The organism is Pectobacterium carotovorum, from assembly GCF_033898505.1.
Lineage (GTDB): Bacteria > Pseudomonadota > Gammaproteobacteria > Enterobacterales > Enterobacteriaceae > Pectobacterium > Pectobacterium carotovorum_J.
Window position 1 is genome coordinate 230221 of the sequence record NZ_JAXAFK010000002.1, and the last position, 57671, is coordinate 287891.

54 protein-coding genes and 1 other RNA gene (2 of these 55 only partly in view) are annotated in these 57671 nt (G+C 52.5%); 30 read left to right on the forward strand and 25 right to left on the reverse strand.

What is annotated here, in order from left to right; all coding sequences use genetic code 11:
- Positions 1-166, reverse strand: the start of a protein-coding gene (locus R9X49_RS13025; protein ID WP_319848810.1) for an ABC transporter substrate-binding protein. Its footprint begins 1448 nt before the window's first position; only the first 166 of its 1614 coding nucleotides appear in the window; the start codon lies at positions 164-166; the stop codon falls past the left edge of the window.
- Positions 167-422: 256 nt separating this feature from the next.
- On the opposite strand from R9X49_RS13025, the gene R9X49_RS13030 reads away from it, so the two are divergent.
- The 3 genes from R9X49_RS13030 (at position 423) to R9X49_RS13040 (ending at position 3672) form a co-directional block, all read left to right on the forward strand.
- Positions 423-2150, forward strand: coding sequence for a thiamine pyrophosphate-dependent enzyme (locus R9X49_RS13030; RefSeq protein WP_319848812.1), 1728 nt, complete (start codon positions 423-425; stop codon positions 2148-2150).
- Between the two features lie 9 nt (positions 2151-2159).
- Positions 2160-2624 carry an MEKHLA domain-containing protein gene (locus tag R9X49_RS13035; protein WP_319848813.1) on the forward strand — a complete coding sequence of 155 codons (465 nt, stop codon included), beginning with the start codon at positions 2160-2162 and terminating at the stop codon, positions 2622-2624.
- A 433-nt stretch (positions 2625-3057) separates the two neighbouring features.
- A complete protein-coding gene (locus R9X49_RS13040) occupies positions 3058-3672 on the forward strand; it encodes a YagU family protein (RefSeq protein WP_319848814.1) in 615 nt (204 codons plus the stop codon).
- A 233-nt stretch (positions 3673-3905) separates the two neighbouring features.
- Here the strand turns inward: R9X49_RS13040 and R9X49_RS13045 are convergent, their stop codons facing one another.
- The 3 genes from R9X49_RS13045 to R9X49_RS13055 form a co-directional block, all read right to left on the reverse strand.
- Positions 3906-4253 (reverse strand): hypothetical protein, encoded by a 348-nt coding sequence (locus tag R9X49_RS13045; RefSeq protein ID WP_319848815.1) that lies wholly within the window; start codon positions 4251-4253, stop codon positions 3906-3908.
- 81 nt (positions 4254-4334) lie between these two features.
- On the reverse strand, positions 4335-4796 hold the full coding sequence (locus tag R9X49_RS13050) for a DUF4265 domain-containing protein (protein WP_319848816.1): 462 nt from the start codon (positions 4794-4796) through the stop codon (positions 4335-4337).
- A gap of 117 nt (positions 4797-4913) precedes the next feature.
- Positions 4914-5300, reverse strand: a complete 387-nt coding sequence (locus R9X49_RS13055) for an Imm10 family immunity protein (protein ID WP_319848817.1) — start codon at positions 5298-5300, stop codon at positions 4914-4916.
- 72 nt (positions 5301-5372) lie between these two features.
- Between R9X49_RS13055 and R9X49_RS13060 the strand changes: the two genes are divergently transcribed.
- Genes R9X49_RS13060 through R9X49_RS13075 form a run of 4 tightly spaced genes read left to right on the forward strand, consistent with a single transcriptional unit; the run spans position 5373 to position 7335 of the window.
- Entirely contained in the window at positions 5373-5525 is a 153-nt protein-coding gene (locus R9X49_RS13060) for a hypothetical protein (RefSeq protein ID WP_319848819.1), read from the forward strand.
- A 27-nt stretch (positions 5526-5552) separates the two neighbouring features.
- On the forward strand, positions 5553-6218 hold the full coding sequence (locus R9X49_RS13065) for a hypothetical protein (RefSeq protein WP_319848820.1): 666 nt from the start codon (positions 5553-5555) through the stop codon (positions 6216-6218).
- A 49-nt stretch (positions 6219-6267) separates the two neighbouring features.
- Positions 6268-6864: a hypothetical protein gene (locus R9X49_RS13070; RefSeq protein WP_319848821.1), complete on the forward strand. Its 597-nt coding sequence runs from the start codon at positions 6268-6270 to the stop codon at positions 6862-6864.
- A gap of 42 nt (positions 6865-6906) precedes the next feature.
- Positions 6907-7335, forward strand: coding sequence for an SMI1/KNR4 family protein (locus R9X49_RS13075; RefSeq protein WP_319848822.1), 429 nt, complete (start codon positions 6907-6909; stop codon positions 7333-7335).
- A gap of 115 nt (positions 7336-7450) precedes the next feature.
- Here R9X49_RS13075 and R9X49_RS13080 read toward each other — a convergent pair whose 3' ends face one another.
- From R9X49_RS13080 to R9X49_RS13100, 5 genes are all read right to left on the reverse strand, one after another.
- Entirely contained in the window at positions 7451-7765 is a 315-nt protein-coding gene (locus R9X49_RS13080; protein WP_319848823.1) for a hypothetical protein, read from the reverse strand.
- A gap of 89 nt (positions 7766-7854) precedes the next feature.
- Positions 7855-8256 (reverse strand): hypothetical protein, encoded by a 402-nt coding sequence (locus R9X49_RS13085; protein ID WP_319848824.1) that lies wholly within the window; start codon positions 8254-8256, stop codon positions 7855-7857.
- 223 nt (positions 8257-8479) lie between these two features.
- Positions 8480-8917, reverse strand: coding sequence for an SMI1/KNR4 family protein (locus R9X49_RS13090; RefSeq protein WP_319848825.1), 438 nt, complete (start codon positions 8915-8917; stop codon positions 8480-8482).
- Between the two features lie 317 nt (positions 8918-9234).
- Positions 9235-9621 (reverse strand): DUF2750 domain-containing protein, encoded by a 387-nt coding sequence (locus tag R9X49_RS13095; RefSeq protein WP_319848826.1) that lies wholly within the window; start codon positions 9619-9621, stop codon positions 9235-9237.
- A 16-nt stretch (positions 9622-9637) separates the two neighbouring features.
- Entirely contained in the window at positions 9638-10153 is a 516-nt protein-coding gene (locus tag R9X49_RS13100; protein ID WP_319848827.1) for a hypothetical protein, read from the reverse strand.
- A 582-nt stretch (positions 10154-10735) separates the two neighbouring features.
- Here R9X49_RS13100 and R9X49_RS13105 point away from each other — a divergent pair.
- Positions 10736-11242 carry a TIGR00645 family protein gene (locus tag R9X49_RS13105; protein ID WP_319848828.1) on the forward strand — a complete coding sequence of 169 codons (507 nt, stop codon included), beginning with the start codon at positions 10736-10738 and terminating at the stop codon, positions 11240-11242.
- A gap of 94 nt (positions 11243-11336) precedes the next feature.
- Positions 11337-12374 (forward strand): NADP-dependent oxidoreductase, encoded by a 1038-nt coding sequence (locus R9X49_RS13110; RefSeq protein ID WP_319848829.1) that lies wholly within the window; start codon positions 11337-11339, stop codon positions 12372-12374.
- Between the two features lie 50 nt (positions 12375-12424).
- Here the strand turns inward: R9X49_RS13110 and R9X49_RS13115 are convergent, their stop codons facing one another.
- The 9 genes from R9X49_RS13115 to R9X49_RS13155 all read right to left on the reverse strand — a co-directional run bounded on the left by R9X49_RS13115 (position 12425) and on the right by R9X49_RS13155 (position 19612).
- Positions 12425-12727, reverse strand: a complete 303-nt coding sequence (locus R9X49_RS13115) for a DUF2645 family protein (RefSeq protein ID WP_319848830.1) — start codon at positions 12725-12727, stop codon at positions 12425-12427.
- 43 nt (positions 12728-12770) lie between these two features.
- On the reverse strand, positions 12771-13202 hold the full coding sequence (locus R9X49_RS13120; protein ID WP_319848831.1) for a hypothetical protein: 432 nt from the start codon (positions 13200-13202) through the stop codon (positions 12771-12773).
- 60 nt (positions 13203-13262) lie between these two features.
- Positions 13263-13565 carry a DUF2645 family protein gene (locus tag R9X49_RS13125; protein ID WP_319848832.1) on the reverse strand — a complete coding sequence of 101 codons (303 nt, stop codon included), beginning with the start codon at positions 13563-13565 and terminating at the stop codon, positions 13263-13265.
- Positions 13566-13593: 28 nt separating this feature from the next.
- Positions 13594-14340 (reverse strand): hypothetical protein, encoded by a 747-nt coding sequence (locus R9X49_RS13130; protein WP_319848833.1) that lies wholly within the window; start codon positions 14338-14340, stop codon positions 13594-13596.
- Between the two features lie 6 nt (positions 14341-14346).
- Entirely contained in the window at positions 14347-14826 is a 480-nt protein-coding gene (locus R9X49_RS13135; protein WP_039510171.1) for an Hcp family type VI secretion system effector, read from the reverse strand.
- A gap of 334 nt (positions 14827-15160) precedes the next feature.
- Positions 15161-16372: an FAD-dependent 2-octaprenylphenol hydroxylase gene (ubiI, locus tag R9X49_RS13140; protein WP_319848834.1), complete on the reverse strand. Its 1212-nt coding sequence runs from the start codon at positions 16370-16372 to the stop codon at positions 15161-15163.
- A 28-nt stretch (positions 16373-16400) separates the two neighbouring features.
- On the reverse strand, positions 16401-17579 hold the full coding sequence (gene ubiH, locus R9X49_RS13145) for a 2-octaprenyl-6-methoxyphenyl hydroxylase (RefSeq protein ID WP_319848835.1): 1179 nt from the start codon (positions 17577-17579) through the stop codon (positions 16401-16403).
- A 45-nt stretch (positions 17580-17624) separates the two neighbouring features.
- A complete protein-coding gene (gene pepP / locus R9X49_RS13150) occupies positions 17625-18950 on the reverse strand; it encodes a Xaa-Pro aminopeptidase (protein ID WP_319848837.1) in 1326 nt (441 codons plus the stop codon).
- A 74-nt stretch (positions 18951-19024) separates the two neighbouring features.
- Complete coding sequence (locus R9X49_RS13155) at positions 19025-19612, reverse strand: YecA family protein (protein ID WP_319848838.1); 588 nt, start codon at positions 19610-19612, stop codon at positions 19025-19027.
- Between the two features lie 192 nt (positions 19613-19804).
- Here R9X49_RS13155 and zapA point away from each other — a divergent pair, with 192 nt between their 5' ends.
- The 3 genes from zapA to R9X49_RS13170 all read left to right on the forward strand — a co-directional run bounded on the left by zapA (position 19805) and on the right by R9X49_RS13170 (position 21073).
- Positions 19805-20134, forward strand: a complete 330-nt coding sequence (gene zapA, locus R9X49_RS13160) for a cell division protein ZapA (protein WP_012773157.1) — start codon at positions 19805-19807, stop codon at positions 20132-20134.
- Positions 20135-20208: 74 nt separating this feature from the next.
- Positions 20209-20392: non-coding RNA, 6S RNA (gene ssrS / locus R9X49_RS13165), on the forward strand.
- Between the two features lie 39 nt (positions 20393-20431).
- On the forward strand, positions 20432-21073 hold the full coding sequence (locus R9X49_RS13170) for a 5-formyltetrahydrofolate cyclo-ligase (RefSeq protein ID WP_319848839.1): 642 nt from the start codon (positions 20432-20434) through the stop codon (positions 21071-21073).
- Here R9X49_RS13170 and nadR read toward each other — a convergent pair.
- From nadR to serB, 3 genes are all read right to left on the reverse strand, one after another.
- Complete coding sequence (nadR, locus tag R9X49_RS13175; RefSeq protein ID WP_319848840.1) at positions 21070-22323, reverse strand: multifunctional transcriptional regulator/nicotinamide-nucleotide adenylyltransferase/ribosylnicotinamide kinase NadR; 1254 nt, start codon at positions 22321-22323, stop codon at positions 21070-21072. The genes R9X49_RS13170 and nadR overlap by 4 nt on opposite strands.
- A gap of 129 nt (positions 22324-22452) precedes the next feature.
- A complete protein-coding gene (radA, locus tag R9X49_RS13180; RefSeq protein ID WP_319848841.1) occupies positions 22453-23835 on the reverse strand; it encodes a DNA repair protein RadA in 1383 nt (460 codons plus the stop codon).
- A 17-nt stretch (positions 23836-23852) separates the two neighbouring features.
- Positions 23853-24830, reverse strand: coding sequence for a phosphoserine phosphatase (serB, locus tag R9X49_RS13185; protein WP_319848842.1), 978 nt, complete (start codon positions 24828-24830; stop codon positions 23853-23855).
- Positions 24831-24986: 156 nt separating this feature from the next.
- On the opposite strand from serB, the gene R9X49_RS13190 reads away from it, so the two are divergent.
- A complete protein-coding gene (locus R9X49_RS13190; protein ID WP_319848843.1) occupies positions 24987-25682 on the forward strand; it encodes a YtjB family periplasmic protein in 696 nt (231 codons plus the stop codon).
- 45 nt (positions 25683-25727) lie between these two features.
- Here R9X49_RS13190 and R9X49_RS13195 read toward each other — a convergent pair whose 3' ends face one another.
- Positions 25728-26648, reverse strand: a complete 921-nt coding sequence (locus R9X49_RS13195; RefSeq protein WP_319848844.1) for a hypothetical protein — start codon at positions 26646-26648, stop codon at positions 25728-25730.
- Between the two features lie 293 nt (positions 26649-26941).
- Between R9X49_RS13195 and prfC the strand changes: the two genes are divergently transcribed.
- The 7 genes from prfC to R9X49_RS13230 all read left to right on the forward strand — a co-directional run bounded on the left by prfC (position 26942) and on the right by R9X49_RS13230 (position 33858).
- The gene (gene prfC / locus R9X49_RS13200; RefSeq protein WP_205544441.1) at positions 26942-28531 is read left to right on the forward strand and encodes a peptide chain release factor 3; all 1590 of its coding nucleotides are present in this window, start codon (positions 26942-26944) and stop codon (positions 28529-28531) included.
- Between the two features lie 549 nt (positions 28532-29080).
- Positions 29081-29689, forward strand: coding sequence for a molecular chaperone OsmY (osmY, locus tag R9X49_RS13205; protein WP_319848845.1), 609 nt, complete (start codon positions 29081-29083; stop codon positions 29687-29689).
- A gap of 148 nt (positions 29690-29837) precedes the next feature.
- A complete protein-coding gene (locus R9X49_RS13210) occupies positions 29838-29999 on the forward strand; it encodes a DUF1328 domain-containing protein (RefSeq protein ID WP_012773166.1) in 162 nt (53 codons plus the stop codon).
- A 313-nt stretch (positions 30000-30312) separates the two neighbouring features.
- Positions 30313-30501, forward strand: coding sequence for a CsbD family protein (locus R9X49_RS13215; protein WP_010284712.1), 189 nt, complete (start codon positions 30313-30315; stop codon positions 30499-30501).
- A 114-nt stretch (positions 30502-30615) separates the two neighbouring features.
- A complete protein-coding gene (locus tag R9X49_RS13220) occupies positions 30616-31413 on the forward strand; it encodes a TatD family hydrolase (RefSeq protein WP_319848846.1) in 798 nt (265 codons plus the stop codon).
- A gap of 302 nt (positions 31414-31715) precedes the next feature.
- Complete coding sequence (locus tag R9X49_RS13225) at positions 31716-32993, forward strand: NupC/NupG family nucleoside CNT transporter (RefSeq protein ID WP_319848847.1); 1278 nt, start codon at positions 31716-31718, stop codon at positions 32991-32993.
- Positions 32994-33141: 148 nt separating this feature from the next.
- Entirely contained in the window at positions 33142-33858 is a 717-nt protein-coding gene (locus tag R9X49_RS13230; protein ID WP_319848848.1) for a 4'-phosphopantetheinyl transferase family protein, read from the forward strand.
- A 49-nt stretch (positions 33859-33907) separates the two neighbouring features.
- Here the strand turns inward: R9X49_RS13230 and R9X49_RS13235 are convergent, their stop codons facing one another.
- Both R9X49_RS13235 and R9X49_RS13240 read right to left on the reverse strand, forming a co-directional pair.
- Positions 33908-35878, reverse strand: a complete 1971-nt coding sequence (locus tag R9X49_RS13235; protein WP_319848849.1) for a TonB-dependent receptor domain-containing protein — start codon at positions 35876-35878, stop codon at positions 33908-33910.
- Between the two features lie 91 nt (positions 35879-35969).
- Complete coding sequence (locus tag R9X49_RS13240; RefSeq protein WP_319848850.1) at positions 35970-37232, reverse strand: MFS transporter; 1263 nt, start codon at positions 37230-37232, stop codon at positions 35970-35972.
- Between the two features lie 331 nt (positions 37233-37563).
- On the opposite strand from R9X49_RS13240, the gene R9X49_RS13245 reads away from it, so the two are divergent.
- Genes R9X49_RS13245 through R9X49_RS13275 form a run of 7 tightly spaced genes read left to right on the forward strand, consistent with a single transcriptional unit; the run spans position 37564 to position 53702 of the window.
- Entirely contained in the window at positions 37564-38760 is a 1197-nt protein-coding gene (locus R9X49_RS13245; RefSeq protein ID WP_319848852.1) for an isochorismate synthase MenF, read from the forward strand.
- Positions 38757-40385: a (2,3-dihydroxybenzoyl)adenylate synthase gene (locus tag R9X49_RS13250; RefSeq protein WP_319848853.1), complete on the forward strand. Its 1629-nt coding sequence runs from the start codon at positions 38757-38759 to the stop codon at positions 40383-40385. The genes R9X49_RS13245 and R9X49_RS13250 overlap by 4 nt, the downstream gene beginning before the upstream one ends.
- A gap of 26 nt (positions 40386-40411) precedes the next feature.
- Positions 40412-41287, forward strand: a complete 876-nt coding sequence (locus tag R9X49_RS13255) for an isochorismatase (RefSeq protein WP_319848854.1) — start codon at positions 40412-40414, stop codon at positions 41285-41287.
- Positions 41284-44427, forward strand: a complete 3144-nt coding sequence (locus R9X49_RS13260) for an amino acid adenylation domain-containing protein (RefSeq protein ID WP_319848855.1) — start codon at positions 41284-41286, stop codon at positions 44425-44427. Before R9X49_RS13255 ends, R9X49_RS13260 begins: the two co-directional genes overlap by 4 nt.
- A gap of 5 nt (positions 44428-44432) precedes the next feature.
- Positions 44433-45203 carry a 2,3-dihydro-2,3-dihydroxybenzoate dehydrogenase gene (gene dhbA, locus R9X49_RS13265; RefSeq protein ID WP_319848856.1) on the forward strand — a complete coding sequence of 257 codons (771 nt, stop codon included), beginning with the start codon at positions 44433-44435 and terminating at the stop codon, positions 45201-45203.
- A 22-nt stretch (positions 45204-45225) separates the two neighbouring features.
- On the forward strand, positions 45226-51591 hold the full coding sequence (locus R9X49_RS13270) for a non-ribosomal peptide synthetase (protein WP_319848857.1): 6366 nt from the start codon (positions 45226-45228) through the stop codon (positions 51589-51591).
- Positions 51588-53702, forward strand: coding sequence for an amino acid adenylation domain-containing protein (locus R9X49_RS13275; protein ID WP_319848858.1), 2115 nt, complete (start codon positions 51588-51590; stop codon positions 53700-53702). The genes R9X49_RS13270 and R9X49_RS13275 overlap by 4 nt, the downstream gene beginning before the upstream one ends.
- Before the next feature lie 413 nt (positions 53703-54115).
- On the opposite strand, the gene R9X49_RS13280 is transcribed toward R9X49_RS13275, so the two are convergent.
- Positions 54116-56197 (reverse strand): DUF4034 domain-containing protein, encoded by a 2082-nt coding sequence (locus tag R9X49_RS13280; protein ID WP_319848859.1) that lies wholly within the window; start codon positions 56195-56197, stop codon positions 54116-54118.
- Positions 56198-56642: 445 nt separating this feature from the next.
- Here R9X49_RS13280 and R9X49_RS13285 point away from each other — a divergent pair, with 445 nt between their 5' ends.
- From R9X49_RS13285 to phnP, 3 genes are all read left to right on the forward strand, one after another.
- On the forward strand, positions 56643-56765 hold the full coding sequence (locus R9X49_RS13285) for a hypothetical protein (RefSeq protein ID WP_319848860.1): 123 nt from the start codon (positions 56643-56645) through the stop codon (positions 56763-56765).
- A 2-nt stretch (positions 56766-56767) separates the two neighbouring features.
- A complete protein-coding gene (phnN, locus tag R9X49_RS13290; RefSeq protein ID WP_319848861.1) occupies positions 56768-57337 on the forward strand; it encodes a ribose 1,5-bisphosphokinase in 570 nt (189 codons plus the stop codon).
- A 71-nt stretch (positions 57338-57408) separates the two neighbouring features.
- Positions 57409-57671, forward strand: the start of a protein-coding gene (gene phnP / locus R9X49_RS13295; RefSeq protein ID WP_413775892.1) for a phosphonate metabolism protein PhnP. The gene runs 490 nt beyond the window's last position; the window shows 263 of its 753 coding nt (coding positions 1-263); its start codon is at positions 57409-57411; its stop codon lies beyond the right edge, outside the window.

Here is a 57671-nt window from a genome sequence, read left to right on the forward strand (position 1 = left end):
TGTGCGGGTCGATAATCGGCGTATCGCTGCCCAGCCCGACATTCAGGACACCGCCAGACACCGGTTTTTCACCGTTTTGTGCAGCATAAGCACCGGGATTGAGTGCGAAAAGTAACGAGAGTAACCCTGCGGCGAGAGTCGTAACTTGCGGATGATTTTTTTCCATTCCCTGTGTCCTTTACGAATGACATGAGGCCATACACGGCGGTCTTTTCGCTACTCTAGAGGGCGGTCTTATGCATGTAAAAGAATAAAAATGGATTTTCAATTCCATAAAAATATATATGCGGGAGAGGGCAGCCACGGCTCAGTTGTCTCAGCAACCTTATGATTCAGGCGGATTTTTATTCGCTCGCGATGTATTCCTGATGTCGCGCCAACTACGCTTATGTCATGTCCTACGACTCCATATGGAGGGTGGCATGGAAACTCCAGAATTTAATGACGTTAAATCAAATGGATATTCGCGCTTGTTTGATTTTCTCTCCGAGGCTGGCGTGACGCTCTACACGGGCGTAACAGGCGGCGGAGTGATTCATTTTGTGAAAAACATTCAGCCGGTTGAATGGTCGGCTCAGGCTAAAGCGGGATTTTTAACACTGTGTGAGTACAGCGCGGGCTTTGTTCCGCTGGGTTATTATCTCGCTAGTGGAAAGCATGCGGCGGCAGTAGCGACCACGGGAGCTGCAACGAAGCTGTTAGGGTGTGGCCTTAGTGACGCCAAGCTGCATGATATTCCGGCTGTTTATCTGGTCGCACTATCGGGGAAGCATACGGAAGGACTCTTACCGTTGCAGGATACGTGGGAACACGGTAGCAACATGGTACAGCAGTTGCGGGCTGAGCTCCCGGACTCGGTTTTTGTTCTCGATAATCCACTGACGCTGAATGAACAATTGAAGTTGGCAAGGGCGCAGTTGGGAAACGCGAAGCCAGTGGTACTGGTGTTGGTGCACCATGCGCTTGTGGAGGCCAACAGCGAGAATCCTCTTGCTCCAGCGTCACTTTCAGTCTCTGCCTGTGACGATCTCGGCGGCTTTGTCGATCGATTCCGTCAGGCGGTTAGGGGAAAGCGCTTGGTAGTGCTGGTCGGGGAGGAGATGGCGCGCTATCCCAACGCGCGTGCGTTGACGACCCAGCTCGCTGTGCAACTGCATGCCGCAACGGTGTGGACGATCAATGGCGCGAACGCCGTCAGCCGAGATAATCCATATGGTTACGGCTATATCGGCTTTGGTGGAAACGACTGTTCAACGGCGCTTTATGCATCGCTGAATGACGATGATGTTCTGCTGGTTCTTGGGGCGAGCCCTGATGAATATTCGGTAAATTTACAGCCTTTTACTGCCGGCGAAACGTTCTACCTAAGCAATATTACGCAGGCTTACGGCCAGATTGAAGGCGGCTTTCAGCACCGGGCTTCGGGACGCTATCACCCTATCCATGGGGCGCTCGATCAATTACTGCTCAGGATGATTGACGCTGCGCAAGCGTGTCCGTTTGCTAACACAGTGGCCGAAACCGCGCCGCGTAATTTGAATGATCAGACTTTCTCTTCCCCGCGCCAGGGCTATGTGAACATGGCGACGCTATATCAGCGTCTGGATAGCTGGTGGCCTGCGGATTCAATAGGGTTTGACGATGTGTGTCTTGCGTATAAAGATCGTCAGTACGTGACGCAGCGTCCTCATCCCCACATTCGTTTTTACTCGTTATATCGTGGTTCGGCGATGGGCGGCGCATTTGGCGCTGCTATTGGCGCAAAACTGGCTCGCCCCGAACACACCGTTTTTTTATTTACCGGTGATGGCTGTTTTCGCCTGTTTTCTGGGGCGCTGGGAGAAGTGCGGGAACTGGGTATTGTCATTTTCTTGCTAAACAATACGAGCCTGGCCATTGTGGCGCAGGGGTTGCCTAAAATCCTGCCTGAGGTCGCGCCAGAGTATTATCATGCTGGTGTGCGTTCTCTCGATTATTGTGCGATCGCTAAGGCCTGTGGCTGGGATGCAAAGTGGCTGCAACCCGACCTTGCTAATTTAGATGATATTCTGATTAGAGCTGGCGAGATTGGGCGTCCTTCTCTACTGATTGAAGTACCGGTTGATGCGCATCAACGGTTGGGGAGTAATCCACGTCTACGGAATCTTTAAGGAGGGGTTATGTCACTTACGCTGCTTGAGAAGATTGACTCGTGTTATCTGGCCTTGAACGGTGCTTTATTGCCTTCTCCTGCTGGTTTGGTCGACCGTTATCGATGGCTACATGAACAGGCGCCGTATAGCGTGTTGGCGCAAGGAACAGGGGACGATCCTCACTTTATTTATGCCAATCGCTTTGCGCTCGACTGCTTCGGGTATAGCAAAGCAGAGATGCTGGCACTACCTTCTCGGCTGAGCGCTGAGGCCTCTTTGCAGCCAGCGCGGCAGCAGTTTCTTGAGAGCGTGTCTCAGCGGGGGATTGCCTATGGCTACACGGGAATCCGGGTCAGGGAAAACGGGCAGACGTTTCCGATTTATGGTGGTGTGGTCTGGCAGTTACGCCATCAGGATGGTGCATCATGGGGAATGGCGGCGCTATTCTGGCGTGAGGAACATCAGCGCCCGGATTGGTTCAGACCTGAATAAGAAATCAGCGTGGATGAGGCCTCATTCCGTCGAACGGTAGCAATTGAATATCATTTTTCGCTGACATGAGTGAAAATCCCGATCGGATTTATGTGTGATGCAGTGTGAAAGAATTCGTTATTAAACTGTTATGCTTTCACAAAAAAATAACCAGGCTATTTCTTATTGATAATATTATTGGTGAATTATTATTCGCTTGTCTCGTGAGGAATATAAATTTCGGATACGTTAGAGAATCTGGTTTTCAATTATTGAATAAAAGTTTCACAAAAAAACAACGCATGATTTCTTATTTTCATTTTTATAAAAATTAAAACCGCGTTCCTAATAACAAAATAACCTAGAGAGATTATCCGATAGACCAATTAACATCTTTATAAGTGCGTAATACCTATGTAAGAATATAACCTTTAATGGTTAGATTGGTAAAAAAATGAACTTTTTTGAACAAACATCTCCATCTCGGAGACGCTATGGATTAGCTGCTTTTATTGGTTTGATTGCAGGTATTGTTTCATCTTTTGTTAAGTGGGGCGCGGAAAATCCGCTTCCTCCACGTAGCCCTACTGATATGTTTACCGGTGCTTGCGCCCCTGAATCACTGATTAGAGCTGCCGAGCAAATTGATTGCTCTCGTAATTTTCTTAACCCTCCCTACATTTTTTTACGCGATTGGCTTGGCGTTGTTGACCCTAATGCGGCTGTTTATACCTTTGCCGGCCACGTATTCAATTGGGTTGGTGTGACGCATATTATTTTCTCTATTGTTTTTGCCGTAGGTTACTGCGTTGTTGCAGAAGTATTTCCTAAAATAAAATTATGGCAAGGTTTGCTGGCTGGTGCGCTGGCTCAATTATTTGTCCACATGATTTCATTCCCATTGATGGGGCTTACGCCATCTCTGTTTGTTCTCCCTTGGTATGAACATGTCTCAGAAATCGTGGGTCACCTAATTTGGTTCTGGTCTATTGAAATTATTCGTCGCGACTTGCGTAATCGAATGACTCATGAGCCGGATCCAGAGATTCCTTTGAATGCTTCACGATAGGCTGTGATTTTATTTTAGATAATGTGAAAGAGTGCGATGCTTATTATTTTAGTGTTGCGCTATTAATTATCAGAAAAATAAGTTAGCGGTGACATAAATTAGCCGTAAACATTGAGGTCTATCCAACGCCTTGAGGCTCTCTCAGGGCGTTTTCATTTCCCTAACCATAAAACGCCTTCGATGGAGAAATGATGGATTCAGGCAGAGGCATAGGTAAAAACAGAAAGTGTCATCTATTCTGTTTCATCGGTCCAAACGTCTTCATATCCTGCTCGATCGATGATGAACTTCGTCCCTTCGGGTAAAAAGAGATACGGTACGACTTCAGGCAACGTGTCTTCTAAGTGGCTGGTGTGAAGGGCCTGATAAAAACCACTCTCGGATGAATACTCGCCACAGTGGATAAACCAGCTTATCGTGCCATTTTCTGGCAATGCGATCCGGGTTCCGTAAATGGGCGAGCTTTGTAAGGTATCTAGCGCAATCGCAACCATTTCTTCTGGAGGATGCTGCGGTAATTGGTACTTATCGCAGGTCTGCTTCTGTCGTGCATTGGGTAGGGTTCGATCTGCTTTTTGCATGATTAGGTCCGCTGTCGTTTTTCGTGCATGCCGGAATGTTCGAAAATACGTTATTTCACCTGAGGGGCTAGCCGTGGGCACCTAGCTATCCAGCCACCAATTTAAAAGCGTTTCGTCTTCATCGTCATCGATATTCTTATAAATGTTCGCGAAGTACCATTGAATGCCTGTTTTTTCGCGAAAGGCGTCGAAAACATCGGCAATCCTATCCATCCCATTTCTGGCAGGCACTGCCAATGATAAGTTGCCCTGATATACGCCGTCTAATGTTCCATTGAGCTGGCTACCCACCTCCTTTTCTAAACTGGCGATATCTTCAGGGGGAAGATAATCGGCATAGATATGAATGCAAAAATTACCGCCCCTGCGCAGCACTTCTGGATGGGCATGTTTATCGTTAATTCGGAAGATATCCCCGCGTGCTAAATTTAACGCAAGGCCGGGAGAAGACAGCAATTCGTAAGTGTCTTTCTCGATTTCTCTGACGGGTAGCACTTCAAAAGTTGGTCCATCGTTATCTGCTACATAGACACGAATTAACATAGGTGAGTGGTTACCACTATTTGAGTCGGTGAAGTAAAATAATGTCCCGATGTTAGCCCAAAAAGAGGCTTGCGTGTCTTTTTTCCGTAAGCACGTTTCACGAGCAGTAGACTTCGGCTATGACCGAGAGACGCGTGTTGATGTATCAATAAATATTTCCCGAAGCGAGGCTTCAATTTCGCCAGGGGTTCCCAATTGTGGCTCGATTCCTATCTCAATGGTTTTTATCTTTTGGCACCAGTTCGTTGTACTTGAGCACGTAAAAATGATGTTGTTTGTCGTAACCAAAACAGCATCAATACCGCCATATCCCGCTACGTTTGGGTTGCCTATCTCAACATAATAGGTGTCTTGACCCAGTTCTTCGTCTTGCTCATCAGGTTCTTCCGCTCGTTGCAAAATGAGAAAATGCTGTGGATCATCTGCACTGTCTGCGAACCCAATCGTCGAAACGCCCTCTTCAGAGGACGAATCATAATAGGTTGCTGGAAATATCACGTTCATGGGTTTCTCCTACCGTTTTCCCTGTGAGGATGAGAAGTTTATCTTTCATCCACATTGCGTTTGGCGAGTCTGGTGACACTTTCATCCGTATTCGACAGCAGTCTTTCCAGAATTTCAACGGGTGTTTCCCTGTTTGTGGTGCTGCGCGTTGACAGTCGCCGAGGTGATGAAATCATTTTTTCCACTATCTGTGGCAATATCGGTATCAGAATAGATAACGATTGATAGAAAAAAGAGTGAATAGGGCGGCTCATGAAAAAAGCGATGATGTTGCTTGATATGCCAATCGTGAATTCGACACTTGGCGATCTCAGAAAACAATTTCAGGAGTTTGATGCAACCGTTTCGTACCAGATTTACCTGACGTGCTGTGATGCGGTAGAGGAATGGAAGTTTTCTGATGGCGACTATTTTGGGCACTTACCTTACAGCGATGAACGTATGGGATTTTCGTCCCCCCGACTGATGAAAAGGAAATATGCCAATGTCGATGAAGCGCGTTGGCTGGGGAAATATTGCGCCGGTTTCTCTGGCGGTCGCCATGTTATTACGATCTCTCCGGGACAGAAGAGCGTTCAAGCGATTCAGGGAACCCTATATAACCGCACTGGCGATGTGTTAGAGATTGCCACTTTGGGTTTTAAGGGAATAGATCGCCCAGAAAGTGCTGAGTCAACATTGCTTGGTTTAGGGAGAATGCTACAACTTGATGATAATGCGAGGATTTATATCGGCGTTGGCATGAGAGAGGCTTTTGCCGTATTTCTTTACCAGTATTCCTCTTCTGGTCGCGTTTTATCCGGTCGAGCCTTTTCCAAAGGATGGCCTGATGAGGATGAATGGTTCTGTCACTACGATAATGACGGGAAACTTATTGAAATAATGTCAGGTGATGTGCCCGTTTGGCGGAAGAAATAAGCCATTTTAAATGGGCTGTTGCTATCGATAATGAAGACGAGAAATGCTGATGTACGATGAATTGATTTTTACCCATGAATCCCATGCGCCTCATGATGCTTATGTCGGCGGTGGGGCTTATTTACCCAGTGAGATATCCTGGCCATTCTCTGCTGATGGAGTCTCCCTCACTCATCTGGCATCTTTTCCCGGAGCGTGGTTTTCATCGTCATTCGTCCCGAAGCACTATTGGATATCTGTATTTATCCCTTACTTGCCGGGAGAGGTTTTTCATTACCGGAAACTTCGTGCGATTGATGGTGATTCTGGGGCGATGGTATTGGGTTATATTCGATCTGAAGAGGAGCGAAACGAAGCCGCTAATCCAATTATCGATCGCGGAAGCATCCATATATCAAGAGGTGCTGATTCAGATGATGAAGAAAATTTAGCCTCCAAACTGGACGGCGTTGATGCCTGGCTACAAGGGCCTATCACATCAAATATAGGGAGGAGAAGACTCTCCATTTATGGAGGCGATCTAGATGCTGCGCTGCCGCGTTATAAAGGAATACTCTCAGATGGTATGGGCTATCTCTTTTTAGATGAGCGTTTCTGGGATAAAACAGCAAATTCGTGTGGCCGATTTTTTCTACAACTTGGCTAACGCCCTGACCAAAATACGAGACGTTTTAATAAGCGAGGAACGATGGGCAGAATACGTGTCATCGGCACATCGATAGAGGTGATTCAAGCCGCAGAACGTGAGCTAGGCCGTAAGTTACCTCTCTCTTTTTCGGACTGGCTTCTGGTGAATAATGGAAGAGCGCTTGGAGCATTAACGATATTTCCAGTATTTGATTCTCGCGACCCGAGAAAAACATGGGAATCAATCGTTCGTCATTTTAAAGAAGGCTGGCAGGCGTGGCTGAGCAATTTTTCCGATACAACACAGGATTTTTCGACTCTTCTGCCTTTTGCGGAGTGTGGTACGGGCGATTATTACTGTTTTGATTACGCCGTATTAGGGAACGCAGGGGAGCCGATTCTTGTTTTATGGTCACATGAAACGGGAGAAGCAACCCAGCAGGCAGATAATTTTGGCGCGTTTCTGACGATGTCTGAGCGGATTGAGTAATGTGTTGAGGTTATAGTTAGGTTCTCGCCTTTTTTTACATTCAGGGTGGGGATCAAAAGTGATGTCTCGGAGTGGGGAGAAAGCCGTATAAAATAGTAAACAGGTTAACTGTGCTTTAACGAAAAGCCTCGCTCAGTTCTACTTCGTCTTCGGTATCCCCATCTTCAAAGCATTTGAAAGATTTCCCGCTTAGCGTTTCTCGCATGAGTGCGTACAGATCGACAGATTTAACGTTAACCTGTAACCACAGTGAGCCATCGTCTTCATCGATCAGACGGATGTCATATTCAGCGCGATTGTTGAGGGATTTGTCTTTCAAATAGACATCACCGTTTTCGGCGCGAATGCAGGCCTCACTGCGTTTAATCGTACTTATTACATGTTGAGCAGTCGAGGCATCATCAAAGACTAATTTGTATTCATAGCTCATGTTCTGAGTGCCCGCAGTTAGGTTCAACTATCTTCATCAGAGCCCTGCCTCAATATTCTTGCCATTCTGGATACGCCATTTATTTTTACCTAAATATCAGGCAGGTCGATATTATTTTGGGAAAGAATCATGGCTATTTTTCCTATAAACTCAACTGGAAGCGTTGTTGGTGTTCCATACATATCCACGATTCCGACCTCTACCGTGGTATCAACAAGGTAAGAGAATGCTTCAATATCCTGAGGTGAAATCGACAGGGTAAGATCTTGCGGTATATCATCTCCCCGGCCATTTAGCGGCAGCAACGCGCCTTTTCTTTCCCATTCAACCAGCCTGCCACTCTCAGGGTAACGATTAAGGTGAACTGTCAACGCGTCGATCGCGGGGTGTTGAATCAATTTTGCGTGGCAATAAGCCTGCAAACAGGCGGAGGCATAGCGTTGCAACTCTCTCGGGGAAAGCCTGGCTATTTTGTTAAAAACGTCTGACATCCTCATTTCCCCTTGGCTATTCCCACAACGTTCAAATTAAACGTTTCTGGCGATAAATTGCAAACTGAACGGTGTAAGACTTATTTCGCGTGTATTAACGGAAGGCTATCTGGCCTAACGATCGGTGATGCGTACTGTTCAAACGTTTCTTTCATTAGGCATGATAAAAAAGCCGCGGTCTTGGAAAAGTCATAGTCTTGGAAAAGTCATGATCTTGGAAAGGTTATAGTTCGTCACCGACTATCTGCCCTGAAATAGCCAAGTTAAGCGTCTCAGTGAATGATGGTGCAATTGGCTTAATCTCTCTTGGGTCAAGATCGCCAACGTTCACGCTCGCGAATGTCGGTATCTCTGTGAAGCGATGATCGAGTAAAAAACAGATTGATCCGCCGTCTGAACCAATGGCGAGAACCTTATCGCCTAAATAGTGATTAATTTTATAATCCAGATTTGCGCTCACAATCTGTGTTGACGGCCATAGCGATAGATAAACATGTGAAATTTTCCCTTCTCCGCCATCAGACCATTTCATGAATTCTTTATAATCAGGAGGTAAAACCAGCTTCGTACTGCTTTCGATAACATCCCACACCGCGTCAGATGCCCCCATACGGCAATGCCAATGCGGCGTAATGGAAAGGATACACTGTGCGATGTTCATTTATTATCCATAGAATAGTTCACCCAAAAGGGGCGGCCGCCAATATAGGGATGATCCTTATCAGGATTGCCTTCTACAAAAACCAACTCATTGAACATCGTTATTCCCTCGTCTTCCCAATGGCATTAACCAGCAAGACTATCATTGATATAGCTATTGAGTTCTGGATATTCATCCAAAAACTCATTACTGCGAATGAAGTCGTCTAGTGACTTATATTTTTTGGCCGCGAAAATGATAGCATTGATTTTTCCATCGTTTTCAGAATTGATAATCCGCCCGATTATCATCAATGGCTACTCCTCGCCAAGGATCGGTCATTCGTATTGTTCAAGTTCTTCTTTAATGGCGTGCAATAAGGCTGTTGGGGGGATGAAAAAACCGTGTTCACTTGGCGTGGGGAAAATTTGACATATTCTGCCATCGTTCTGCATTCCTGGAAGCCAATGCGATAGAAATGCGTTTAGCTCAATTGCTTTTGCTGTGAATCCCGCCCATTCACCATGAGCGCACAGTGTGGCAAAACTTTCCTCAGGCCAGAAGGGAATAGCCAGATTCTGACCGGATATCGCGGTTGCCCAGCCCTCATTAAATAATCCCCAGATAACTTCAAAATCAGTAATCTTACGGATAAAGTAATCACACCTTTCTTGCGAGTCTAAACGATAAATATTTTCAATTTTTTTAGGGTGCGCGCTCATCATTATTTAAATCATTTCCTCATCGAAATGCCACCGCATTATCCCACAGAACGATGTTCTCAGCGAAAGCCCGGTCTGTTCTCAGAGCGGTCAGTTCGTTCACATACAGTGGATCATTTTTTATCTTTTCTTCGTCATCATCACTCAACATAACCGCTTTTCCTTCCTTCTCGTTGCGTAAAAAATGTTGAGCCGCCATGTAATCATAAGCGTCAATAATCGATGATTCAGCTGCCTCTAAGCTTGTCTTTCCCTCAGAGAAGAACATGAGGAAATCTGAAAAGGCATACAGATATAAGTTGCTGAAAATCTCGTCACTATTCGCCTCCTGTTCATCCACCACAGCAACATCGATAGCTTCAAGTGCTGGATTAATATTTATGTATTGAGTTTCTGAGGCAAGGTAGGCCCAAAGATTGTCCGTAAGTAAGACAACCTCTTTTGGCAAAGTTATGCCCACCGATTGAAGTACATTGCCCAATCTGTCAAATGCTTTTAATAGTACGAAGAAAGAGCTCCTTTCTACATTTTCCATTATTAGTCCTTATTATTTGAGGGCGTTAACCGATGAGGCTGGATTGGCACCATGATTAATAATGGCGTATTCAGAAAGGCAGCATATAGGGAGGGATGCCGTAATATCAACGACTCAGCGTATTTTTCCGAGCTGTTGTCATCACGTTCGGTACTCGCCTTGATGATACTGAACGCAATGCTAAGGCGCTTACGCGGCCATGCCTAACCCGACAATATTCGCCGCCAGAATAATGACCATAGCGCCGAGAATCAGCATGCGTAACCCCTTGTTTTATTTTGTGGTAAGCCTGTATTCGGCTCTGAATGTAGAGTGCTGTGTATGATTGTTGCCAGACCTGCTGGCGCCAGACAGTGTAGGAAGGTGAAACAGGGCGAACCTTCAGATGCGTGCCATGAGGATTGGGAGAGCGGCATCGGTTTGAAGGTAGGAGCAGGCAGGATCACAAAACGCAGAATTTATCTCTGGGGCACGGTGGGGAAGTGCATTCTGTAAAGGTAGCATTTTGCTCAAGAATTGATTAACACCACAGCAGGACTTTTCGCTATGATTTCCCTCTTTTCCACCTGCATATAGTGAGTTATGGAACGTTTTATTGAGAATCTGATGTATTCATCGCGCTGGCTGCTTGCCCCTGTTTATCTCGGGCTGTCGCTCGGATTGCTGGCGCTGGCGATCAAGTTTTTCCAGGAGGTGTTCCACGTCCTGCCCAACATCCTGGATATCGCTGAAGCGGATTTGGTGCTGGTACTGCTGTCACTGATCGATATGACGCTGGTCGGCGGGTTGTTGGTGATGGTGATGTTGTCCGGTTACGAGAACTTTGTCTCGGCGCTGGATATCTCCCAAGGCAGAGAAAAGCTGAACTGGCTCGGTAAGATGGACTCCGGCTCGCTGAAAAATAAAGTGGCTGCCTCGATTGTCGCTATCTCGTCTATCCACCTGCTGCGTGTGTTCATGGATGCCCGCAATATCCCGGATAACAAATTGATGTGGTACGTGATTATCCATTTGACGTTTGTGCTGTCTGCACTTGTCATGGGGTATCTGGATCGCATGTCGCGTTACGAGAAAAGCAAAACGGCATAATGAACGCCGCACGGTTTGCGTAGCCAGAAGAAAAAACCGATCCTATTGTTAATGAAGTGATTTTATCAACACACTTTGTTTAACGGAGGATACGATGCCGCAAACCGATCAAATTAACCGCCGTGTGGTTCTGGCTCAGCGCCCGCACGGCGAGCCGAAACAAGATACTTTTCGTCTGGAACAGCAGGCCATTCCGCAGGTCGATACGGGGCATATCCTGCTGCGTACGGTGTTCCTTTCCCTTGACCCTTATATGCGTGGCCGCATGAGCGACGCCCCTTCTTATGCCAAACCCGTCGAACTGAATGACGTGATGGTCGGTGGGACAATCAGCCGCGTGGTGGAATCAAAGCACCCGGATTATCAGACCGGTGACTGGGTGCTGTCCTTCAGCGGCTGGCAGGATTATGCGATTTCCGACGGCAAAGGATTAACGAATCTGGGTCAGTCGCCGACGAATCCTTCCTACGCATTGGGCGTGCTGGGTATGCCGGGCTTCACCGCGTATATGGGGCTGACGGATATCGGTCAGCCGAAAACGGGTGAAACGCTGGTGGTCGCTGCCGCGACCGGCCCGGTCGGTGCGACGGTTGGTCAGATCGGGAAATTGAAAGGCTGCCGGGTTGTTGGCGTGGCAGGTGGGGCGGAGAAATGCCGCTACGCGGTTGAAGTTCTGGGGTTTGACGTTTGCCTCGATCACCGGGCGGATGATTTTGCAGAACAGCTGAAACAAGCCTGCCCGCAGGGAATCGATATTTACTTTGAAAACGTCGGTGGGAAAGTCTTTGATGCCGTGCTGCCGTTGTTGAATACCTCGGCGCGTATTCCCGTGTGCGGGTTAGTCTCCGGCTACAATGCAACAGGGCTGCCAGATGGGCCAGACCGCTTACCGCTGCTGATGGGGACTATCCTGAAGAAACGTATTCGGATGCAGGGATTCATTATCTTTGATGATTATGGCCACCGTTTCGATGAGTTCTGGAAGGATGTGTCGCCGTGGGTGGAGGAAGGTAAGATCAAATACCGCGAAGAGATTGTCGACGGATTGGAAAATGCACCCGAAGCCTTTATCGGCCTGCTACACGGTCGTAACTTCGGCAAATTAGTAGTCAGAGTCGGACCCGACGCCTGATACATCGGACTCGCCGCTGTGGCGGCGAGTTTTGCGCTAGACAGAGTGTGTTACCAGTACGGGCAGATAGTCACGCGTGTATAGAAACTGCCTGAGTAATACATGAGAATAACAAGGTAGGTAATTATTCTTGGTGGTGTTCGTTTAACCAAAAGAAAAGGGATAGACAAAGGAATGATAATAAAATTTGAAAAACTATCAGCATAGCTTCTCGGGTTTTCACAAAAATTTTTAAGTGAGCTGTCACCAAATAGCCATTCATATTCGATTGATGAAAAAGCATGAATTAAAAAAAGACATAGGACAGAATAAGTATAAAAATAGATATTATATATGTGATTTTTACTAATCATGCTTTCAAATTCCTTTTTTAATTTTTATGAAAAATGAATGTTACTATTTAATAAATGAGATATCAATCGTTCTATTTTTATCATCTTGTATTAGATTAACCTCATCATGTCCTTTTACCCATACTTCACTTATATTTCCGTAACTCCATGGGATGCTTTTGGTTTTTTTAAATCCAATCGTCTCTATGTATTTTATCAATTCAGCTTTACGCTCAGGCATTGGGTTATAAAAAATTACGCCATTGGTTAATCGCTGCGTGCCATCTGGTGAGTAATAGTAAAATTCGTAGTTGTCAGAAATAATAGGTATGTCTTTTACTTCATCTAGGGTTAAAGTATAATGTGTAAAATAATCATCTTCTTTGTAGTGGTAGCTTTCTTCGTAGAATAAGCCTGCGGAAATAATAAATACGCCAATTGAGAAAAATAGTAAAAATATTGCTTTTATTAAGTCACTATATTTAAATTTCAACATATTATTGTCTTTTTTATTCAACTCGTCAATTTTATTGGTTTATATTTTACTCAAAATAAACTAATTTGGACAAAGACTGATTCGTGTATAAAAACGGTATGAATGATATCCGAGGATGATAAGGTAAGTAATGATTCTAGGTAGGCTTCTTTTAAAAATGAAAAAAGGGATAGATAAAGGAACGATAATGATACTGAAAAAGCCATCAGCATCGGCTTCCGGCACTTCACAGAAATCTGCAACTGAGTCGCCATCTATCATCCATTCATATTCGATAGTAGAAAAAGCATTGATTAAAAAAAGGCATAACGCAGAATAGGCATAAAAATAGACATGATAGAGGAATTTTTTTGCTCGTGACATTGATATTTCTCCTGGCTGCATGTTTATCCTATGGTTTCTGCATAACAGTTGTACTGCTATAAAGCAATTTTGTTACTTTTTCACGATGATTTAGCATTGTTCTACCGTACGATGTCCAGTCCCTTTCTTTCTTAGCACTTTTTTCTGCATTTATCGATCGAATAAAGTCACTGTGTCTACGTTCAATACCTCTGTTGTAGCGTGAACCCGCCAGGATGAACTGCTCGTCGGTTAAGTTCAACGTGTCAGTGCCGGGGTAATCATAATTTATTAACTCGTAAAGGTGGCGTGCAACCATAGTAAGATTGAAATTATCTTTATTTAGACAAACCGAGATGTACATTGCTTCAGCATTTTTCAATTCACTGGGGTTTTTATCAAAAATCTCGGCAACCACCCTAATTTGCATAGCAATAATACCTATTGATGTTTTCTCAGGAGGTGGTGTAGCTGTCTCTTGGTTTGTCCAGTTACTATAGGTATGCTTAGACTGCCTGTAAAATAAAACTGGATATTTAAGATAGTCAATCATTCCTCCTGCTTCGGTATGAGCGACCAAAGCAAGGAGCGTTGCTGGAATTTTATACTGCCTGGCAATTTCTTTTATTTTCTCTTTATGGAAAATAATATAACTATCCTTGTATTTGTTTAAATAGTCAGCTCCGCCAAACGTTTTCCACCAAGCGAAGTCAATAGGCGACCAGCGTGGGTAGTTCTTTCCCCAATCGGAAAAACTCAGGTCGCATTCGTTGATAATTTCATTGATCTTATTCATGGTTTATCAGTACATATTCTCAGTCAATATGCTGTACCCCGATGTACCTGCAATATTGTGTTGGCAGGTAATGCTTTCATAACGCAGGCTCAGGGTTTCAAATGGCTGCATATCGTTATGTGTCAATGAGTTGGGATTCTGATTAGAGAGGTTGACAATAGACGCATCCCTTAATGTGATTGTCATGTAGTTCTCTTGCGTCCCGCTGGCGGAGGTACGGTAATACCTCAATTCAACTTCCATTAGCTCATTGTTGGCGATGCTGGTTAGCAAGAGTGGTGTAGATTTATCAACGACTTTGGTTACGGAAAAGGGATGATGATTGACGTGTCGATCTCTTGATAAGTCGTAATTCGTTGCATAAACAAAAATCTCATCTTCGTGACCAGATATATGTTTATTTCCTACCGAGTCGATACTTAAGCATCCTTCAGAGATCAACCCCTGAATTTTTCCGGTGATCTTCATGAAAATAGAATTAGCCATTCGTGTAACTCCCTGTTAAACAATCCTTGTTGGGAAAGTTATAACGTAAATCTTGATTGAATAGAAGAAGAACTCGAAGGTTTAATAATAAATATGACTTCAGTTATGTCACCATCCTGAAAGAAATTAATATAATCGTTTGTTTTCTATAGGCAATATTGGTTAATATGAATTTAGTTATATTGCTAATTATATTAAAAGAGTAAAATAAATATCCGAGAGACGCTGATTAAATAAAGGTGTGTAGTTAAATGCGTTATGTGTTTAATTAAATCGATGTGCTATTGATATCTCGCCGCTGGCACGGCGAGATGTATTATTTATTCAGGTTTTACTATTTCCCGACGCTAAGCCAGTCTGGGAGATCGTGTAATCCCATTGCCTGACGTACCAGCGTGGGTTTAATGCCTGGCAGTTTATCCGCCAGCACCAGACCGACATCGCGCAGTAGCTTTTTCGCCGGATTGTCACCGTCAAACAGTTCGCGGAACCCCTGCATACTGGCGAGCATCACCGCGGCGCTGTGTTTGCGGCGGCGCTCATAGCGTCGCAGGTAAAGATGTTGCCCGATGTCTTTGCCCTGCGCCTGTAAACGCTTCAGCTCCGCAATCAGCTCGGCGACATCCATGAAGCCCAGATTGACGCCTTGTCCTGCCAGCGGATGAATGGTGTGCGCCGCGTCGCCGACCAGCACCAGTCGGTGTGCTGCGAAACTGCGAGCGTAGCGTCCGGTCAGCGGGAGAGTCTGGCGTTCGCTTTCCAGCTCACACAGCCCCAGTCGCATATCAAACGCCATGGCGACCTGACGATTGAATTCTTCTACAGGCAGGTTCTGCATCGCCTGAGCCTGTTCCGGCGAAAGCGACCAGACAATCGAACAAAGGTGAGGCTCGTCCAGCGGCAAGAACGCCAGAATACCGTCGCCGTGAAATGCCTGACGCGCGACAGATTGATGGGGCTGTTCGGTACGAATGTTGGCGACCAGCGCGTGATGGCCGTAATCCCAAAAGGTCAGCGGAATATCCGCATGCTGACGTAGCCAAGAGTGCGCGCCATCCGCACCCACCACCAGCCGGGCGGTCAGCATGCTGTCGTCCTGCAAGGTAATAAAGGCTTCGTTCTCGCCCCAGGCGACCTGTTTTAGCGATGCGGGAGAGAGCAGGGTGATGTCGCTTAACTGAGAGGCGCGTTGCCACAGAACCTGCTGAATCACCGGATTTTCAATGATATGCCCAAGATGGGAAAAGCCGAATTCTTCACCGCTAAAGCTGATTTTACCGAAGCTGTCTTTATCCCATACCTGCATATCGTTGTAAGGACTGACGCGTTGCGCCACGAGGTTTTCCCAGACGCCGATATGGCGCAGGAGACATTCACTGGCGGCATTGATGGCGGAGACGCGCAGGGCATGGTCTTTCCCGAGCGGCTGAGGTTCGGCCGCCTGTTTCTCCAGCACGGCGATACGCAGGCCGCTGCCCTGTAAGCCGCAGGCCAGCGCCAGACCGACCATACCGCCACCGGCAATAACCACGTCGAATGATTGCATTTCCGTATTTTCCTGTTGGCGAGCTTAATTAACGTTCTACCCAGCCCAGCGTGCGACGGGCAAAGGCGTCGCGCATCAGCGGCAGGTTATTCATGGCGATGAGGCCCAGATTGCGGCTAACGGCCAGCGTGGCATAGCGGTTGGCGAATAGCCTGACCAGCCCATCGGTGATCGCCACTGTGGCGTGTTGATCGGGCACGCGCCGCTGCTGATAGCGGTCGAGCACCGTGTACTGGCCGAGATCCTGCTGATTTTTTGCTGCCTCGACGAGGGTTTCTGCCAGCGACATCACATCGCGAATCCCCAGATTAAAGCCTTGTCCGGCAATCGGGTGCAGCGTTTGTGCCGCGTTACCCACCAGCGCCAGCCGATGGCTAATATGCTGGCTGGCCGTGAGTAAGCGCAGCGGGTAGCTGTGGCGTTCGCCGATGTGAGTGAACCGCCCCAGACGCCAGCCAAAAGCCTGCTGTAGCTGCTGGCAAAATTCAGCCTCGCTCCATCCATCGACCTCATGTTGACGGTGTTTATCATGGCACCAGACGAGTGAGCAACGACCGTTACTCATCGGCAAGAGCGCCAGCGGGCCGTGCGGGGTAAACCGCTCGAACGCGCGGCCGAGATGAGGTTCGGCCGTCGTCACATTGGCGATCGTCGCGATCTGATCATAATCATGCTGCTGCCATTGAATGCCGCAAGACTGCGACAGCATGGAGCGCGAACCGTCGGCGGCAACCAGCAGTTGACCTGCTAGCTCGGTGCCGTCGTCCAGCGTTAGCGTCGCGTTATCCTGCGTCCGCGTGACGGCAACCACTTTGGCCGGGCAGTGCAGGCGCACACCTGGGGCCTGTTGCAGCAGGGAAAACAGGCGTTGTCCGACGTCGTGCAGTTCAACTACATGACCTAAGGCCTGAACGTGATAGTCCGAGGCTTTCAGGTTCACCACACTAGCGTGCCCGCGTTCGCTGACGTGAATATCGGTTATCGCCGTTGCATTGCCTGAGAGCGCTTGCCAGATGCCTAGCGTTGCTAGCTGCTGGCGTGTACCTTCAGACAAGGCGATGGCGCGTGCGTCAAAGCCTGGATGTTCCTTGTCGAGCGGCGAATGTGCCTCGATAAGATCGACCGGGATTGTGCCCTGTGAAAGCCGAGAGATCGCCAGCGCCAGCGTCGCGCCCGCCATTCCGCCACCAACAATCATGACCGCCATGCTGTTGTCCTTTGCAATTATGCCGTTGCCCTTTGAAAGCGCTGCTTAGCGTTGCTTATCATGCTGCTGCGCCATGAGCGCTTCAATGTCATCGGCGTCTTTAACTACGCCAGCCGTCAGGTTTTCGTTGCCGTTTTCGGTGATCACGATGTTATCTTCGATACGCACGCCGATTCCCCGGTACTGCGGCGGCACTTTGGCATCGGGCGCGATGTAAAGACCGGGCTCAATGGTCAGTACCATACCCGGCTCAAGCGGACGGCCTCGATCTGTCGTGCCGTAATCACCCACGTCGTGCACGTCCAGACCCAGCCAGTGGCTGAGGCCGTGCATGAAGAACTGGCGATGTGCCTGCTCGGCAATCAGCTCTTCCACTTCACCTTTCAGCACGCCGAGTTTGATGAGTCCGCTGACCATAATGCGCACCACTTCTTCGTTTACTTCACGGATGCTGCGACCTGGGCCAAACAGTTCCAGCGCACGCAGCTGTGAGCGCAGCACGAGGTCGTAAATGGCGCGCTGCGGCGCGGTAAACTTGCCGTTGACGGGGAAGGTACGGGTAATATCGCCGGCATAACTTTTGTATTCACAGCCCGCGTCAATCAGCACCAGATCGCCGTCGCACATTTGCGTTTCGTTTTCGGTGTAATGCAGGATGCAGGCGTTCTCACCGCTGCCGACGATCGTGTTGTAAGACGGGTAGCGTGCGCCGTGGCGGGTAAATTCGTGGTGAATTTCGCCTTCAAGCTGATATTCATACATGCCGGGACGGCATTTTTGCATGGCGCGCGTGTGGGCCAGTGCCGTAATTTCACAGGCGCGGCGCATTACGCTGATTTCCGCAGGCGATTTGAACAGGCGCATCTCATGTACCCACGGACGCCAGTCGGTCAGCGTGGCGGGGGCAGCAAACCCCTGACGGGTGCCGTTGCGTAAAGTGTCCAGCGCGGCGAAGACCAGCTTGTCGGCATAATCGTACTGTCCTTGCGCGTGATACACCACGTCCAGACCATTCAATAATAGGTGCAGCTGTGCGCCAATTTCGCCAAACGGCAGGGCGCGATCAACGCCGAGCTTGGCGGGTGCCGCTTCCTGACCAAGACGGCGACCAAACCAGATCTCGGCCGTCAGATCGCGTACGCGGTTGAAGATCACGCTGTGATGATGCTTGGCATCGCTTTTTACCAGCAGCAGAACGGCTTCTGGTTCGTTGAATCCCGTGAAATACCAGAAATCACTATTTTGACGATAAGGATAGTCACTGTCGGCATTGCGCTGCGCTTCCGGCGCGGCAAAAATAATCGCCGCGCTGCCCGGTGCCATTTTTTCCAACAGACCCTGACGACGACGAAGAAATTCTTGTGGGTTCATCACCTGCTCCTGAAAATAGTCCGTGCGGTTGCCTTTCCCTTCCGCTCTGAATGAGGCATGCCTTTCTACGTTATTTAGTGCAGCGTTGGTTTTTGCTGTTCGGGCGCAGTCACAACGCGTTGGCTGGTAAATTCGGTATGGCATAAAATGGCAGAAACGCGAACATACTCAATCACTTCTTCCAGTGATTGCTCCAGCTCTTCCTGGTCTTCATCTTCGTCGTAGCCCAGTTGTGCGATGTTGCGTAAATCTTCGATGGCTTCTTTCAGTTCGCCTTTGGCTTTGTTCAACTGCGGCTGAACCACGCCCAGCCCGAGCAGGAAGTGGTTGACCCAGCCTGCCAGCGCGTCGGCGCGATCGAAGACACTCACTTCATCCAGTGAGTCGTCAGGCAGGAAAAGCTGGAACAGAAAGCCATCATCTTCCAGTGCTTCACGCGTGGCCTGGTACAGGTCCTGAAGCGGCTGCGACAGCGTTTGGGTAAACGCCATGCCTTCGTTAGTCAGTTCAAAAACCAGCGTTCTCCAACTGTCGTCATGGTTTCCACCACACAGCATCCCACTGATCAAACCGTGCATTTCTGCTGCGGTCAGCGCGACCTGCTGTTGGTGAAGCAGTTGGTCAAGGCCTTCATAGGCGGGAAACGTATTCTCTATAGACATGCGGATTCGTCATCGTTGGCTGGATTGGTTCGTGCTATGCTACCACCAAGCTCCCTTTCGATTCCAGAAAGGGCTTGTATCTTAGATCTCGGCTATATATAGTTGCGCCCGCTTTAACGAGCCCGATGTAACGGGTAATGCTCATGCTATGTGGCACGCGGGCGTAAGAACGACAAAAGGCAGGAAGGTGGTATGTCTGCACAACCAGTAGATATTCAAATTTTTGGCCGTTCGTTAAGAGTGAATTGCCCGCCAGAACAACAGGATGCGTTGAATCAGGCAGCGGAAGATCTTAACCAGCGGTTGCAAGATCTTAAAGTTCGCACTAGAGTCACAAACACTGAGCAACTGGTGTTTATTGCCGCGCTGAATGTGTGCCATGAACTGGCGCAGGAGCGGGGTAAAACCCGTGATTATGCGTCGAATATGGAACAGCGTATTCGTATGTTACAGCAGACCATCGAACAGGCATTGCTGGAACAAGGGCGGATCACAGAACGCCAGGGTGCGCAATTTGAATAACGTCGTATTTTGACAAAAGTACGGTGTTTTTACGCGATAAGACGTGCTAAGGTTTATCGCGAGTAACGAATAAAATTTCTCTGAGATGTTTGTCAGCGGGCCAGTCCCCTGAGCCGATATTTCATACCAACAGAATGTAATGCTCTGCGGTTGGTGAGCACGCTCGGTTCGTCCGAGAAGCCTTAAGACTGCGACGTTATGTTCACCTTGAACCAAGGGTTCAAGGGTTACAGCCTGCGGCGGCATCTCGGAGATTCCCTTTCTTTTATTATTCTTGACCCGTGGCGAATGCAGCCCATGTCATCTTCTGATTCATCGACACTTCCCGATACGACACCTTCTTCTACGGCATCATCACGTCAGCAGATTCGTCAGGCTGTGCGGCAAAATCGGCGTTTACTGACGCCAGAGCAGCAGGCGTTATTTGCACTGCAGGCTTGTGAACGCGTCATGACACACCCGACAATCATGCGGGCAGATAGCGTGGCGGTATTTTTGTCTTTTGATGGCGAACTGGATACTTCCCCGCTGATTCAACAGCTGTGGCAGCAGGGGAAGCGTGTTTATTTACCGGTTCTGCATCCATTTCGCGCCGGGCATCTGCTGTTCCTGCGCTATGCGCCGGACACCGAGCTGGTACGCAATCGTCTGAAGATTATGGAGCCGCGTCTGGACGTGCGTCAGGTGCTGCCGTTACCGCAACTGGACATTCTGCTGACGCCGCTGGTGGCGTTTGATCATCAAGGGCAGCGGCTGGGTATGGGCGGCGGTTTTTACGACCGTACGTTGCAGTATCGCAAGCAGATGTCTCATGGGCCTTATCCGATCGGCCTGGCCCATGATTGTCAGCAGGTTGACGCACTGCCAGTGGAAAGCTGGGATATTCCGCTGCCGGAAATTATTACCCCCTCTCGCCATTGGCAGTGGAGTACGCGCTAGCCCTTTATCGATTCAGGCGAACGATCGTGGCCCAACATCTGCTGTACCAACTCTACACAGTGCAGGAAGCGCGAGTCGTAGTCCGACTCTTTGATGTAAACGTACGGGATATTATTGTTAGCCAGCATCGTTTTCAGCAGGTTCTGGAACTCCGAACGGGCTGTGGTGCTGCCTAAACTGCGCAGTCCGTCGGCCACCCACGGCGTGTTGTTTTCCAGCAAAATCACCAGATCGAAGCGGTATTCGTCGATCAGCGCCTGAACGAACGGGTGTTCACGTCCCTCATATTTCTTGCAGAACGCTTGCGTGGTGACGAAGTCGGTGTCGATAAAGGCCACTTTATTGGCGTATTTGACGGCAAAATCAATGTACTGCGCCTGACCCAACGCGATCTTGTCGTAGTCGGAATATTGCAGCGCCATCTCGTCGCCCCCCAGATGAGAGAACACGTAATCGCGGCCATATTCCCAGGCGCTGGTGGTGTTGAAGATATTGGCCAGTTTATTCACCAGCGTGGATTTGCCGCTGGATTCACCACCAAGAATGGCAACCGTGCGCACAAAGAACGGTTTCACCTCAGTCGGGATATAGTCCCAATAGCGGAAGGGATCGTGACGAATCTGCGAACCGCTGATGTTCATAAAGGAGCGCTGTGGGTCGATCAGGACGGCCTCAATGCCCAGATGCTCACGGTATTGCGGGGCATCCTGTTCTTCGCTGGTGTAGACGAAATTGGGCGTGATGCTTTTTTCCTGCATGAACGCCTGAATCCCTTTACTCCACACATCCCAGCCGTGCGGGTAAGGCTCCATTCCTTGCTCATTAAAGGCATGGATATGAATGTTTTTCTGATACTTAAAGGTCTGTAAGAGCCAGCGCAGGCGGTCACTGACGGTCGGCTGCTGCGACATCGAACTGTTCTCAAACAGCAGACGGTCGCGTGGTTCGTCGTAACCTAAAATCACATGCAGTTCATCGACCTGGCTGCAGGCGCGCTGAATCAGATAAATGTGGCCAGTGTGTAGCGGATAGAACTTGCCGAAGACGACGCCAATACTCTTTTCGTAGCGCGGGAATTCCAGCTCAAGAAAGCGATGCAGCGCTTCAAGTTTCTGTGCGCTAGGGCTTTTGATTTTGGCATTAAGTAATTGACTGAGATAGCCTTTGGTCATATCGGTCGCATCGGCAACCTGCTGTAGGGTGCAACCCTTCTGCCGGATGGCGGATTTCAGGTAATCAAATGATGACATGGTGCAGCACTCTTGTTTAGCTTACTAAACAAAGTACCACAAAACACGGCAACCTCCGCTACTCTTTCACACCGCAGTTAGCTCAGGGCGAACCGGGGAAAAGGCAGCAGAGGGCTGTCTGGGGTCCGTTTAGAGATCGTCGAGGATTGCCAGAGCGTCAGCCAGCTTTTTCACGCCGAACACCTGCATACTGGCAGGGGCTTTCTTCGGCATATTGGCATGAGGAACGATGGCGCGTTTGAAGCCGTGTTTAGCGGCTTCGGTAATCCGCTCTTGTCCGCTAGGAACCGGGCGGATTTCGCCCGCCAGACCGACTTCACCGAAGATGACGAGATCCTGCGGCAGCGGGCGGTCGCGGAAGCTGGAGACCAGCGATAACAGCAGCGCTAGGTCGGCACTGGTTTCGGTGACTTTGACGCCGCCGACGACATTCACGAATACATCCTGATCCGACATCTGCAAGCCGCCGTGGCGATGCAGCACTGCTAACAGGATGGCTAGGCGGTTTTGCTCCAGCCCGACCGCCACGCGGCGCGGGTTGGACATCATCGATTGATCCACCAGCGCCTGAATTTCGACCAGCAGCGGGCGCGTGCCTTCCCACACCACCATCACGGAACTACCGGACGTCACTTCGTCCCCGCGACTGAGGAAAATCGCCGATGGATTGCTGACCTCGCGTAGCCCTTGTTCTGTCATCGCGAACACGCCCAGCTCGTTAACGGCACCGAAACGGTTTTTATGGCTGCGCAGGGTGCGGAAACGGGAATCGGCATCGCCGTCCAGCAGCACGGAGCAGTCGATGCAGTGTTCCAATACTTTCGGTCCAGCGAGCGAACCATCTTTGGTGACGTGGCCGACCATCACGATGGCGACGCCGCGCGTTTTGGCGAAGCGCGTCAGGTAGGCGGCGGTTTCACGCACCTGCGCGACGCTGCCGGGAGACGATTGAATATCGGCGAGATGCATGACCTGAATAGAGTCGATCACCATTAGCTTCGGCTGTTCCTGCTCGGCAATCAGGCAAATCTGTTCGATGCTGGTTTCCGACAGCATATTGAGATTCTGGGTAGGCAGATTAAGGCGGTGTGCCCGCATCGCCACCTGCTGCAATGATTCTTCCCCGGTGACGTACAGGGTTTTCATATTTTCTGACAGCTTGCAGAGCGTTTGCAGCAGCAGGGTACTTTTACCCGCGCCGGGGTTGCCGCCGATCAGAATCGCGCTGCCGGGAACGACGCCGCCGCCCAGAACGCGGTCAAACTCCAGAAAGCCAGTAGAAAAACGGGGCAGGGCTTCAAGGCTGATTTCCGAAAGCTTTTGTACCCGGCTGACGCCTGCACTCTCACCCGCATAGCCAGTGAGACGGTCGGAACGTGATACGGAGGCCGAGGCCAGACGAACTTCGGTAATGGTGTTCCAGGCATGGCAGGCGCTGCACTGCCCTTGCCAGCGCGGGTAGTCAGCTCCGCATTCATTACATACAAACGCCCGTTTGACGGCTTTTGCCACGTATCACCTCCAACTGATTAACGCTTTTCGTGTCTCATACTGCCGCTGAGAATGCACAGCACTCCCGTCAGATCGGCATGACGAATAGTCACCGCAGATTGTTCATTGACCTTCGGTTTGGCGTGATAGGCAATGCCTAAGCTGGCTGCCTTGATCATCGGCAGATCGTTCGCGCCGTCACCAATCGCAACGGTCTGATGCATGGGGATTTCCAGCTTTTCCGCCAGCTGTTGCAGCGTGGTCGCTTTATGTTTTGCATCGACAATTGTACCGACGACTTCGCCAGTCAGCTTACCGTCTTGCATGCCTAATTCGTTGGCAACGGCGGCCACCAGTCCTAGCTCATCACGCAAATAATCGGCAAAGTAGGTAAACCCGCCCGACGCAATGGCGACGTGCCAGCCAGCTTCCTGAAGCTGGCTAACCATATTACGCAGGCCCGGCATCAGCGGCAGCGTTTTCCGCACCGTCTGTAAGATATTGGCGTCGGCACCTTTTAATGTCCCCACGCGCTGGCGCAGGCTGGCAGCGAAATCCAGCTCGCCGCGCATCGCGCGTTCAGTGACTTCAGCGACCAATTCGCCCGTGCCCGCCAGCTTGGCGATTTCATCAATACATTCGATCTGAATCGCGGTGGAATCCATGTCCATGACCAGCAAACCCGGCGAACGCAGCGTCGGTGCGTTACGCATGGCCGCGACATCGATGCCTAGCTCGTGTGCCAGCTTGGTAGCGCGTGGCGTCAGCGTGCCTGCTAAACGCACGACCTGATAATCGCCCACATTCCAGGCGCTCACGATAACCATTGCGCTGCCCAGTTTACGCTGGTAGCGAGAAATCAGGTTTTTATCGAGGACGTCGCTATAAATAAGCCAGCCGGTGTCGCCAGCGCGATAGTCAAGCGGCATCACTTCATCACCGCTCAGTGATAATGGCAGTCCCGGCCAACAGTTGATCTCATCAGGGAGATCACGATAGGTCAGACTATTCGACATGGAGAACATCCTCTGCTGGCAGTAGTGCGATAAAGTCGTGCGATAAAGAGGGATGTGGCGTCGACCAAACATATCCCTCCAAAAACTGGGCAACAAGCTATCCTATCGTCGGCGCTTCTGGCAACATGAAAGTATCCAAAACGTGTAAGGATTATCATGGTTCGCGCCCGGGTGAAATTTCGTCTACACCGCACGGCAATTGTGCTGATTTGCCTCGCCCTGCTGGTGGTATTAATGCAAGGGGCGTCCTATTTCAGTTTGAGTCACCAGATGGCGCGATCTGAACAGGTTGAAGATCTGGCGCGCACGCTGTCCAGACAGGTGGCTTACAGCCTTTCTCCGCTGATGGGCAGCGTGGATGATAATAGCCAAAAGATTAATACCATTCTCAAACAACTTACCGATCATAGCCGTATTCTGGATGCTGGCGTGTATCAGCAGGACGGCTCGCTGGTGGCGCATGTCGGTGAGCAGGTACAACTGCGAGATCGACTGGCGTTGGACGGCAATCGGGTTGGTAGCTACTTTAACCATCAACTGGTGCAGCCGATTGAGGGGAAAGAAGGGCCTATCGGCTTCCTGCGTATCACCTTAGATACCCATGTATTGGCGACCGAAGCCAGACAAGTGGATAACACCACCAATATTCTGCGTCTGATGATTTTGCTGTCGCTGGCTATCGGCATCATTCTGACCCGAACGCTGTTGCAGAATCGTCGTACCCGCTGGCAACAATCGCCTTACTTTCTTACGGCGAGTACCCCAGTGAAAGAAGAAGGGGACGAGACAGAGAGCGACACGCGGCCGAGCGATAGCACGGCAGTGAAAAAGGATGAAGAAGAAAAAGCCTGACGGCCACCCCGTACAAACGTCGTGTTTGTACGGAGGGCGACGTGGCTATTTCAACGCGAGCTGAAACCCTAACCAGTGATTATAGAATTCACTGACGATTGAGTTGTATTCGCTCTTGGTATAGCGATCGAAATCAGAGGAAGCAATATAGTCGCGGAAGCTACCGAACCAGGCAGAAACATCGGTTGAGGCCGCACGCGAGAAAATTTGCTGGCGTTGAAGTTGGGTTGCTGACGTGCCTTCCGCGTTTTTCTGTAGTTCCAGAAACGTGGCGCTAGCCTTATCGGTGTCTCCCGCGTCGACGCTGCGCTGATACTCATCTTGCAGAATATTTTTTTCCAGATTACTCAAGGCGTCAGACTGGTACTGGATGAAATTTTGAATGTCACGATCGGCGTTTTCATGGTAGTTGCTGTCCACGTAGCGGTTTTTGAGTTCTTCCAGCTTTGCGGCTTTTAGCGTGATTTCGATGCTATCGGTGGTGTAGCTCCACAATGTCACGCTGGATGGCTTAGATAGCGCCTGATGAACCAGACCGACAAAGGCTTCTTTACTGATGCCGCTGTCCTCTTTGAGGTGATTTGACCAGAGCTCAAGGGCCATTTCGTTTGTGCCGATGTTATCAACGGATAGCTTGATGCCTGGGTTAGGTGGCGTGCTGGTATTGCTTTGTAGTATCAGATTTCGATTTTTAAGTATCTCAGCCTGAAGTGCATTCTGCTCTATTTCGCTCAGATTTGAGCGCGGAGCGTTTGCCACATTTTCTTTCAAGCGTGCCATCGCTTCCGCAGAAATTTTTATATTGTTGGGGAAGGCGACCGTCTTTCCCGTAATCGGATCGACGATTTGTACGCTATCTGCCGTGGTGGACTCTGTCGTTGCCGTGTGCTGTGTTGACGATAAAGGTATCGCGGTGCTTTGGGCCTGAGAATTGCTATAACCCGTATTATTTACAGACAAGCTCATACTCTCTCCTTCAGTGCGATCAAGTGGTTAAATATTAACCTGAATATTATCGGCAAGGACAGATGGTAACTTTATAAATGATTTATTCCGTTATTATTACTTGTGACGTGGCGCTGAGGTTTGGTAAGTAAAGACGCTGCTTTGCTGTTTATGCCATCACCGATTGTGTCTGCACGTTAAATCAGGGAAAATGCTCGGCTACAGTTTATTTCCGCTTTGCCTGACGATCTGCCATCGGTGTGTTGTTGACTTGATGCTGACGCCGGGTGGCTAACAAAAGAAACCTGAAAATCATGTCTCCAAGTGAATACGCCCGCGAAGTCTCCAAAAGAAGAACGTTCGCTATCATTTCTCACCCCGATGCCGGTAAAACCACGATTACCGAAAAGGTCCTGCTGTTCGGACAGGCGATCCAGACAGCCGGTACGGTAAAAGGGCGTGGTTCGAACCAGCATGCGAAATCCGACTGGATGGAGATGGAAAAGCAGCGTGGTATCTCCATCACCACGTCCGTGATGCAGTTTCCCTACCGTGATTGTCTGGTGAATCTGCTCGATACCCCAGGGCACGAAGACTTCTCCGAAGATACCTATCGTACGCTGACGGCGGTGGACTGCTGTCTGATGGTGATCGACGCCGCAAAAGGGGTCGAAGATCGTACGCGTAAGCTGATGGAAGTCACGCGCCTGCGTGACACCCCGATTCTGACGTTCATGAACAAACTTGACCGTGACATCCGCGATCCAATGGAAGTGCTGGATGAAGTCGAGAGCGAGCTGAAAATTGCCTGTGCGCCGATTACCTGGCCGATTGGCTGCGGCAAGTTGTTCAAAGGCGTGTACCACCTTTATAAAGATGAAACCTATCTGTATCAGACGGGTAAAGGCCATACGATTCAGGAAGTGCGTATCGTTAAAGGGCTGGATAACCCGGAGCTGGATACCGCGGTTGGCGAAGAACTGGCTGCACAGCTGCGTGAAGAGCTGGAACTGGTGAAAGGGGCATCGCACGAATTTGAGCTGGACGCGTTTCTGGCAGGCGAACTGACGCCGGTCTTCTTTGGTACGGCGCTGGGTAACTTTGGCGTTGACCACATGCTGGATGGCTTGGTTGCCTGGGCGCCCGCGCCGATGCCGCGTAAAACGGATACCCGTGAAGTGACGGCGGCGGAAGAGAAATTCACCGGCTTTGTGTTCAAGATTCAGGCCAACATGGACCCGAAACACCGTGACCGCGTGGCGTTTATGCGCGTGGTGTCCGGAAGATATGAAAAAAGCATGAAGCTGCGTCAGGTCCGTACGGGTAAAGACGTGGTGATTTCAGACGCGCTGACCTTTATGGCGGGTGACCGTTCCCACATTGAGGAAGCCTATCCGGGCGATATCATTGGGTTACACAACCACGGCACCATTCAGATTGGCGATACGTTTACGCAGGGTGAAGACATGAAATTCACCGGCATCCCTAACTTTGCGCCGGAGCTCTTCCGTCGTATCCGCCTGCGCGATCCACTCAAGCAGAAACAGCTGCTGAAAGGGCTGGTACAGCTGTCTGAGGAAGGCGCGGTGCAAGTCTTCCGTCCATTGACCAATAATGACCTTATAGTGGGTGCGGTCGGTGTGCTGCAGTTTGATGTGGTTGTTGCCCGTCTGAAAACGGAATACAACGTTGAGGCGATTTACGAGTCGGTAAACGTTTCTACCGCGCGTTGGGTTGAGTGCAGCGATGTGAAGAAATTCGAAGAGTTTAAGCGTAAGAACGAACTGCATCTGGCACTGGATGGCGGGGATAACCTGGCCTATGTGGCTCCGACGATGGTTAACCTGAACCTGACGCGTGAGCGCTACCCAGAAGTGACGTTCCACCAAACGCGCGAGCATTAATCTTTATAACGCACTCATCTTTATAACAGCATCGGCTCACAAAGACATGGATTGATGCGCCATGGTTTCACGAAGAGATCGGTGGCTGTGGCGTTTAAATCGTGACCATATTGTTAAAATAATCATCACCCGGTTATGTTTGGTTTGAGGCCAATCATGCCGGGTGTTTTCGTTTTTAAATCATCTAAAAATCAATATGTTAGTTTTTTATTTTTCCCTGCGTTATTTCGCCCCTCGGTGCAACAGACAAATCTGAATTGCGATACATATTCTCTCGAACCCCTGTGATTTTCCATTCTGTGGGCTATAGTTAACAACGTGTTAACTGATTTAGCTTGTTAAACTGTTAACGTAATTTAAGTTGGCTCATTGTTTTGATTTGTTTCGTCTTTGCAACTCAATGCTCTGATTTTTTCATGTGGGAAGAGGGAATCATCGGAGCATGGGTAACGTCATTATCACCTTGATTTGCTGATGACTGTGCAGGCGTTAACGTGACCCAAATAGCTTATTTCGGGTTTAGAGAAAAGCATAAGAAGGAAGACATCGATGAAAAAGACCACATTGACAAAATCGCTGATCGTAGTTGCTCTGAGTTCGATTCTGGCCGGCGGCGCCATGGCGGAAGAGACGTTAGGGCAGAAAGTAGAACGTATCGCGGATACAACTGGTGCAAAAATCGATAGCTCCGCCAATAAAGCCTCTGGCTACATGAGTGACAGCGCTATCACAGCAAAAGTGAAGAGTGCGTTGCTGGAAGATAAATCCATTACCAGCAGCGACATTTCCGTTGAAACGTCAAAGGGTGTCGTCACACTCAGCGGCTTTGTCAGTAGCCAGGCACTGAGCACTCGGGCGGTGGAAATTGCCACTCAGGTTGAGGGCGTCCAATCCGTCAGCGACAAACTGCAGGTTAAAGATAATCAATCACAGTCGGTTGGCGCTTATGCCGATGATGCGGTGGTGACCAGCACGATTAAGGCGAAACTGCTGGCGGATGACATTGTTCCGTCTCGTAAAGTGAAAGTCGAAACGCAGGAAGGTGTTGTGCTGTTGAGCGGTGAAGTCGACAACAAAGCGCAGTCCGATCGTGCAGAAAGTATTGCGAAGGCCGTTGACGGTGTAAAAAGCGTTAAAAACGACCTGACCGTTAAATAATCGTCATTTCAAACGGGGTTATCCGTCATAGCGGATAACCCTACCTAATCCGCATAATAAAACACCATCTGTGGATACGCAGTCAGGACGCAAGAAGTGCGTCAGGATGACCACCATGATTTTTCATTTTGTCTGGTAAGGAGAGCGTATGTTTCGTTGGGGCATTATATTTTTAGTTATCGCACTTATCGCGGCAGCACTGGGTTTCGGCGGACTCGCCGGTACAGCAGCTGGCGCAGCGAAAATCGTCTTTGTGGTCGGTATTATTCTGTTTCTGCTTAGCTTGTTCACTGGTCGAAAACGGCCGTAGCACAGCGCATTTTTTCTTTTATACCCTAAATAATTCGAGTTTCAGGACAAAACGTTAACGTTTTGAACAACGCGAAGCGTTAGCCCTTCAGGGCGAGGCCCACGACGGGCCGAGTATTTGAACGCAGCCAACGCACATGCAACTTGAAGTATGACGGGTATATGTCATACAGAGCACACAGCCGCGCCATGCGGCTGTCACATTTTATCGGCACACTATCTTTTACCGGAGACTATCTTTTACTGGCATACTATTTTTTACTGATACCATCCGCGTATTTGCTGCATTTCGACAGTTTATCAGGAGGTTTATGATGAATAGCGATATCGTTGTTGGCAAATGGAAACAGTGGAAAGGAAATTTCCTGGCGCTGTGGGCCGATTGGTTTGACAGCGACTGCGCCTGGCTGGAAGGGAGTAACGATTACTTGTCCGGCGTCTTGCAAGAGGGTTACGGAAAAGCACACGAAGAGGTATCCTCAGAGAAAACCACGTTACACTGAGGCTCTACCGCAACGACACGTCCTATTCTGCCATGAGGCTTTGGCAGGATATTATTTGCTCGTCGATTAGGTCGCCTCATCTTGACGGACTTAATCTTGACGGAGAGAAGCGACGTGCCTTCTGAACGATACCGGTTTATCGACACACACTGTCATTTTGATTTCCCCCTCTTTTACGATGATGCACCGGAAAGCTTGCGTCTGGCACAAGACGCAGGGGTTGAGCACATTATTATCCCTGCCGTGGCTTCCCAGCATTTTGAGCGCGTGTTGACGCTTGCTCGTACTTACCCTCCGCTTTACGCGGCGCTTGGCCTGCACCCACTTTATATCGCTGAACATCAGGAGAGCGACCTGCTTTGTCTGGAAGACGAACTGCGGCAGCAGACTGTCAGACTGGTGGCCGTGGGTGAGATTGGGCTGGATCTCTATATGCCTGAACCGCAGTTCGAGCGACAGCTTGCCTTCCTTGAGGCTCAGCTTAGACTGGCGAAAAAATACGATCTCCCGACGATCCTGCATTCGCGGCGCAGCCATGACAGGCTGGCGCAATTGCTCCGTCGTATCGACGTGCCGCGTACCGGTGTGGTTCACGGGTTTGCGGGCAGTCTGGCGCAAGCGCAGGCCTTCATCCGACTGGGCTATTACATCGGCGTTGGGGGAACCATTACCTATGACAGGGCAAATAAAACGCGTCAGGCGATTGCGCAGCTGCCGTTAGATCGGCTGCTGCTGGAAACCGATGCACCCGATATGCCGATGAGTGGCTATCAGGGGCAGCCAAACCGGCCCGAGCGCATTTCGTGTGCGTTTCAAACGCTGTGTGAGCTACGCGCAGAACCGCCAGAGGAGATTGCCGAGGCGCTCTGGCAGAATTCATTCAGACTGTTTGGACGGCTCACTCCGGCATAACGCCGCTACCGTTATGCTGCAACCATTCCCCGAAAGCGGAAGCCCGTTTGCTTCCACTTTTCTCTTATTTCTGTGCAACAACAGACAGAACAGCCATTTCGATTTCATATACCAACCATGAAATTGTGATGAAGATCACTTTTTAGTGTTTTGGACTGTTCGATGTTGTATGTATTTGTGACATAAATTAGCGACCTCTACGGGCCTGTCTTTATAATCGGCTCGCCAGCGCGTGCTTACCGTTCTGGCGAAACGATTTTTATTATGCTCTCACTTTTTTCACGCGTTATAGGGAACTGCACATGCAACTCGTTATGAGTCTCATCGGCATGATTGTTCTGATTTTATGCGCGGTTATGTTATCGAATAACCGTAAAGCGATCAGATTGCGCACCGTTGTCGGTGCTTTCATTCTTCAGATTGGTATCGGCGCGCTGGTGCTATATGTACCAGTAGGACGCAAAATTCTGGAGGGCATGACGAGCGGTGTAGCAAACGTTATCGCCTACGGAAATCAAGGCGTTTCGTTTATGTTTGGCGGTCTGGTCTCCGACAAAATGTTCGAAGTCTTTGGCGGTGGCGGGTTTGTTTTCGCACTCCGCGTATTGCCGATTATCGTCTTTTTCTCTTCTCTGATCGCCGTGCTGTACTACATGGGCATTATGCAGTTGGTCATCAAGGTACTCGGTGGCGGATTGCAGAAACTGTTGGGAACCTCCCGTACCGAATCGCTCTCAGCAACGGCCAATATTTTTGTCGGCCAAACGGAAGCGCCGCTGGTGGTTCGCCCGTATATCGCCAACATGACGCAGTCAGAGCTGTTTGCGGTGATGTGTGGCGGGTTGGCCTCGATTGCCGGTGCCGTGATGGCGGGCTATGCCCAGATGGGCGTGCCGCTGGAATACCTGATTGCGGCCTCCTTCATGGCAGCACCGGGTGGGTTATTGTTCGCCAAACTCATGGTGCCGGAAACGGAAAAAACGCACGACCATGACGAAATGGTAGGCTTTGTCGATGAAGACGATCGCCCGGCTAACGTTATTGATGCGGCGGCAAGCGGCGCGGCTTCCGGTATGCAGCTGGCGCTGAATGTGGGTGCGATGCTGCTGGCGTTTATCGCTCTGATCGCCGTATTGAACGGCATTCTGGGTGGGATCGGCGGCTGGTTTGACTACCCGCAACTGTCGCTGGAACTGATTCTGGGTTGGTGCTTTGCGCCTATTGCTTTCCTGATTGGTATTCCGTGGAATGAAGCCACCGTTGCGGGGTCGTTCATTGGGCAAAAACTGATTGTTAATGAATTCGTGGCTTACATGAATTTCAGTCAGTATCTGAAAGCGGATGACGTGGTTGCTGCTGCGGGTTTGCAGGTTCTGTCGGATCATACCAAAGCTGTGATTTCGTTCGCGCTGTGTGGCTTTGCTAACCTTTCGTCTATTGCTATCCTTATTGGAGGTTTGGGCAGTATGGCACCGACTCGGCGTCAGGATATTGCCCGCTTTGGTTTGAAAGCGGTCGCGGCAGGTACGCTTTCTAACCTGATGAGCGCCTGCATCGCAGGGTTCTTCCTGGCCCTGTAATGTAACCAGGCATTCTTGCAGTAGCGAGATGATGGGCGGCGAAAGTCGCCCATTGTTCGTTTAAACCCCTACATTATTCAGGGGTTAAGCGCGGTCTACGCAGCATTTACCGAATGCGGGTGCGATATGCTTGCCTGAGTGGAGTGACATGCTTTCTGCTTTTATTGATGATGTTGAATGGATTACTTTTCCACGGGCAACGGACGGTGCCACCTACCCAGGTATTACTGCTCGCTGCCATTTCCATTTGTCTGCCTATGACGACGCGCTTTTTGCCGAGGCGAACATTCCTTTTTCCGACGCGCTAGAGCGTGCTGTGCCGAAACGACGCGCCGAATTTCTGGCTGGGCGCTGTCTGGCCAGACGCGTCTTGAGCAAGTTGGAACATCCTGATTTTATTCTGCATAGTGCAGAAGACCGCTCGCCGCAGTGGCCGGAAAATATTGCCGGTTCGCTGAGCCATAACAAAGACAGCGTACTCTGCGCCGCCCATTTGCGTAGCGATACGCTCTCGTGTGTGGGAGTTGATATTGAAGGGTTCATGTCTGATGAGCGTGCGCAATCGCTGTGGCCCGGCATCATCGGCGACGAAGAATTCCAGTGGTTTCAGGAACGGGAAGAAGCATTTAGCTGTTTGCTGACGTTGAGTTTCTCGGCGAAAGAGAGCCTGTTCAAGGCGCTTTACCCGCAGGTCCGGCACTATTTCGATTTTCTGGATGCCAGACTAGTGGCGTTGGATATCACCAAACGCGAGTTCGAGCTGGAACTGCTTACCGATCTGACGCCGACGTTTTACGCCGGACGCCGTTTTAAAGGCGCGTATCTGTTAAGAGAGTACGACGTCACCACCTTTATCTGCTGCTAAAAAAGCCCGCGAATAGCGGGCTAGAGTCATTGTTCAGAACGTATCAGCATCAGAATTTATAGCTCACGCCGCCGTACACCGTACGTCCAGACAGGAAGTAGTCGTTGTCAGTGGCAACATAGTCCCGTTTTTCGTTGGTCAGGTTAGTGACGCCCAGTTTTAGATCTACGTTTTTAACCGGTGTATAAGTGGCACCGATATCCACGGTATTGAAACCGCGAGTCTTGGTGGACTCTTTGTCAAGAAGATATTGGTTCCCCGTATATTGGTAAGCAATATAGGTTGATACATTATCTAGTGCTTGCCAGTTCAACTGCGTGTTAACTGTATTTTTTGGGGTTTTTTTCAGGCGCTTCTTGGTGGTGCGGTCTTCGGCATCGACGATAGTCCAGTTAGTGGTCCAGTTTAGGTCATCCGTGAGATCGACCCAAAATGAGGTTTCAATTCCCTGAACCCGCGCTTTATCCACGTTGTAATAAGGAAGATTGGCTACCCTAGTTCTGTCTTTATCCCAAGCCTCAGATTGGATCATATTCTTGATATCATTATTAAACAGGGTGATACCTGTACCGAAATGTTCTGCCTCATAGGCAGTACCCAGTTCATAGCTGATGGAGGTTTCAGCCTTCAGATCAGGGTTACCGACGAGATAGCAGAATCCGCGACATGCTGCTTTCATATAGCCGGGGGTAAATTGAGCGAGGGTTGGGGCTTTAAACGCTTTATTCACGCCGCCTTTGATGACCCAGTTGTCAGTTAAACTATAAGTGGCGTAAGCGCGTGGACTGAATTCGGTGCCATAGACCTCATGATGGTCGACGCGACCACCAAACGTGAGGGCTAAATCAGCGATTTTGAACTCATCTTGCAGGAAGAGGGCGCTCTGATTAACGTTCACTTTGCCATTTTTCAGGTTCATGCTGTGTTCCAGCGATGTGATGCGGTATTCACCGCCGCCAGTCAGCAAATGGTCACCTAGGTAACCAGACACTTGGCCGTCAACCGTCTGATTATTCTGAGTAATATCGGCTATGCCTTTATTGAGTTCAGAATTATCCATTAAATCGATTTTTTCGTAGTAATAACGTAACCGCGTATCGACACTGTCCCAGCTCCCGTTATGCGTGAGACCCATACCAAGGCGATCTATTTTTTGAGTATTATGGGCGGTTGCACCATAGTTATTCCAATCGACGAAACGGTCATCTTTGGTATAAGTCGCATCAAAATCCAGGCTCTGCTGAGAATCGATCAACCAGGTCAGGTTGCCTAACACGCTGTAGTTATCGCGTTTTTCTATGGCATCGGAGTTGCGGTTTTTCGATTGCTCGGTACGCCACGCATCACGTTTACCGCCATCGACAATCAAGCTGCCCAGCAGCGTATTTTCCACCAATGGCCCGCTAACGTAGCCATTCAGGCGATTGTGGTCGCCGCCAGAACCTTCAGTCGGCGCTTCAAAGTTATAGCCGATCTCTCCGGCAACTTTCTCCCCCGGCTGGCGCAGAATCACGTTTACCACACCACCCAATGCATCGGCACCGTACAAGGAAGACATTGGGCCGCGAATGACTTCGATACGTTCAATCGCCGACATCGGAATGGAGCTAAGATCGAAATCATTCCCCATATCGGTCGCAAGTGATTCTTGGGCGTTGATACGGCGACCATTTACCAGCAGCAGCGTGTAGTCTGCCCGCATACCACGGATTTTGATCTCGTTACGACCATAGGTAGTCGACGGATTGATATTAATCCCCGGCAGCTTTTTCACCGCATCGGAAACGTTATTCACCGACATCTTTTCCAGCTCGGCACTGGTAATGACAGAGACGCTGGCGGGGGCGCTTAGCGTGGTGTGTTTCGTCTGTGTTGCCGTTACGACGATTTTTTCATCTGCCGCGTTTTCCGCCTGTGCAAGTGCAGGCAGTGCCAGTAATCCGGTCACCAGCAGGGCGAGAGACACCTTGCTGTGTGGGAAATGATGATATGAAAAACGACTTTCCGATTTTAGCTGCATGTCAAAAACCCCATCAAAGAGTGGAAAAAACATCCCCATAAATAAATTGCGTGCTGTGTTGCTGACCCACTCATTGAGTAAATCGAGCGGTTTATTGCTCCGTCGCTTGCGCAGGCTGGCGTGCGGCCATCTTCCGGCTGCGTTCAGCCAACTGCGGAATCAGGCGCAGGGTTAGCAGCATGGCGGCAAGCGCAAATACGGTGCTGGCGACGGCGAGCTGTGAGAACCCATCAATTTTTCCCTCAATCGAGGTGCTCAGATAAGCGGCAGAAGCAACGCTGGCGAGCCCTGATGCCACGTTGGCCGCGGTGCCCTGATAGGACATAAACGCGGCGCGCTGATGCGGCAGCGGAATGCCGGCGGTAATTGCCAGCGTGCTGCTGGAGCGGGCTGCACTGAGCGCCATGAACAGGGTGAACACCAGATACAGGGAAAGTGAAAAAGGCAAAACGAAACCGCAGAGGATGACAACGGCCAGCAGTAGCGTCGTTACCACGATCGTCCGGCTGGCATACCCTCGATCCAGCAGGCTGCCGCACAGCTGCATGGTCACCATGCTTGCCAGTCCGCCGCAGAGATAAAGCAGGGAAATATCATCCCGCGGGAACGCCAGATTGAACTGAAAGTAGTTCGAAAAATGGGGAATCAGCAGGAAATGACCGAACATCTGTAGCGAAACCACCGTCAGCCCCAACAGGAAAAGCGGGGAGGCCAGCAGATCGTGTAATACGGAAGTGGGGGCTTTGCTGGGAGACGCGTTTTGCTGGGCCCGATGCGCCGGCGGCATGGAAGGAAAGAGCCACAGCACTAACAGCGCCAGCAGCAGGCCACCGAGGCCGAAAATATAAAACGGCGCTTGCCAGTTAATACGGTGAGCTAACTCCAGCGACAGCGGCATGATGATAATGGCCGCGAGCGAAAAACTCATACCGACGTAGGCCAGCTGCTTTCCGCGCTCGTTGGCCGGCACAATATCGACAACCGCAGCCATCAACACGCCAGAGGCTGGCCCAGCTACGCAGCCTGCCAGAATAAACAGCACTAAAAGATGGGTTTGGCTGGTGGCAAACATACAGGCCGCTGTCAGGCCGAAGCGCAGCGTCAGCAGAACGATCAGAGCATGTTTACGGTTAAATCTGTCCAGATAAGGGGCGGCGAGGAAGCCGACAATGGCGGAGGCAAACGTTGCGCCGCCGCTAATGTAGCCGATGTTCTTAGCATCCATAGACAGGGCGCTGATGAAATCGGGACCTAACGGCATCACCATCATCAGGCTGCCGAGGGAAAGCATGTTAATTAGCAGCGCCAGATGCACAACGGATCGGGTGTGCGGGCGGTACATGCTTTCATCCATGACGGGCTCACATTTAGACACAGTTAGTAAAATATTCGCGCAGTCTAGCGCAGCTTAATTTCCCTGACAATGAATGATAAGTATTTTCATTATCATCTGTGATGTAGGTTTTATAATCAATACATTCCTATTGCTAACCATTAACCGTTATGAAAGATGTCCAAAAAAATTGATTAACATCAATATAACCCCTAATTAATGGGCGTGAATAACCATTTCGTGGAAGGATTGACCGAACACGTTACTTCAGTGTAATTTAACTGCGCTTGATATAAATGATAATGATTTTAATAATCATTGGTATTTAATTTGCGAGCGCAGGAGCTGCCTTGTGGATACACTGATTACAGAAGCTGAAACATTTAGCGGGCTAACTTATTCGGAACAGACCGCTTTTTTATATGCATCGGAACACCGTAGCCTTTCTACTTCCGGCTTATTTGAACGTATTTCGTCCCCTGTTTGTGCTCCAGATTCGCACGATGACAGGCTGAGCTCTGCAATCGCGCAGGCGTTCCAGCGAGCGCGTCAGGCAGGGCAGTCTCTGCCTATTGTGGTAGGGGCGATTCCTTTTGATACCACACAACCCTCTTGTCTCTATATCCCTGATAGTTATACCGTTACGACGAAATCTGAACTTGTCAGCCGTGCTCGTAAGCACACGGCGGCGTCACCTGCCGCACTAACGTTAAACAGCGTTCCAGATGAATGTCAGTTCAAATCCATCGTGGCCGAGGCCGTTGAGCGCTTCCGACGTGGTGAACTGAGCAAAGCGGTACTGTCGCGCATTTTGGACATTGAGCTGGCGGGGCCTGTTAAGGCGCAAGCGATCCTCAACAACCTGATGGTGCAGAACGCGGGTGGCTATCACTTCTCGCTGCCGTTGCCGGATGGTTCCATCTTACTGGGCGCTAGCCCAGAACTGCTGCTGCGTAAGCAGGGAAACGTCATTGTCTCTAATCCGCTGGCAGGATCGGCGCGACGAATGAACGATGAGCATCTGGATTACCTGAATAGCCAGCGCTTGCTGAATTCTGGCAAAGACAAGTACGAGCATAAGCTGGTGGTGGACGATATCCGCCAACGCCTGATGCCGCTGTGCTCGTCGTTAACGATCCCCTCAGCACCTTCGCTGATGCACACCGCTTCCATGTGGCACTTATCTACCGCCATCAGCGGCGAGCTGGCTAACCCGGAAATGACGGCGCTTCAGGTTGCCTGCCAGCTTCATCCCACCCCTGCACTGTGCGGCTTCCCCACGCAGGAAGCGCGCCAGCTGATCGCCGAACTGGAACCGCACGATCGCGGCGTATTCAGCGGCATCGTCGGCTGGTGTGATGCCAACGGCGATGGCGAATGGGTGATAGCGATTCGCTGCGGCACCATCAAAAACAATAACGTCCGCCTGTTTGCCGGTGCGGGCATTGTTGAGGCGTCAGTCCCCGAGGATGAATGGGCTGAAACCGCCGCCAAATTAAACACGATGCTGAATGCGTTTGGGCTTAACTCAGGTGTGGATGGACTATGAGCATTGAATTTACGCCCTGGCCAGAGGAACTGGCACAGCGTTATCGTGACAAGGGGTACTGGGTCGGCCTGCCGTTAACGGATGCCTGGGAACGCCATCTGACGACGCAGCCCGATGCGGTTGCGGTGGTGTGCGGTGAGCGCCAGTGGAGCTATCGGGAGCTGGATCGGCAATCTTCCGCGCTGGCATCGCGCCTGACGGAAAGCGGCCTGCGCTGTGGTGACACCGCGTTGGTGCAGTTGCCGAACGTGGCCGAATTTTACCTGACCTTTTTTGCGTTGCTGAAAATGGGCGTCGCGCCGGTTAACGCGCTGTTCAGCCATAACAAGCTGGAACTGCTGTCATACGCCACACAGATCGAACCGCGCTTACTGATCGCATCGGCCGAACACCCGCTGTTTGGCAACGGCGAGTTTCTGGATCGGTTACAGACGCAGGTTCCTCGCCTGCAAACGGTGGTGATGCTCGGCGACAGCCCACTGGGGCACAGCCTGTCAGACTGGCTGCAACCGCGCACTTCAGCCAGCCAGTATCAGCCTTCCGCGTCGGGGCAGGTTGCCTTCTTCCAGCTTTCTGGCGGCAGTACCGGTACGCCGAAGCTGATTCCCCGCACCCATGATGATTATTACTACAGCGTGCGCCGCAGCGTGGAAATTTGCGAGCTGACGCCACAAACCCGCTACCTGTGCGCGTTGCCCGCACCGCATAACTTCCCGTTAAGCTCGCCCGGTTCGCTCGGTGTGTTTTACGCTGGTGGACGCGTTGTGCTGGCGCCCGATCCGGGAGCGATGACCTGCTTCCCGCTGATCGAACGCCATCAGATCGATATTACCTCGCTGGTGCCGCCCGCCGCCGCGCTGTGGATTCAGGCGGCCGAGCAGTTTGGCGGCGCGCTGCATAGCCTGAAGATCTTGCAGGTGGGTGGCGCGAAGCTGAGTGAAGCCGTTGCCCGCCGTATTCCGGCGGTGTTGGGCTGCCAGCTACAGCAGGTGCTTGGCATGGCGGAAGGGCTGGTGAACTACACCCGACTGGACGACAGCGACGAGCATATCTTCACCACGCAAGGCTACCCGATGAGCCCGGACGATGAAGTTAAGGTGCTGGATATCGACGGCAATCCGGTGCCGAGAGGCGAGGCGGGGCTGCTGGCGACGCGCGGCCCTTATACCTTCCGTGGCTATTACCGCAGTCCGGAACACAACGCCCGCGCCTTCGACAGTGAAGGGTTTTACCACTCGGGTGATGTGGTGCAGATGACCGAGGACGGCTATTTGCGCGTGGTCGGCCGAGAAAAAGATCAGATTAACCGCGGTGGTGAAAAGATTGCCGCTGAAGAGATCGAAAACCTGCTGCTCAAGCATGACGGCATTCTTCATGCTGCGCTGGTGTCCATGCCCGATCCGGTCATGGGCGAAAAAAGCTGCGCTTTTCTGGTGGTCAGCGATGCCTCGCTGAAAGCCATTACGTTAAGAAAATATCTTCGCAATCAGGGTATTGCTGAATTCAAACTGCCGGACCGCTTCGAGATGATCGACACCTTGCCCGTTACGCCGGTCGGCAAGATTGATAAGAAATCACTCCGTCAGCGCATCCAGACCCAACTTAGCACTCAAAACCGAACGTAGTATTCAAAACCAATAAGGATTTTGTGATGGCAATCCCTTCTATTGCTTCTTATCCCCTGCCGCGCGCACAGGATTTCCCTGAGAACAAAGTTGCCTGGGCGTTTGAGCCTGAGCGCGCGGTGCTGCTGATTCACGACATGCAGGATTATTTCGTGAATTTCTATGGTGCGGACAGCCCGCTGGCGCAGCAGTTGATTGAGAACATTGTGGCGTTGCGAACCTACTGCAAAGCACAGGGGATTCCGGTGGTGTATACCGCGCAGCCGAACGCACAAAGCGCGGCCGACCGGGCGCTGCTGAACGACATGTGGGGCGCAGGGCTGAATAATCACCCTGAAAAGCAGCGTGTTGTGAGTGTGCTGACACCGGATGAGCACGATACGGTGCTGGTGAAGTGGCGCTATAGCGCTTTTCACCGTTCGCCGCTGGAACCGATGATGAAGGAGATGGGTAAAGATCAGCTGATTATCTGCGGTGTTTACGGGCATATCGGCTGCATGATTACCGCGACAGATGCCTTCATGCGCGACATCAAGCCATTCATGGTCGGCGATGCGGTGGCGGATTTCTCACTTCAGGAACACCAGATGGCGCTGAAATATGTGGCGACGCGCGCTGGACGTGTAGTTAGCACGGCAGAACTCACAGGAGCAAAAATGGCACTGGCACTGACGAAGCAAGGACTGAGAGCGCACCTGCTGACCTTGATCGACGAAGAAGAGGATCAGTTCGATGAAAATGAGAACCTGATCGACTACGGTCTGGATTCGGTGCGCATGATGGCGCTGCTGACCGAATGGCGTAATCAGGGCGTCACGCTGAGCTTTGTCGATCTGGCGCGTAACCCCAGCCTGAATGCCTGGTGGGCGCTGATCGAAAAACAGCAGGGAGCCGCATCATGAAGCCGCTGAGCGTTGCGCAGCGCGGGCTGTGGTTAGGCCATGCCCTGAACGATGATAAGGCGACGTTCAACACGGCGGAGTGCATTGCGTTTGACGGCAAAGTCGATATCGAAGCCATGCTGAGTGCGATCCGTCAGGCGGTCATGGAGTGCGAGTGCCTGTACTGCCAGTTTGTTGAGGTTGCGGGTGAACAGGCCGAGCAGCCGGAGATCGGCTTTGTCGCTTCACAACTGCCAGTGCCGATTGGCGTGCTGCCGATTATTGAACTGTTGCCTGTACCGATGAAGGATGAAGAGCAGACGATACGCCAGTGGGCGCGTGAGGAAATCGCCCAGCCGCTGGATCTGCTGAACGGATTACCCTGCCGCTTTGCGCTGCTGTGCGGTGAAAAACGTGATTTTCTCTACAGCTGTGTGCACCACATTGCGCTGGACGGCTTTGGCACGACGATGCTGTTTCAGCGTATCGCCCAGATCTACAGCGCACTGACGGCGGGGCAACCCGCTACGGTGGCGGAGTTCGGCCCATTCAGCGAGGTGCTGGAAGAAGAACAGCAGCGTGATGCCAGCGGGCAGACGGCGCAGGCGCGTGATTTCTGGCTGGAAACGCTGAACGCGATGCCGGAACCGGCCAGCTTCAGCGAGAAGAAAGCGCCGATCGCGGCGCGCTTTTTGCGCCAGAGCAGCGTGTTGCCGACGGATATCTGGCAGCCGCTGACGGCGCTGTGTGAAGGCAACAAGATCAGCTGGCCGGATCTGTTTCTGGCGATGCTGGCGACGCACCTCAAGCTGGTGTCCGGCAGCGACCGACTGACGTTCGGCATGATGGTAATGAACCGTATCGGCTCTGCCTCGCTGACGGTGCCGAGCATGCAGATGAATATTGTGCCGCTGTGCATTCAGGTAGATGAACAGGCGGACTTTGTCACACTGGCGCAGCAGGTTGCCCGCACCAAGCGCACGCTGCGTCGTCATCAGCATTATCGCTATGAGCATTTACGTCGCGATCTGAACCGCGTCGGCGGTGAACAGCGGCTCTTTGGTCCGCTGATCAATATCATGCCGTTCGATCATCCGCTCAGCTACGGATCGCTGTCGTCCAGCACGCTGAATCTCAGCGCCGGACCGGTTGAAGATCTGACCATCGAGATCCATTTCAAAACCGATGGCACACCGGTATTGGATTTTGATGCCAACCCAGCCTGTTACAGCGCAGAAGCGCTCGCCAGCCTGCAAGAAACGCTGTTCACGCTGCTTCAACGCTGGCTGGCACAGCCGCAGCAAACCAGTGGTGAGCTGTTGGGGAACTGGCTGCGTGAAGAGCGGGAACTGGCGTTGATCACCAGCCGCGAGCCTGAGCCGTTCGTTGAACCCGTTCTGACGGCGATCGCCAAGCAAGCGCGTAAAAACCCGAATCATCCGGCGCTGACACAGCGCGACCGGCAGTACAGTTACCAGCAACTGTTGGATCTGAGCGGCCAGGCCGCCGCGGCGCTGCATGAGCGCGGCGTTCAGCCCGGCGAGCGCATCGGTGTCATGCTGAACCGCAGCCCAGAAACCATCATTTGCCTGCTGGCCGTGATGCAGTGCGGCGCGGTGTATGTACCGCTCGACCCTGAACAGCCGCACGAACGTCAGCAGCACATCATCCAGATTGCCGGGTTACGCACGATTGTGACGCAGGCGGACTACCAGCATCGGCTGGCGTCGGTCTTTTCCGGCGAGATCGTTCTGGCGGGGCATCTTCTGTCATTCAACACACAGGCCGCCGCACTGCCGCCTGTGGAAGCGAGAGACGGACAGATTGCCTATGTCATGTTCACCTCGGGATCGACCGGATTGCCGAAGGGCGTGGAGATCGGCGTCGGCGCACTGGATCACTTCATCGCGGCGGCACGCCAGCGCTATGGCCTGCGCGCGGCGGATCGCGTGCTGCAATTTGCCCCGTTTAACTTTGATGCCAGCATCGAAGAGATCTTTGCCACGCTGACCAGCGGTGCAACGCTGGTGCTGCGCACTGATGAGATGCTGGAATCGATTCCGACCTTTGTCGAACAGGTCGAAGAACAGGCGATTACCCTGCTCGATCTGCCGACCGCATTCTGGAATGAATGGGTCGTGGGGCTGAAAACCGGCACGCTGACCCTGCCTTCCGCACTGCGCGCCATCATCATTGGCGGTGAAGCGGTGTACCCCGAACAGCTGGTGCAGTGGCAACGCCATGCGCCGGATACGCTGCGCTTAATTAACACCTATGGCCCAACGGAAACCACGGTGGTGGCGACCAGTTGCGATCTGCAAACGCAGTCTGCCGATGTGGCACAGCTTCCTATCGGTCTGCCATTGGCAGGCGTCAATGCGCTGATTCTGGCGGCGGGCGACCGCCCTGCGACGGAAGGAGAACTGGTGCTGCTGGGGCCAATGCTGGCGGCGGGCTACATCGGTACAGAACACTCGGCGTTTACGCAAATAGCGGTGGGCGATCGGAAGCTTCCGGCTTACCGCACGGGCGACAGAGTACGGCTGGAAAAAGGACAGCTGCTGTACCTCGGGCGCATGGATAACGAGTTTAAAATCAGCGGCTACCGGATCCAGCCTGGGGAAGTCGAAGCCCATCTGCTGGCACAGCCGGACGTCGATGAAGCCTGCGTGCAGGGCATTGTTTACCCCAATGGCGTGCGGCGTCTGGTGGCGTTTGTCGCTAATAAAGCAGGCGAGATCGACGCGCGTGCGCTGAAACAGCGTCTGGGCAGCGTGCTGCCGCCAGCGATGATCCCGACCGATTATCGTGCTTTCCGCCAGTTGCCGAAAACCGGCTCCAACAAGGTCGATCGCAAGCGCCTGCTGGCGGAATACCACGATGAGGCACCGGCGCAGGCGTTAGCCAGCGAAACCGAGAATCGAGTCAGTGCGATCTGGCAGCAGATCCTCGGCGTGTCGGGGATCCAGTCGCGGGATAACTTCTTCGAGCTGGGCGGACAGTCATTGCAGACTATCCAGATCGTCAACCGTCTGGCCGCCGAATTTTCCGTCAGCATCAAGGTGTCTGATGTGTTCGATCATCCCCAGCTCAGCGACTTCTGCCGCTATCTGGACGACAGGCTGTCACAGGATGAAAACAGCGTGGAAATGGTGTGGTAGGGAAAATGATGAACAAGGCACAACCTCTTCAATTTGATTTCAGCGGCCAGACCGTTTGGGTCACCGGCGCGGCGAGCGGCATTGGCGAAAGCATTGCCCGCCAGTTTGTCGCACTGGGCGCGAACGTGATCGGCTTCGACCGTGCATTCCGACATCAGGATCATCCGTTTAGCTGTGTGACGCTGGATATCAGCGAACCGGACAGTGTGGCGGCAGTCTGTCGCCAGCAGTTGGCAGAAACGGGACTCGACATTCTGGTCAACGCCGCTGGGATTCTGCGTCTGGGCGACATCGACGCGCTGAGCGTGGACGACTGGCACCAGTGCATTAACGTCAATGCCTCAGGTGCATTTTACCTGCTGAACGCGCTGGTTCCGCATTTCAAGCAGCAGCGCCGCGGCGCGATTGTCTGCGTCGGCTCCAATGCCGCGCATGTTCCCCGTCTACAGATGGCGGCGTACTGCGCCTCGAAAGCGGCGCTCACCAGCCTGTCTCACTGTGCCGGTCTGGAGCTGGCACCTTACGGCGTGCGCTGCAATCTGGTGTCGCCGGGATCGACGGATACGCCAATGCAGCGCGGCATGTGGCACAGCGCCGATGCCGAGCAGCGCACTATCGCGGGCTTTCCTGACCAGTACAAACTGGGTATTCCACTGGGCAAGATTGCTCAGCCGGAAGAGATCGCCAATACCGTGGTTTTTCTGGCTTCCGATCTGGCCAGCCACATCACCATGCAGGACGTGGTGGTGGATGGCGGGGCAACGCTGACGGCCTGATTTGCTGAGAGAGTGACAAGTCATGAAAGATATCGTAACGCTGTTAAAGCAGTTGGAGCGGCAGGGCGTGCGTCTGGCGTTGAATGCACAGGGACAGCTGATTTCGCAGTCCAGCAAAGACGCGATCACGGCAGACATTGGGCGCACGATCAAGGAAAACAAAGACGCCATTGTGCGCTGCCTGACGGCGCAGCAGGCGTTTGAACGTCCTATTGCGCCGCAGAATGCCACGTCTGGCCCGCTGTCGTCATCGCAAAGCGGGCTGTGGTTTATCGAACAGTACGAAGAGCAGTCACACCTCTACAATATGCCGGTCTATTTTCGCCTGACCGGTACGCTGGATGTGGCTGCACTGGAGTTTGCCTTTGACGCGCTGGCGCAGCGCCACGCCAGCCTGCGCACCCGTTTTGTAGTCAATGAACAGGGCAAGGGCGAACAGCGTATCGATGCCTATCAACCGTTTGTGATACAGCATGATGACTTCTCGCTGCTGCCGGAAGCGGAACGGGAAGCGCGCTTGCAGCAACAGGTGAAAGCGGAAATCAGTCGGCCGTTCGATCTCACGGCGGGCGATCTCACCCGCGTGCGATTGGTGAAAATGAGCGAACGGGTGCACGTTCTGATGATCACCCAGCACCATATTATTTCCGATGGCTGGTCGGTGAAGAATATGTTTGCGGACTTCAAACCGGCTTTTCTGGCCTGTCAAAACCGCCAGCCTTACCCTGTCGAGCCGACCCAGCTTAACTATATCGATTACGCACACTGGTTCAATTCCGCCTCGTTTCTGGATTACCACAACGAATTCAAGCCGTTCTGGGTTGAGCGACTGACGGGGATCCCTGAAGTACACAGCCTACCGCTGGATAAACCACGTCCGGCGCATCAGAACAGCGGTGGTGAGGTGATCTTCTCTGCGATCAACAACGATCTGTGGGATAAATTCAAGCGCCTGTGCCAGCGCTACAATACGTCTAACTTTATTGGCCTGCATGCGGTGTTTTCCCTGATGCTGGCGCGCATCAGCGGTGAGAAAGACATCGTCATTGGTTCGCCGCTGGCCTACCGCGAGCGGCCGGATATCGAAGATGTCGTTGGTTTCTTCGTTAACACCATCGTGCTGCGCACCCAGTTGCAGGACAGCCAGAGTTTTGTCGATTACCTGCAATATTGCCGCGAGCAGGATCTGTCGGCTTTCGATCATCAGCTCTACCGCTTTGAGGCACTGAGCGAGGCAATCGGCTCCGATCGTACCACCGCGATCAACCCGATCTTCCAGGTGATGCTGGTGTATCAGGCCAAAGTGGATTTCAACGATCTGATTCCCGGCTGTGATGCAGCGGAAGAAACCTCGCCGGTGCTGCCCGCCAAGACCGATATCTCGGTCAAGGTGACGGAGTTGATGGGCGAGGTGCGGCTGGACTGGCTGTTTGCCACCGCGCTGTTTGAGCGCCAGACGATCCAGTATTACGCCGACCGTTTCATCCGATTGATTGAAGCCGTGGTTGAGGCTCCGGAAACCGACGTCTGGCATCTGCCGCTGATGGAAGCGGAGCGATTTGCTGTCGTGCTGGCGGAGAGTCAGCAGCTGCCGCGTAGCTATCCGCAGCCGCAGCTGACGGTAACTGACGTGATTGAAGCCATCGCCCAGCGCGATCCTCAGCAACTGGCGATAGCCTTTGACGGCGAACAGTGCACGGATACGCTGACGTACGCTGAGCTGAACAGGCAGTCGAATCAGCTGGCGCACTGGCTGCACCGTCAGGGGCTGGGCGAACAGTCGCTGGTTGGCGTGCTGGCGAAGCGCGATCGCTATTTTGTCATTGCGCTGCTGGCCGTCTGGAAAGCGGGGGCCGCCTATGTGCCGCTGGATCCCGATTATCCGCCAGAGCGGCTGCGCCACATCATTACCGACGCCAATCTTGCCGTGATTCTCGGCGGCGATAGGCAACAGCTGGCGCAGTGGTCCGCCGAGCAGTGTATCGATCTGACCGATCCGGCCGTTGTTGCGCAGTGGCACGATCTACCGGGCGATGAACCACCGGCTATTCCGCGCCACGCGCAGCAGCTGGCACAGGTGATCTACACCTCGGGATCGACCGGCTTGCCGAAGGGGGTCATGATCGAACACGGCTCGCTGATCAATCTGTTGGACGATCATCGCGATCGCATCGCGTTCACGCCGCAAAGCACCATGTTCAACTGCATGTCGCTCTCCTTTGATGCCGGTAACATGACGACGCTGCTGCCGCTGAGCAGCGGCGGCACGCTGGCGTTTGGCGAGCCCAACGATCGAGCGATTGTGCAGGCCGAACAGGCGGGCGCGACGCACCTGATCCTGCCGACGGCACTGATGTCGATTCTCGATCCGAAGCAGGTTAACGGTATTCAAGCCATTGGCATGGGGGGCGAAGCCTGCCCGAACGCCGTGGTGGAAAACTGGGCCGACAAGGTCGCGCTGTACAACATGTACGGGCCGACGGAATGTACTGTCACCGCGTTGAGCACCCGCCTGCGTAAAGGTCAGCCTGTCACCATCGGGAAACCCATTGCCCATATTCAGGCGCTGATTCTGGATGCAGCCGGACAACTGTGTCCGGCGGGCGTGCCGGGTGAGCTGTGTCTTGCGGGGCTTGGGCTGGCGCGTGGCTACCTCAACCAGCCGCAGATGACTGCCAGTCGCTTTGAGCACATCACGCTGAACGATGTGAACCATACCGGACAAGGTACAGCGACGCTGCGCATTTATCGCACGGGTGACAAGGCCAGACTGTTGAATAACGGCGACTATGAATACTGTGGCCGTATTGATGAGCAGATCAAACTACGCGGCTACCGCATTGAGCCGGGTGAAATCGAGGCACAGCTGGCGGCGGTCTGTCCGTCTCTGAAGCAGGTGAAAGTCATCGTGGCGCAGGTGGGGAACCGTCCGGCGCTGGTCGCCTATGGCACGGTGAAAGCGGGCAGCAGCACGCCGGAACCTGCCGCCGTGCTGATTGATGTCGCGAAGCTCCTGCCGGAATACATGGTGCCGTTCCGACTGATACTGCTGGAAGACATGCCGCTGACGCCGAACGGCAAACTCAATACGAAACAGCTACCGCCAGTGCTGGAAGTGAGTGAAGGCGACGGCGAAGCTGATAACCCGCTGGAAGCGGATGTACTGGCAATTTGGCGCAGCGTGCTGAATACGCCGCTGGGCGTTGAGGATGATTTCTTCCGCTTAGGCGGCGATTCCATTCTCAGTATTCAACTGACCACTCGTCTGCGCAGCGCGGGCTATGTCTGCACGGTGAAAGACGTTTTCGAAGCGAAGAGCGTGCGGCGTCTGTGCCGCGTGCTGGCGCAGAATAACCGTGACACAGGCATTGTCGCGGAGCAGGGCACGTTGGAAGGTGAATTTGCGCTGCTGCCGATTCAGCGCTGGTTTATGGAACAACCGCTGGTACGCCCAGAGCACTGGAATCAGGCGGCGATGATCCAACTGCCTGACGTGGATACCGAACGCCTGACCACGATGTTGCAGGCGTTGATGGCGCAGCATGACGCGCTGCGTCTGGCCTGTGATACCGATGGGCAACGCTATCTGACGGATGTGCCTTGCCCTGTTGTGGCGACGCTGGATTATCGTCAGCTTGGCGATGACGGCCTGCAACAGGCGTTTACCGCATTGCAGAGTGAATTCGATCCCGCGCAGGGAAGAACGATGGGGTGTGCGCTGGTGCGGCACCATCCGCAGGCGGACACGGCTGTATTCCTCGCTTTCCACCATCTGGTGATTGACGCCGTGTCCTGGCGCATTCTGGTCGACGATCTGGAGCGGCTGTACCTCGGCGAAGCGCTGGCGCCGAAAACGTCGAGCTATCGCCAGTGGGGCACGGCGCTGCATAACTATGCTACGCAGCATGCGGAACAACTGGCGTACTGGCAGGCGCAGGAAAATGGTGTGGATCAGACGGCGCTACTGGCAGCGAAGGATCCACAGGGTCATGCCAGCGCCGCGATTCTGACGCTGGATGCGGAAACCACGGGCCAACTGGTGAGCGAGGCGAATCGTGCCTTTAATACCGACGTCAGTGATTTGCTGCTGGCGGCGCTGACCCGCACGTTAAACGATCTCGGCTGGGGCGACAAAGCACGCATCATGCTGGAAGGGCACGGTCGCGAAGCGATTGATCCGACGCTGGATGTCAGCCGCACGGTAGGGTGGTTTACCAGCACCTATCCGGTGTGTCTGCAAGATCGGGCTGACTGGGCTTCCCTGATTAAATCCAGCAAGGAACAGCTGCGTCAGGTGCCGGATAAAGGCGTCGGGTTTAATCCGCTGCGCTACCATCACCCTCAAGGCAACTCGCTGACGCTGTCACCGATTGTGTTCAACTATCTCGGGCTGTCGGTTCATGCCGCTGGTACATGGCGTCCGGTGGACGTCGCGCCGGGAGTCTGTGTCGCGCCGCAGAATAAACCGGTGGAGATTATCAGTCTTCACGGTGGTATTACGGGCGGACAGCTTACGCTGCGTCAGGTGGGTTGCCTTAACCAGCGTGACAGCGAACGCCTGATGGCGCGGTTCACTGAAAATCTGCGGGCGCTGACAGCAGCCTGTCTGGACCAGCTGAGCCGCGGCACTGTATTTACTCCCAGCGACTTCCCGGCGGTGACGCTGAGCCAGACACAGCTCGATAGCCTGTCGCAGCGTTATGACATCGACACGCTGTTGCCGCTGTCCTCGCTCCAGCAGTCGATGCTGTATCACCGCCTGCGCTGTCCGCAGGACGATGCCTATCATCTGCAAACGCCGGTTCGCTATGCACAGGCGCTGGACGTGGAAGGCTATCGTCAGGCCTGGCAGCGTCAGATTCAGCGGTTCCCGGCACTGCGTGCCGCGCTGGAAAGCGAACAGGCCAGCGTACAGGTGATTGTGAAGCAGGCAGAGCTGCCTTTCTACTATCAGGATGTCGCGCAGGAGGCTGATCCACAGGCGGTCATTGAACGCTATCGCCAGCAGGATTTACGCACCGGATTTGATTTGTCACAGCCGCCGCTGTTGCGCATTGCCTGTTTCCGTTTGGGCGAGCAGGACTATCGCGTGCTTTTGAGTTGCCATCACAGCGTGATTGACGGCTGGAGCGGCCCACAGCTGCTGGGCGCGGTGCACCGTGATTATTTGCTGCTAATGCGCGGTGAAACATTTATGCACGGCGAAACATCCGCGATTCAGGTAGATCGCGCCTATGTGGATTATGCGCTGCACGCTGTGGCGCAGCAGCCCGCTGTCGATGCCTTCTGGCAGCAGCGGCAGCCGCTGCTGACGCAGACGAACGATGTGGCCGTGCTGTTTGCGGCGGCAGGGAAACGTGCCGATCTCAGCCAGCACCTGACGCAGGTTGAACCGCAGGTCACCGGCGTGAGCCTGAACGAACAGGATCAGGCGACGCTAACCGCGTTTGCCCGCGAGGTGGGCGTCACCCACAGCATTATTGCGCAATATGCCTGGCACCGGCTGCTGGCGCGCTCGACTGGTGATGCAGTCAGCATTGTCGGCAACGTGCTGTCGGGCAGGGAAAGCCCGGTGGACGATGTAGCGAGCAGCGTGGGTCTGTACATCAATAGCCTGCCGCTGGCGCTAAGCTGGCAGCATCCGGTATCGCTGCAACAGCATCTGGTGCAGTTGCAGAATGAGCTGATGGCGATGAATCAGCATGCCACGCAGTCGCTGATTGCCCTGACAGCCGGACGCCCGCGTCTGTTCAATAGCCTGTTCGTTTATGAAAACTATCCTGTTAATGAAAATCGGCCCGGAGCAAAGGAGGAACAAGGTGAACGTGCTGACGAACCGCATCGGTTATCTCCCGAATTCTCCGCTGCTTATGAAAAAGTCGAGATGCCGCTGAATCTGGTGGTGCGTGAGCAGGCGGGTTGCATGCTGCTGCGCTTCGAGTTTGATGCCGATGTGTTGGACAGTGCGCAGGCGCGTCGGGTGCTGATGCGCTGGCATGACGAAGTGGTGGCGCTGGTGAATAGCGCGCCACAGCAGCCAGCCGAGATTATCGGGCATCATAAGACGGCTGTCGCCGTGGCGGCACTCGACACGACGCAGGAAACTGCGCTGGCTAACCACGTTGGCTCGCCTGATACGCCGTTAGCCCAGTCGCTGTTGCGCGTGTGGGCGCAGGCGCTGCATCTCAGTGAATCTGGCCTCTGGTCACAGACGCTGTGTGAAAGCGGTGTTGATTCGCTCCAGCGTATTGCGCTGGCACAGGCATTGAGCCGCGCGTTAGCGCAGCCGGTGAGCGTGGCGCTCTTGCAGCGTTACCCGTCACCGCAGGCGCTGAGCGAGTATCTGGCACAGTCGAGGGTTACCGCCAATGAGGAAATGCTGTCATGACAGGGAGCAATGAAGCGGTGGGGAACCCACTGGCAGACATTCAGCAGCCCACGGCCTTCGGGCAGCGGGCGGGGGCTGCGCACGGTGAACAGCGCCACAGCAGTGAGCTGTCCCGACAGTATCCCACGTCGCTGGTGAGTGGGGCGTGGAGCTGGCTGCTGTACAAATACAGCGGTGAAGAGCAGGTGTGTGCCGCGCTCGTCACATCCGATCTGCCTGACCACGTAAGACCGCTGATCGCGCATTTTCACCAGCGCGATCGTCTGGTCTGCGACTGGATCGCAGCAGTGGGATCGTCGTGCGATCCGCAGTCTGCGCCGGAGATTCCGGCAGCCGAAACTCAGCATGCGCTGTTTAGCAGTCTGCTGATCGTGGGGGATATGGCATCGTTATCTGTAGTCGTACAAAAAGCGGCGCAAAGCGTGGCGTTGATCGTACAGGTTCAGAACAATCGATTAATTCTGACGGCATCTGACGGACAGTTCGATAACCATCAGCTACAGCGTATTGCCCGCCATCTCACGCAGCTACTCGATGGGCTGCTGGCACCGCGTTGGGAGCATCTGGCGCAGATTCGCCTCAGTCCGTGTGTAGCGCCGCTACCGCACAGGGCGACGACGCCTGACCTGCACGATGAACTGCTGGCGCGTCTTGCTCAGGAAGAACGGCAGGATCGTGTGGCCATTCGCTTTCAGGAACGTGAAATCAGCTATCGGGAATTACTGCAACGGGTCGCGCTGATTCAACAGGTGCTGGCTGATCAGGGTATCACTGCTGGTCAGCGTGTGGGGTTGCACCTTAGCCGTCAGCCTGACACCGTGGCGGCGCTGCTGGCCTGCCTGTTTTCTCAGGTGGCGTTTGTGCCGCTGGAGCCGGATTTTCCGGGGGAACGTCTACAGGCGATTCAGCAGGAAGCGGCGTTAGCGGCGGTCTTACAGGACAGCTATACCGGCGGTTCGCTGGCATTTGACTGCCCGCTCCTGAACCTTGGCGATTTACCGTATGCCGCCAGCGATGCCACCGCGAGCGTACAGTTGGCACGAACCGGTGGAGTGGAAACGGCGGCCTACATGATGTTTACCTCCGGTTCGACGGGGAAACCGAAAGGTGTTGTGATTGGTCAACGGGCACTGCAAACCTTTATTCATGCCAGCGTAGAACGGTTGGCTTTAACGGATCAAGCTAACTGGTTGCTGATTACCACGCTGGCGTTCGATATCTCCATGCTGGAAGTGTTTGCGCCGCTGTGGGTTGGTGGCGTGCAGCACCTGACCACGCACGAGGAATACAAAGATCCGCAGGCGGTCGCGGCGTATTTGCAGGCTCGGCCGGAAATCAACATCTTGCAGGCCACGCCCGCGTTTTGGCGCATGATGTTCAAAGCGGGCTGGCAGGGTAAACCCGATTTGGTCGCGCTGTGCGGCGGTGAAGCGCTGGATCTGCGACTGGCGCAGCGTCTGGTTAGCCGTTGCAGGACGTTGTGGAATTGCTATGGACCAACCGAAGCGACAATTTGGTCGCAGATGGCGCAGATCGACGGGGCCGCGTTGGAGAACCAGCATACGGTCGCGTTGGGCAACACGCTGGCGGGCTATCAGCATCTGGTGATCGATGACGATCGCCATCCGTTAGAGGAAGGGATGGTCGGCGAACTGTGCATTCTCGGTGAAGCGCTGAGTAGCGGATACTGGCAGCGTGACGATCTGACGCAGGATCGTTTTATTCAGCAGGTGGAATCCGGGCAGCGAATGTATCGCACCGGCGATAAAGTTCGGCTGCTGGCGGACGATCGTTATCAGTATCTTGGTCGCTTCGACGATCAGGTAAAATTACGGGGATTTCGCATCGAATTAGGAGAGATCGAAGCGCAATTGAAGCGGATCGAACAGGTGCAGGATGCGGCCGTCAAGCTTCAGGGGGAAGGGGATGACGCGGTGCTGGTCGGCTACGTTGAGTATAAACCCGGCTCGGAGATGACCAAACTGGCGCTGCGCAAACAGCTGCATCAGTTCTTACCGGCTTACATGGTGCCGGGACGCATTGTGGTGCTCGATAAGCTGCCTAAAACTGGTAGCGGTAAGGTCGATCGCAAGCGTTTGACGGATGTCTGATAGTCAGTGGGGCAGTATTGCTGCCCCAATAACATGATGCGGTTATTTCACCGTGATAGGCGGCCTTTTAGTCACATTCTATGTGAACGCGGAGACGGTTTCGTGCGCCACAATACTGCTATTCTCATGCTACCCCGTAGCACGCGCCCGCACAGGGCGGCTCAGTTGCCGTCGCCCTGTGAACCCTGGCTTCCGGCTAAATTATGTCGCTGCGCGATGCCTTCGTCGGTATCAGGCTTAACGGACCGCTTGCGACACGTTCCATACGTGGCGCAAGCTTTCGCCGCGTCCATGCGGCTCATCCTAAACCTGTTCCCGCCTCAGCATAATTTCTTACGCCGGGTAACGGTCAACCCCAGTTTCGCCGCTATATTATTTTTATATAAAACAGCACGATGAGAGGGAAGTGTGACTTACTGGTGCTCCTGATTAGCCTCATCGCCAAACGTGATGGCGCGTCCACGCGCATCCATTTGCGCTTTATCGCGGTTGAAGCCCATTTTGGCGCGGACGCCGCCTAGCATGCCGCTGCGTTGATAGATTTCGTTCGCACGATCGTGGTTGTACTGGCTATCAGGGGTGATTTCCAATGCGCGGTCGATCCACACTTTGGCCAGATAGCTATTCTGGGCGACGCCTGCGCCGTTACGGAAAGCATACGCGTAATAACCTGCCGCATAGTCACGGTTAGCATCATCTTCGTCGTTCCATAATTCAGGCAGCACGACATCCACACAGATCGCCTGATCTTCAGGGATGTTGCTGAACAGCAGCAGCGTGCTCAATTCCCTTGCTGCACGCGTCCACACCGCTCTTCCCACGTTGGGGCGATGCAGTACGCCGAACATCAGTTCGCGTGCGCGCTGGTACTGTGCCGGCGACAGTGTTTCATTATCTCTGATTAGGCAATAAGCAATGTTGTACTGGCAAATCTCATTGCCTGCATCCGCTGCTCGCTCCTGCCAGTAGTCTGATTTTTCTTGATCTTCGTAAGGAGAAGGATCGCGTTCATTGCGGCGGGAAAGGTGGCCGGAATATAAATCCGACAGCGTTGCCATTGAGGAGGCTTCGCCCCAGCCCGCCGCTTCGTGTAGCAGAAAGACCCCTGCTTCTTCAGAAACGGATTCGAACAGGTTGGCTGCGGCCTGACCAAAATTGACATCGGACTCGATGGTGCGGCAACGAGCAAGTAAGGCATCGCTGTCGAACTGGCCCTGAGTAATGCCATAGAAACCGAACTTGCTGGCGAGCGCCGCGATAGTGGTTTCATAGGCTGAATCTGCCCACGTTTGGCAGCGCACCAGAAGCTTTGGCATCAGATTGAAGCTATCTTCGATACCGGCAAAATTGATACAGCTTATTAGCGTATCGAGTGCGCCTTCATTCGGGTGTGATACCGGGAGATCAACCTGCCAGGCCTCAACCATCAGGTCATAGGCCAACTGCATATCGACTTTATTCCAGTGAATATCGCCATTTTCGTCCGTTCGTGCATAGGTACTGAGGAAGCTGGCATATTTGCGTAGTACCTTCGCGCGAACATCCGCATCAAGCTCAAGCGTCAGCAACCAGTCAAAGGTTTTCCGGCAGTAGGCCACGCTTTCGGTGTCCTCTGCATCAGGCAGAAGTACGTCATAGCCAATGTAGTCCCAGCACTGAGTTACGCGCAGGCTGTTACGCTCTGGCTCTGTCAGGGCTTCACACGGTGGTCCATCAATAAATTGCGTCATGGCCTCATGGCTACCACCCCAGCGTGGATACAGGAAGTAAACGCACTCTTCGCGAACGGCTAAGTCCTGTGGACGAACGGCTAAGGTGATACGCAGCCAGTAGTTCATGGGCTCTTCCCACTCGTGCTCCTCTCTGGCTGGCAGCGAAGCGGGCAGTGCGATAGGCAATTCAACCAGCGCTTGTGCACCTTCATTACGCAGATGCTGTAGGCCTGCTTCCCACAGTGCAGGCTCAACTTGTGCCTGACGCTGCGCGTAGGTTAGTGGTTCGCCGCCTTGTAACAATACGCCTAACCACTGCGGTTCACCTAGATAGCAGGTCAAACGAAACAGACGCGAAAAGACCAGGGCGGGTCGCTGATGTAACGTGCTGGCGCGCAGGTAAGCCGCGACGCCTAGATCGCGAGCCAGTTCTGCTCCCATCCAGCGATCGTCTTCTACATATTGCCCACCGTTTGAGGTACGAATCCGCGCCGCGGCATCTTCCCAATACTGCCCTATCAGATAATTGGCGTGATAGCTCTCAGGGTGGGCCGCAACCCACACCTGCAAGTGCGATAGGAGATCGACATGCGATACCGCTGGGTCAAAGAGCGAATTAATGTGCCAATTGTAGGTATAAGGCCGGTTAGGGCCATCCAACCAAACCTGGTGTTCTTGTTCCAGCAGGGTATCAAGTGCATCGAATTGATGCGTGTTGAGCATCTCGCGCAACTGCGCGCGGCGCTTCACCAATGCGGTGAGTGATTCAGAGATTGATGTCATAGAGTGAGTTCTTAAGCTGTTGTTGAGTCATAACGCCGGTAACATCGTGCTTTATCAGCAGCATGTGTGGGCAGAATTCTGGGTGATAACCGTGCTGTATCTCATTGATAATGAATACCGTTATACCAACAAATCAGTACATAGACATCGATATTTACATAAATGTAAATAACCGTTTAAAACGGTGTAAATGGGGGAAGGGAGAGGGGAAATTGTGGGCTACTCTGATTGAGAGCCATGATGATCTGGCATGCCGTGAATGAGGTTTACGCATGACGTTCCCCTTAAGGGCATCATTGCACGCAGGTTTATTGGCGATGGCTTATTGATGATTATCCGATTCTACTGTCAGATGAACCGACGACCTCATGGATGCTAAAAACCTACTGGCTGTCATATAGCTCATCAACAATGCGAAAGACAGAGGATACTGGAGACTGTATTCATGATCGCTGAGGATGAATGCAATGATTACGATCTGCCGCGAGCCGACCTGTTGCTCGTCAAGCGGCAGGCGCCGCAAATGAAACTGATGCGCGTGTGGCGTCAGGGTGTCCGGGTATTCTGATCATGCCGAAACTCATCTACCTCATTGGGCCTTCCGGCGCAGGCAAAGACAGCCTGCTGTGGGCAATTCGTCAGTTGGCGTTACCTCGTCTGCTGGTGGCGCATCGGTACATTACCCGTCCCGCTGAAATACAAGGTGAGAACCATATTGCACTCACCCCGGAGGAGTTCGCGAACCGTCAGCAGCTTGGTCTCTTCGCGCTCCACTGGCGGGCGCACCAGTATCACTATGGTATCGGGATAGAGATTGATGGTTGGCTCCAGCGGGGAAGCTACGTCATCGTGAATGGCTCACGGGCTTACCTGAGTCAGGCGCGTGAGCGCTACGGCAACACGCTGTTTCCGATATGCCTGACCGTTTCTACATCGACACTGCGAGAGCGGTTATGCGCCAGAGGACGGGAAAGCGAACAGCAAATCGCCACGCGATTGCAGCGGGCGGAAGAAGAACAGAGCCGCTTACAAAGCGACTGTGTGTTATTGAACAACGATGGCGACCTGCAACGCACGTTATCCACCTTTCAGTCGCTGCTGCCGTTCGACAGCGTTTGTGCGGCGCGCAGCGAACGATAGGCCGAGCGGCAAGCGCACTGGAGAGCAGAGGAAAACCGATGGCAGCAAATAGGGCAGCAAATAGTGACGGGATCGTTTTTCACTTTCTGGGAACCGGTAGCGCGCAGCAGGTTCCCGCCTTTGGCTGTGAATGCGAAGTCTGTCAGCAGGCGCTGCGCGATGAAAAAAAACGGCGCCGTGCCTGCTGTGCGGCCATCACGACACAAGGCCGGATTATCCTGATTGATGCCGGACTACCCGAACTCGCGCCGTATCTGCTCCCTTATTCGCGTCGGCATATTCTGCTGACCCACTATCATATGGATCACGTTCAGGGATTATTTCCCCTACGCTG

Excerpts from the sequence above, each read along its gene's own strand:
- R9X49_RS13030 (WP_319848812.1), top strand. The coding sequence starts at position 423 with ATGGAAACTCCAGAATTTAATGACGTTAAATCAAATGGATATTCGCGC.
- R9X49_RS13035 (WP_319848813.1), top strand. The coding sequence starts at position 2,160 with ATGTCACTTACGCTGCTTGAGAAGATTGACTCGTGTTATCTGGCCTTG.
- R9X49_RS13040 (WP_319848814.1), top strand. The coding sequence starts at position 3,058 with ATGAACTTTTTTGAACAAACATCTCCATCTCGGAGACGCTATGGATTA.
- R9X49_RS13045 (WP_319848815.1), bottom strand. The coding sequence starts at position 4,253 with ATGCAAAAAGCAGATCGAACCCTACCCAATGCACGACAGAAGCAGACC.
- R9X49_RS13050 (WP_319848816.1), bottom strand. The coding sequence starts at position 4,796 with ATGTTAATTCGTGTCTATGTAGCAGATAACGATGGACCAACTTTTGAA.
- R9X49_RS13055 (WP_319848817.1), bottom strand. The coding sequence starts at position 5,300 with ATGAACGTGATATTTCCAGCAACCTATTATGATTCGTCCTCTGAAGAG.
- R9X49_RS13065 (WP_319848820.1), top strand. The coding sequence starts at position 5,553 with ATGAAAAAAGCGATGATGTTGCTTGATATGCCAATCGTGAATTCGACA.
- R9X49_RS13070 (WP_319848821.1), top strand. The coding sequence starts at position 6,268 with ATGTACGATGAATTGATTTTTACCCATGAATCCCATGCGCCTCATGAT.
- R9X49_RS13075 (WP_319848822.1), top strand. The coding sequence starts at position 6,907 with ATGGGCAGAATACGTGTCATCGGCACATCGATAGAGGTGATTCAAGCC.
- R9X49_RS13080 (WP_319848823.1), bottom strand. The coding sequence starts at position 7,765 with ATGAGCTATGAATACAAATTAGTCTTTGATGATGCCTCGACTGCTCAA.
- R9X49_RS13085 (WP_319848824.1), bottom strand. The coding sequence starts at position 8,256 with ATGTCAGACGTTTTTAACAAAATAGCCAGGCTTTCCCCGAGAGAGTTG.
- R9X49_RS13090 (WP_319848825.1), bottom strand. The coding sequence starts at position 8,917 with ATGAACATCGCACAGTGTATCCTTTCCATTACGCCGCATTGGCATTGC.
- R9X49_RS13095 (WP_319848826.1), bottom strand. The coding sequence starts at position 9,621 with ATGATGAGCGCGCACCCTAAAAAAATTGAAAATATTTATCGTTTAGAC.
- R9X49_RS13100 (WP_319848827.1), bottom strand. The coding sequence starts at position 10,153 with ATGGAAAATGTAGAAAGGAGCTCTTTCTTCGTACTATTAAAAGCATTT.
- R9X49_RS13105 (WP_319848828.1), top strand. The coding sequence starts at position 10,736 with ATGGAACGTTTTATTGAGAATCTGATGTATTCATCGCGCTGGCTGCTT.
- R9X49_RS13110 (WP_319848829.1), top strand. The coding sequence starts at position 11,337 with ATGCCGCAAACCGATCAAATTAACCGCCGTGTGGTTCTGGCTCAGCGC.
- R9X49_RS13115 (WP_319848830.1), bottom strand. The coding sequence starts at position 12,727 with ATGATTAGTAAAAATCACATATATAATATCTATTTTTATACTTATTCT.
- R9X49_RS13120 (WP_319848831.1), bottom strand. The coding sequence starts at position 13,202 with ATGTTGAAATTTAAATATAGTGACTTAATAAAAGCAATATTTTTACTA.
- R9X49_RS13125 (WP_319848832.1), bottom strand. The coding sequence starts at position 13,565 with ATGTCACGAGCAAAAAAATTCCTCTATCATGTCTATTTTTATGCCTAT.
- R9X49_RS13130 (WP_319848833.1), bottom strand. The coding sequence starts at position 14,340 with ATGAATAAGATCAATGAAATTATCAACGAATGCGACCTGAGTTTTTCC.
- R9X49_RS13135 (WP_039510171.1), bottom strand. The coding sequence starts at position 14,826 with ATGGCTAATTCTATTTTCATGAAGATCACCGGAAAAATTCAGGGGTTG.
- ubiI (WP_319848834.1), bottom strand. The coding sequence starts at position 16,372 with ATGCAATCATTCGACGTGGTTATTGCCGGTGGCGGTATGGTCGGTCTG.
- ubiH (WP_319848835.1), bottom strand. The coding sequence starts at position 17,579 with ATGGCGGTCATGATTGTTGGTGGCGGAATGGCGGGCGCGACGCTGGCG.
- pepP (WP_319848837.1), bottom strand. The coding sequence starts at position 18,950 with ATGAACCCACAAGAATTTCTTCGTCGTCGTCAGGGTCTGTTGGAAAAA.
- R9X49_RS13155 (WP_319848838.1), bottom strand. The coding sequence starts at position 19,612 with ATGTCTATAGAGAATACGTTTCCCGCCTATGAAGGCCTTGACCAACTG.
- zapA (WP_012773157.1), top strand. The coding sequence starts at position 19,805 with ATGTCTGCACAACCAGTAGATATTCAAATTTTTGGCCGTTCGTTAAGA.
- R9X49_RS13170 (WP_319848839.1), top strand. The coding sequence starts at position 20,432 with ATGTCATCTTCTGATTCATCGACACTTCCCGATACGACACCTTCTTCT.
- nadR (WP_319848840.1), bottom strand. The coding sequence starts at position 22,323 with ATGTCATCATTTGATTACCTGAAATCCGCCATCCGGCAGAAGGGTTGC.
- serB (WP_319848842.1), bottom strand. The coding sequence starts at position 24,830 with ATGTCGAATAGTCTGACCTATCGTGATCTCCCTGATGAGATCAACTGT.
- R9X49_RS13190 (WP_319848843.1), top strand. The coding sequence starts at position 24,987 with ATGGTTCGCGCCCGGGTGAAATTTCGTCTACACCGCACGGCAATTGTG.
- R9X49_RS13195 (WP_319848844.1), bottom strand. The coding sequence starts at position 26,648 with ATGAGCTTGTCTGTAAATAATACGGGTTATAGCAATTCTCAGGCCCAA.
- prfC (WP_205544441.1), top strand. The coding sequence starts at position 26,942 with ATGTCTCCAAGTGAATACGCCCGCGAAGTCTCCAAAAGAAGAACGTTC.
- osmY (WP_319848845.1), top strand. The coding sequence starts at position 29,081 with ATGAAAAAGACCACATTGACAAAATCGCTGATCGTAGTTGCTCTGAGT.
- R9X49_RS13210 (WP_012773166.1), top strand. The coding sequence starts at position 29,838 with ATGTTTCGTTGGGGCATTATATTTTTAGTTATCGCACTTATCGCGGCA.
- R9X49_RS13215 (WP_010284712.1), top strand. The coding sequence starts at position 30,313 with ATGAATAGCGATATCGTTGTTGGCAAATGGAAACAGTGGAAAGGAAAT.
- R9X49_RS13225 (WP_319848847.1), top strand. The coding sequence starts at position 31,716 with ATGCAACTCGTTATGAGTCTCATCGGCATGATTGTTCTGATTTTATGC.
- R9X49_RS13230 (WP_319848848.1), top strand. The coding sequence starts at position 33,142 with ATGCTTTCTGCTTTTATTGATGATGTTGAATGGATTACTTTTCCACGG.
- R9X49_RS13235 (WP_319848849.1), bottom strand. The coding sequence starts at position 35,878 with ATGCAGCTAAAATCGGAAAGTCGTTTTTCATATCATCATTTCCCACAC.
- R9X49_RS13240 (WP_319848850.1), bottom strand. The coding sequence starts at position 37,232 with ATGGATGAAAGCATGTACCGCCCGCACACCCGATCCGTTGTGCATCTG.
- R9X49_RS13250 (WP_319848853.1), top strand. The coding sequence starts at position 38,757 with ATGAGCATTGAATTTACGCCCTGGCCAGAGGAACTGGCACAGCGTTAT.
- R9X49_RS13255 (WP_319848854.1), top strand. The coding sequence starts at position 40,412 with ATGGCAATCCCTTCTATTGCTTCTTATCCCCTGCCGCGCGCACAGGAT.
- R9X49_RS13260 (WP_319848855.1), top strand. The coding sequence starts at position 41,284 with ATGAAGCCGCTGAGCGTTGCGCAGCGCGGGCTGTGGTTAGGCCATGCC.
- dhbA (WP_319848856.1), top strand. The coding sequence starts at position 44,433 with ATGATGAACAAGGCACAACCTCTTCAATTTGATTTCAGCGGCCAGACC.
- R9X49_RS13270 (WP_319848857.1), top strand. The coding sequence starts at position 45,226 with ATGAAAGATATCGTAACGCTGTTAAAGCAGTTGGAGCGGCAGGGCGTG.
- R9X49_RS13275 (WP_319848858.1), top strand. The coding sequence starts at position 51,588 with ATGACAGGGAGCAATGAAGCGGTGGGGAACCCACTGGCAGACATTCAG.
- R9X49_RS13280 (WP_319848859.1), bottom strand. The coding sequence starts at position 56,197 with ATGACATCAATCTCTGAATCACTCACCGCATTGGTGAAGCGCCGCGCG.
- R9X49_RS13285 (WP_319848860.1), top strand. The coding sequence starts at position 56,643 with ATGATCGCTGAGGATGAATGCAATGATTACGATCTGCCGCGAGCCGAC.
- phnN (WP_319848861.1), top strand. The coding sequence starts at position 56,768 with ATGCCGAAACTCATCTACCTCATTGGGCCTTCCGGCGCAGGCAAAGAC.